41 protein-coding genes and 1 rRNA gene are annotated in these 40,435 nt (G+C 48.4%); 18 read left to right on the top strand and 24 right to left on the bottom strand.

The genetic code is table 11. From position 1 onward, the window contains the following. The 4 genes from IEX81_RS15740 to IEX81_RS15725 all read right to left on the bottom strand — a co-directional run. Window positions 1–59, bottom strand: a 16S ribosomal RNA gene (locus IEX81_RS15740); the annotation flags it as partial. 925 nt (window positions 60–984) lie between these two features. After that, window positions 985–1,437: a peroxide-responsive transcriptional repressor PerR gene (gene perR, locus IEX81_RS15735; RefSeq protein WP_373292395.1), complete on the bottom strand. Its 453-nt coding sequence runs from the start codon at window positions 1,435–1,437 to the stop codon at window positions 985–987. Between the two features lie 554 nt (window positions 1,438–1,991). Continuing rightward, window positions 1,992–2,459, bottom strand: a complete 468-nt coding sequence (gene bcp, locus IEX81_RS15730) for a thioredoxin-dependent thiol peroxidase (protein ID WP_188805032.1) — start codon at window positions 2,457–2,459, stop codon at window positions 1,992–1,994. A 168-nt stretch (window positions 2,460–2,627) separates the two neighbouring features. Continuing rightward, window positions 2,628–3,626 (bottom strand): zinc-binding dehydrogenase, encoded by a 999-nt coding sequence (locus tag IEX81_RS15725; protein ID WP_188805030.1) that lies wholly within the window; start codon window positions 3,624–3,626, stop codon window positions 2,628–2,630. Between the two features lie 85 nt (window positions 3,627–3,711). On the opposite strand from IEX81_RS15725, the gene IEX81_RS15720 reads away from it, so the two are divergent. From IEX81_RS15720 to IEX81_RS15690, 7 genes are all read left to right on the top strand, one after another. After that, window positions 3,712–4,371, top strand: coding sequence for an NUDIX hydrolase (locus IEX81_RS15720; protein ID WP_229727653.1), 660 nt, complete (start codon window positions 3,712–3,714; stop codon window positions 4,369–4,371). A gap of 155 nt (window positions 4,372–4,526) precedes the next feature. After that, complete coding sequence (locus tag IEX81_RS15715) at window positions 4,527–5,819, top strand: glutamate-1-semialdehyde 2,1-aminomutase (RefSeq protein ID WP_188805028.1); 1,293 nt, start codon at window positions 4,527–4,529, stop codon at window positions 5,817–5,819. 190 nt (window positions 5,820–6,009) lie between these two features. Beyond that, window positions 6,010–6,348 (top strand): lmo0954 family membrane protein, encoded by a 339-nt coding sequence (locus tag IEX81_RS15710; protein WP_188805026.1) that lies wholly within the window; start codon window positions 6,010–6,012, stop codon window positions 6,346–6,348. A gap of 65 nt (window positions 6,349–6,413) precedes the next feature. Next, on the top strand, window positions 6,414–7,049 hold the full coding sequence (locus tag IEX81_RS15705; RefSeq protein ID WP_188805024.1) for a PspA/IM30 family protein: 636 nt from the start codon (window positions 6,414–6,416) through the stop codon (window positions 7,047–7,049). 87 nt (window positions 7,050–7,136) lie between these two features. Next, window positions 7,137–7,937, top strand: coding sequence for a cell wall-active antibiotics response protein LiaF (gene liaF / locus IEX81_RS15700; RefSeq protein WP_229727652.1), 801 nt, complete (start codon window positions 7,137–7,139; stop codon window positions 7,935–7,937). Continuing rightward, entirely contained in the window at window positions 7,934–8,974 is a 1,041-nt protein-coding gene (locus IEX81_RS15695) for a sensor histidine kinase (protein WP_188805022.1), read from the top strand. Before liaF ends, IEX81_RS15695 begins: the two co-directional genes overlap by 4 nt. Beyond that, window positions 8,967–9,599, top strand: coding sequence for a response regulator transcription factor (locus tag IEX81_RS15690; RefSeq protein WP_188805020.1), 633 nt, complete (start codon window positions 8,967–8,969; stop codon window positions 9,597–9,599). Before IEX81_RS15695 ends, IEX81_RS15690 begins: the two co-directional genes overlap by 8 nt. A 90-nt stretch (window positions 9,600–9,689) precedes the next feature. Here the strand turns inward: IEX81_RS15690 and IEX81_RS15685 are convergent, their stop codons facing one another. From IEX81_RS15685 to mutY, 7 genes are all read right to left on the bottom strand, one after another. Next, window positions 9,690–11,297 carry an ABC transporter substrate-binding protein gene (locus tag IEX81_RS15685; RefSeq protein WP_188805018.1) on the bottom strand — a complete coding sequence of 536 codons (1,608 nt, stop codon included), beginning with the start codon at window positions 11,295–11,297 and terminating at the stop codon, window positions 9,690–9,692. A gap of 116 nt (window positions 11,298–11,413) precedes the next feature. Continuing rightward, window positions 11,414–12,313 carry an ABC transporter permease gene (locus IEX81_RS15680; protein WP_188805017.1) on the bottom strand — a complete coding sequence of 300 codons (900 nt, stop codon included), beginning with the start codon at window positions 12,311–12,313 and terminating at the stop codon, window positions 11,414–11,416. Between the two features lie 17 nt (window positions 12,314–12,330). Next, a complete protein-coding gene (locus IEX81_RS15675) occupies window positions 12,331–13,335 on the bottom strand; it encodes an ABC transporter permease (protein ID WP_188805015.1) in 1,005 nt (334 codons plus the stop codon). A gap of 33 nt (window positions 13,336–13,368) precedes the next feature. Continuing rightward, window positions 13,369–14,337, bottom strand: a complete 969-nt coding sequence (locus IEX81_RS15670; protein WP_188805013.1) for an ABC transporter ATP-binding protein — start codon at window positions 14,335–14,337, stop codon at window positions 13,369–13,371. 15 nt (window positions 14,338–14,352) lie between these two features. Next, window positions 14,353–15,324: an ABC transporter ATP-binding protein gene (locus IEX81_RS15665; protein WP_188805011.1), complete on the bottom strand. Its 972-nt coding sequence runs from the start codon at window positions 15,322–15,324 to the stop codon at window positions 14,353–14,355. Between the two features lie 294 nt (window positions 15,325–15,618). After that, on the bottom strand, window positions 15,619–15,774 hold the full coding sequence (locus IEX81_RS15660) for a gamma-type small acid-soluble spore protein (protein ID WP_188805009.1): 156 nt from the start codon (window positions 15,772–15,774) through the stop codon (window positions 15,619–15,621). A gap of 46 nt (window positions 15,775–15,820) precedes the next feature. Continuing rightward, window positions 15,821–16,900 carry an A/G-specific adenine glycosylase gene (gene mutY / locus IEX81_RS15655; protein ID WP_188805007.1) on the bottom strand — a complete coding sequence of 360 codons (1,080 nt, stop codon included), beginning with the start codon at window positions 16,898–16,900 and terminating at the stop codon, window positions 15,821–15,823. A gap of 153 nt (window positions 16,901–17,053) precedes the next feature. Here mutY and IEX81_RS15650 point away from each other — a divergent pair, with 153 nt between their 5' ends. Continuing rightward, window positions 17,054–18,040, top strand: a complete 987-nt coding sequence (locus IEX81_RS15650; RefSeq protein ID WP_188805005.1) for a metal-dependent hydrolase — start codon at window positions 17,054–17,056, stop codon at window positions 18,038–18,040. Between the two features lie 65 nt (window positions 18,041–18,105). On the opposite strand, the gene IEX81_RS15645 is transcribed toward IEX81_RS15650, so the two are convergent. The 3 genes from IEX81_RS15645 to IEX81_RS15635 form a co-directional block, all read right to left on the bottom strand. Further along, the gene (locus tag IEX81_RS15645; RefSeq protein WP_188805003.1) at window positions 18,106–18,414 is read right to left on the bottom strand and encodes a YfhH family protein; all 309 of its coding nucleotides are present in this window, start codon (window positions 18,412–18,414) and stop codon (window positions 18,106–18,108) included. Between the two features lie 66 nt (window positions 18,415–18,480). Then, complete coding sequence (locus IEX81_RS15640; protein WP_229727651.1) at window positions 18,481–19,305, bottom strand: RecX family transcriptional regulator; 825 nt, start codon at window positions 19,303–19,305, stop codon at window positions 18,481–18,483. A gap of 272 nt (window positions 19,306–19,577) precedes the next feature. Next, a complete protein-coding gene (locus IEX81_RS15635; protein ID WP_188805001.1) occupies window positions 19,578–19,754 on the bottom strand; it encodes a hypothetical protein in 177 nt (58 codons plus the stop codon). Window positions 19,755–19,825: 71 nt separating this feature from the next. Between IEX81_RS15635 and IEX81_RS15630 the strand changes: the two genes are divergently transcribed. Further along, window positions 19,826–20,392 carry a GNAT family N-acetyltransferase gene (locus IEX81_RS15630; protein ID WP_188804999.1) on the top strand — a complete coding sequence of 189 codons (567 nt, stop codon included), beginning with the start codon at window positions 19,826–19,828 and terminating at the stop codon, window positions 20,390–20,392. A gap of 645 nt (window positions 20,393–21,037) precedes the next feature. Here the strand turns inward: IEX81_RS15630 and pdaA are convergent. From pdaA to IEX81_RS15610, 4 genes are all read right to left on the bottom strand, one after another. After that, window positions 21,038–21,808, bottom strand: coding sequence for a delta-lactam-biosynthetic de-N-acetylase (pdaA, locus tag IEX81_RS15625; RefSeq protein WP_229727655.1), 771 nt, complete (start codon window positions 21,806–21,808; stop codon window positions 21,038–21,040). 52 nt (window positions 21,809–21,860) lie between these two features. Beyond that, window positions 21,861–22,076: an SE1561 family protein gene (locus IEX81_RS15620; RefSeq protein ID WP_229727650.1), complete on the bottom strand. Its 216-nt coding sequence runs from the start codon at window positions 22,074–22,076 to the stop codon at window positions 21,861–21,863. Between the two features lie 145 nt (window positions 22,077–22,221). Beyond that, window positions 22,222–23,001, bottom strand: coding sequence for a YfkD family protein (locus tag IEX81_RS15615; protein ID WP_188804997.1), 780 nt, complete (start codon window positions 22,999–23,001; stop codon window positions 22,222–22,224). A 148-nt stretch (window positions 23,002–23,149) separates the two neighbouring features. Then, a complete protein-coding gene (locus IEX81_RS15610) occupies window positions 23,150–24,322 on the bottom strand; it encodes a pyridoxal phosphate-dependent aminotransferase (RefSeq protein WP_188804995.1) in 1,173 nt (390 codons plus the stop codon). A gap of 571 nt (window positions 24,323–24,893) precedes the next feature. On the opposite strand from IEX81_RS15610, the gene IEX81_RS15605 reads away from it, so the two are divergent. From IEX81_RS15605 to IEX81_RS15595, 3 genes are all read left to right on the top strand, one after another. Then, window positions 24,894–25,670 carry a carbon-nitrogen family hydrolase gene (locus IEX81_RS15605; protein ID WP_188804993.1) on the top strand — a complete coding sequence of 259 codons (777 nt, stop codon included), beginning with the start codon at window positions 24,894–24,896 and terminating at the stop codon, window positions 25,668–25,670. Window positions 25,671–25,855: 185 nt separating this feature from the next. After that, window positions 25,856–27,061 (top strand): MFS transporter, encoded by a 1,206-nt coding sequence (locus IEX81_RS15600; protein ID WP_188804991.1) that lies wholly within the window; start codon window positions 25,856–25,858, stop codon window positions 27,059–27,061. 79 nt (window positions 27,062–27,140) lie between these two features. Further along, window positions 27,141–27,587: a TlpA disulfide reductase family protein gene (locus IEX81_RS15595; protein WP_188804989.1), complete on the top strand. Its 447-nt coding sequence runs from the start codon at window positions 27,141–27,143 to the stop codon at window positions 27,585–27,587. On the opposite strand, the gene IEX81_RS15590 is transcribed toward IEX81_RS15595, so the two are convergent. The 4 genes from IEX81_RS15590 to IEX81_RS15575 form a co-directional block, all read right to left on the bottom strand. Further along, entirely contained in the window at window positions 27,572–28,027 is a 456-nt protein-coding gene (locus IEX81_RS15590; RefSeq protein ID WP_188804987.1) for a VanZ family protein, read from the bottom strand. The two genes, IEX81_RS15595 and IEX81_RS15590, sit on opposite strands and share 16 nt — an antisense overlap. Before the next feature lie 91 nt (window positions 28,028–28,118). Further along, complete coding sequence (locus tag IEX81_RS15585; RefSeq protein WP_188804985.1) at window positions 28,119–28,961, bottom strand: YihY/virulence factor BrkB family protein; 843 nt, start codon at window positions 28,959–28,961, stop codon at window positions 28,119–28,121. 42 nt (window positions 28,962–29,003) lie between these two features. Beyond that, window positions 29,004–29,555, bottom strand: coding sequence for a hypothetical protein (locus IEX81_RS15580; RefSeq protein WP_229727649.1), 552 nt, complete (start codon window positions 29,553–29,555; stop codon window positions 29,004–29,006). Window positions 29,556–29,700: 145 nt separating this feature from the next. Further along, window positions 29,701–30,165: a low molecular weight protein-tyrosine-phosphatase gene (locus IEX81_RS15575; protein WP_188804983.1), complete on the bottom strand. Its 465-nt coding sequence runs from the start codon at window positions 30,163–30,165 to the stop codon at window positions 29,701–29,703. 258 nt (window positions 30,166–30,423) lie between these two features. Here IEX81_RS15575 and IEX81_RS15570 point away from each other — a divergent pair, with 258 nt between their 5' ends. The 5 genes from IEX81_RS15570 (at window position 30,424) to IEX81_RS15550 (ending at window position 37,647) form a co-directional block, all read left to right on the top strand. Further along, window positions 30,424–32,214, top strand: a complete 1,791-nt coding sequence (locus tag IEX81_RS15570) for a M3 family oligoendopeptidase (protein WP_188804982.1) — start codon at window positions 30,424–30,426, stop codon at window positions 32,212–32,214. Window positions 32,215–32,618: 404 nt separating this feature from the next. Further along, on the top strand, window positions 32,619–33,296 hold the full coding sequence (locus tag IEX81_RS15565; RefSeq protein ID WP_229727648.1) for a VIT1/CCC1 transporter family protein: 678 nt from the start codon (window positions 32,619–32,621) through the stop codon (window positions 33,294–33,296). A 358-nt stretch (window positions 33,297–33,654) separates the two neighbouring features. Continuing rightward, entirely contained in the window at window positions 33,655–35,358 is a 1,704-nt protein-coding gene (gene ade / locus IEX81_RS15560; protein WP_229727654.1) for an adenine deaminase, read from the top strand. A gap of 29 nt (window positions 35,359–35,387) precedes the next feature. Further along, window positions 35,388–36,776: an RsmF rRNA methyltransferase first C-terminal domain-containing protein gene (locus tag IEX81_RS15555; protein WP_188804976.1), complete on the top strand. Its 1,389-nt coding sequence runs from the start codon at window positions 35,388–35,390 to the stop codon at window positions 36,774–36,776. 13 nt (window positions 36,777–36,789) lie between these two features. Further along, the gene (locus IEX81_RS15550; RefSeq protein ID WP_188804973.1) at window positions 36,790–37,647 is read left to right on the top strand and encodes a S66 peptidase family protein; all 858 of its coding nucleotides are present in this window, start codon (window positions 36,790–36,792) and stop codon (window positions 37,645–37,647) included. Between the two features lie 755 nt (window positions 37,648–38,402). On the opposite strand, the gene hypB is transcribed toward IEX81_RS15550, so the two are convergent. Then, window positions 38,403–39,065 (bottom strand): hydrogenase nickel incorporation protein HypB, encoded by a 663-nt coding sequence (hypB, locus tag IEX81_RS15545; RefSeq protein WP_188804972.1) that lies wholly within the window; start codon window positions 39,063–39,065, stop codon window positions 38,403–38,405. Window positions 39,066–39,211: 146 nt separating this feature from the next. Between hypB and IEX81_RS15540 the strand changes: the two genes are divergently transcribed. Continuing rightward, window positions 39,212–39,646: a DUF3842 family protein gene (locus IEX81_RS15540; protein ID WP_188804970.1), complete on the top strand. Its 435-nt coding sequence runs from the start codon at window positions 39,212–39,214 to the stop codon at window positions 39,644–39,646. Window positions 39,647–39,719: 73 nt separating this feature from the next. Here IEX81_RS15540 and IEX81_RS15535 read toward each other — a convergent pair whose 3' ends face one another. Then, window positions 39,720–40,250 carry a gamma carbonic anhydrase family protein gene (locus tag IEX81_RS15535; protein ID WP_188804968.1) on the bottom strand — a complete coding sequence of 177 codons (531 nt, stop codon included), beginning with the start codon at window positions 40,248–40,250 and terminating at the stop codon, window positions 39,720–39,722. Window positions 40,251–40,435 lie beyond the last annotated feature (185 nt).

The raw sequence follows: 40,435 nt of genomic DNA, 5'->3' as shown, positions 1-40,435 counted from the left end.
TGCATGTATTAGGCACGCCGCCAGCGTTCGTCCTGAGCCAGGATCAAACTCTCCAAAAAGTAGTGCTTGCTTACTATCGTTCATTCACAAGAGCGGAACTTCCGCTAAAACCGCGTACGTCCTGTACGCAACGCGGAAGCCACCACATCCTGTGGAAGTTGTTTGAATCCATAGCTTTTTTTGAATTGATTCAAGGGTTTGCCCTTTTTCAATCACGCTTGGCTTTTGTTCAGTTTTCAAGGAACATTCAAAAAGCAACTTAATTATTGTACCTCTTCAGCCGAATTATGTCAACAACTTTTTTTAGATAAACACATTTTAAAAGTCTTTAAACATTATGTTTGGCTTGATTCAACAACAAGAGGTTCTAAAAAGACAACAAGAATTCTAACATGCATTATCAAACATGTCAATAAGCCTCATATAAAAACAGGATCTGTAACTGGCTTGAACGGCAGAGAGCCTGTTCAAAATTCCCTCGCTTAAAGACAACGTCATATAATTTATCACGTAATTACGCCTACGTCAATATCCATTTTATACTGATAAAAACTCAATTTTCAAATAATGCTTGATCTGAGAAAAATGCCGCCTATTTCCGAACAAAGTCTCTCTGCCGTAATCTGAGAAAACGGACCGCGCACTCAGCCATAATCGGGCGGAAAGCTTCCATTATTCACGACCGGCGTGCGTCGGCTTTATACGGAAGACGTGATCATGTAGGAAAGTGACAGTTTATATTAGAAACCCTGGCTTCGCCAAGCCTTTGGCGCGGGCGTTGCCTTAGTTGCGGGGGCCAGAACGTCCTAATGCCGAACACGCCGCAGGCCGGGGTGATTTTGTTTGGCCACTAATCCTATAATCCTTAGAAATTTTATATTTCTTAGTACAAAAAAACCGGACTCTGATGCCCGGCACTTCAAATCTTTATGAATGGAAGCGATCAACCCATAAAGCAGGATCCCATGGAAATCCCCTTCTATGTCATTGATTCTGTTCGGTTTCTTTTTTCTGGCAGTCGGGGCAAATTCCGTAAACCTCAAGCCTGTGATGATCCACAACAAATCCGGTCACTTGGGCCGCCAGCGCTTCGACCTCGTCCAATCCAGGGTAAAAGAAATCCACAATTTTCCCGCATCTGCTGCAGATAATATGATAGTGCTGCTTTGTTGAAAAATCAAAACGGCTTGATGAATCACCGTAAGTCAGTTCTTTAACCAACCCGGTCTTTTTAAAAACGCGTAAATTGTTGTACACCGTTGCGACACTCATGTTTGGAAATTTATGCTCGAGATCCTTATAGATCTCATCCGCTGTGGGATGCGCATCGGAGACGACCAGATATTCAAGAATCGCATGACGTTGCGGTGTAATCCGGACACCGGAATCCTTTAGCAAATCAATCGCTTTTTCAACGGTTACAGCATCTTTGCTCATCGCCATGCACCTCACTTTCGAACCGGCATTAATTATCATAATCAGAGAACACTGATTATCAAATTAAAATAGTTATAATTATATTTTCAGTTTACATTGAACGGGCTGATTCTGTCAACGCCGGGATACTATCTATAGAAAAACAGGCGCGATCGGGCCGTTCCTTCAAGCAGCGGCAGGGAGCCGGAGCATCCTTCAGAGCCGCATCTCATCCATTAGCGTCTTCCTTATTTATATTTCTTTGTTTCAATAAAAATACAGTCACTACTAGGTTAATCATTTTCCAGTACTTCTATGTATTGAAAATTCGCCGGACTATCGCGCCGTTTACATCTGCGATTGAAGAAGTCACTGCCGAGCTTTATTATATCAGGAAAATTCTATTTGTCGTCCAAAATTCAGTGAAAAAATATGAGTTTACATCATGATTCTTCTGTTTTATTCTGAAAAAAGACGGCGTGCATACCGTTCTTTGTTGAGAATTGAAAAAATATCGATTTAATTCAATAAAAAAACCGGGAAACCCCGGTTTTTTTTGAGAAATACCGTTTAAGTCAGCTCAGGTGTTCCTTGACGTATTGAAAAACTTCCTCAACATGTCCGCTGACCTTCACCTTAGGCCAAACCTTTGCGATCTTCCCCTCTTTATCAATAACAAAGGTTGAGCGGACAATACCCATGTACTCCTTGCCAAAACTTTTCTTTTTCTGCCAGCTTCCGTAAGTTTCCGCTATATCATGGTCCGTATCCGCAAGAAGCGTGAAGGGAAGTCCGTGTTTTTCCACAAACTTCTGATGTTTTTCAACAGGATCCGGACTGATTCCAACCACCTTCGTATTTAAATCTTCAAAAAGGCTGTTCTGATCACGAAAATCGCATGCCTCCGTTGTGCAGCCCGGAGTCATGTCTTTCGGATAAAAGTAGAGGACAACATTTTTCCCTCTGAAATCGGACAAAGAAACATCTTCGCCTTCTGTTGACTTCAACGTGAATTCAGGTGCCGTTTCTTCCGCTTTGAGCATTGTTAATAATCTCCTTCAAATAAGTTTATAAAACATCTTCGGCTGATTCAGAAGGCTTCACTATGATTCAAACAACCGAATTTTCTATATGAACCGGAAATCCGCCGCCGCCGATTATTCGTCCGACAGCAAAAACCGGAATGAGTGTCCGTCCCTTCTCCGGGTCCTTCAGCCGATTAGAATCGCTATTTTTCCGAACTGGCTGCCTGTCATCAGGCGCTTCAGGGCTTCTCCGGCATCTTTTAATTCAAAGGATCGGTCAACAACCGGATGAATCTGGAACTTATTAAATAAATTCAGCATTTCGTAAAACTCTTCGATACTGCCCATAGTCGTCCCATGAAGATTCCATTGTTTGTAGAAAAATTGCCGCAGATCAATCGAAACTTCATCACCGGCCGATGCTCCAAAAGTGACGATTGTTCCGCCCGGTTTCAATAAAGCAAGCGATCGATTGAAAGTCGCGGCACCGACACTCTCAATCACCAGATCGACGGTAATATCTCCGACAGCTTCCGTCCAGTTCTGTTCATTGTTCAGCACAATATCCGCGCCCATGGTTTTTGCTCTGTCGAGTTTTTCGGAACTTCTTGAAGACACAATAACTCTGGCGCCAACCGCTTTGGCCATTTGCAGCATATATGTCGCAACGCCGCTGCCAATGCCCGGAATGAAAACCGTATCCCCCGGCTTCAATCCGCCTCTTGTGAACAGTGCGCGATACCCGGTCAAAGCGGACAGCGGGAGAACTCCGGCCTCTTCCCATGTCAGATAGCCGGGTTTCGCTGCCACTTGTTTCTCGGAAACCACAATGCTTTCCGCAAGGGTGCCATTGTCCGGAAAACCAAGAATGTCAAAGTCATCGGGCGGAGCCGGCGACTTCTTCTGCCAGCGAAGACTGGGGATAATGACCACCTCATCACCGACATGCACGCTGGTTACATTTTCTCCGACCCCGGAAACGATGCCGGCGCCGTCCGAGCCGATAACAAGCGCCGGATCCTCCGCTTGATGGCGCTTCTGAACGATAAACAGATCACGATGATTCAGTCCGGCTGATTTCAGCGCGACTCTGACCTCCCCCGGTCCCGGTGCGGGATCGGGAAAATCCGCGCGGTAGCTCAGTCCCTCGAAATCCGCGCGGCCCTGATGAACAACTGCCCTCATTACAATCACCTCTGTCCTTATTCTCTCAAAAGTTGCACAATTACTCAAATCATAGGCTGCGTCTGTCGTGGAAGAATGTGTTAAAATGGGAAAGAATAGTTGGACTGCAGGTGATCAGATGGATTTAAACAGTATTCAGAGACGAATTGAGAATGACGGTACCATCATGGGCGAGGACGTGGCCATGAAATCATCGGTTTTAATTCCTCTTATCCCGAAAGATGATACCTGGGATATCTTGCTTGAAGTCCGTTCGGAGCAGTTAAGCAGACAACCGGGTGATGTCTGCTTTCCCGGCGGACGAAGTGAAAAAATAGATGCTTCTCTGCGGGAAACGGCTATTAGGGAAACGTGTGAGGAACTCGGCGTTCCGAGAGAGTCGATCAAAGTCATCGGCCGGATGGGAACGTGCATCGCAACGTCCGATTTATTCATTTATCCCTTCGTCGGCGAGATCGAATCTGGGACTGTCCCCATCCCCAATCCTGAGGAAGTGGCTGAAGTTTTTACCGTTCCTCTCCCCTGGCTGATGAAACAGATGCCCGAGAAATATACGCTGAGTCTTTCTGCAAATCCCGATCAGAATTTCCCCTTTGAGCGGATCGTTTCCGGGCACAATTACTCCTTCAGAGACCGGAAAATCATCGAACCCTTCTATGACTATAAGGGACGGACCATTTGGGGATTGACCGCGCGCATTCTTGAACATTTCGTATCATTAATGAATCACCGGATGTTTGAGTAAGAGGCGGCCGTTTGCGGATTTTCAGTACATATATCACCAGGAGCGGCTTGTAAAATTCATCCAAGTATTAGATACTGATTCTGGCCGGCGCTCTGACAACTTTCCGGGACAAAGCGCACGGCCGAAGTATTTATTTTAAAGGAGCGACAGGATTCATGGACATCAAAACATCTGAAAAGCTTTACGATGAAGCTTTGGAAAATATCGTCGGAGGTGTCAACAGCCCGTCACGTTCTTTCGCTGCGGTAGGCGGGGGCGCTCCGGTTTTTATGAAAAAGGGAAAGGGCGCCTATTTCTGGGACGAAGATGATAATCGCTACATCGACTATCTGGCGGCCTACGGACCGATCATCACCGGTTTCGCGCACCCTCACATCACAGAAGCCATCAAGAAGCAGGCTGAGCTTGGCGTTCTTTATGGAACACCGACAAAACTGGAAACAGAACTTGCGATTATGCTCAAGAAAGCGATCCCTTCAATGGATAAAGTCCGCTTTACGAACTCAGGAACCGAATCCGTGATGACGACCGTGCGTGTTGCACGCGCCTATACTGGCCGTAAAAAAATTCTGAAGTTTGCCGGTTGCTACCACGGCCATTTTGATCTCGTGCTCGTTGCCGCGGGTTCGGGTCCTTCCACACTTGGTTCTCCCGATTCCGCCGGTGTCACGGAAAGCACGGCACATGAAGTCATTACCGTTCCTTATAATAATGTAGATACGCTTCAGCAGGCCTTTGACCGATGGGGCGACGATATCGCCGGCGTTCTTGTCGAACCGATTGTCGGCAATTTTGGTATGGTGATGCCGGAACCCGGTTTTCTCGAAGCGATTAACCGCATCGCTCACAAAGCCGGATCCGTGGTCATCTTTGACGAAGTGATCACGGCGTTCCGTTTCATGTACGGCGGCGCGCAGAATTACCTCGGTGTCATCCCCGACCTGACGGCTATGGGCAAAATCATTGGCGGAGGCCTGCCGATCGGCGCATACGGCGGCAAAAAGGAAATTATGGATGAAGTCGCCCCGCTAGGCCCAGCTTATCAGGCAGGAACCATGGCAGGCAACCCCCTTTCGATGGCAAGCGGCATTGCCTGTCTCGAAGTGCTGCAGACACCGGGAATCTATGAAGAAATGGAGCGTCTCGGCAAGAAGCTGGAAGACGGAATTTTTTCGATTAACGAAAACTATCATCTTCCAATCGCCGTTAACCGGATCGTCGGCGCGATGACCCTGTATTTCTCGGATCACAAAGTGACAAACTATGACGAGGCGAAAGCAACGGACAGCGAGATGTTCGGACACTTCTTTAAGCTCATGCTCGAGAAGGGCATCAATTTGGCGCCTTCTAAGTACGAAGCCTGGTTCCTGACGACCGAGCATACGGAAAAAGACATCGACGATACACTCGGCGCCGTTGACTACGCGTTCTCAAAGCTTGCTAAATAAAAATTGTTTCATTCAACCATACAGATTGATCAGGGGGACGGCAAATGCCGCCCCCCTTTCCCCGCTTCGCCTCCCTTATCATACAGGCTCATTAATAAGTCTTCAGCCGTAGATAAAAATACAGCTGCGGCTCATTATCCGTCCCCCTGTCTTTTTGTATGATTGAATCAAGGAAAGGGGGAAAACAGTCATGAAAAAATTCGGACTCTTTGTACTCGGAATCATTGCCGTGTTCGTTTTTCTGGCGCACATCGGTTCACTGATCGCCCTTATGGTCAGCCTGGCGATTCTTTACTTCGCTTTCAGAAAATTTACCCGTGCGAACTCTGCCGGAAGTAAAATTTTCTGGGCGCTGATCGGGATGATCGCCTTGTTCTTCTCGATCGGCAATGTGCCTGCGATCATCGGTATTGTTGCGCTCGCGGCTATCTACTTCGTGTACAAATCATGGAAAAAGAACAAAATCAACGAACCTGAACCTGATGATCCTTTCGACAACTTTGAAAAGCAGTGGAAAGAAATGATGTAACCGCTCAGGCCGGACACAAACTCTACGCGATGAAACAGGAAAACAACTTTAAGGGAGCGAAAAAAATGAGCAACTTATTTACACGACTGAAGGATTCCATTTCCTCCGATCTCAATGAACTGCTTGACCAGAAGGAACAGAAAAACCCGATTGCCATGCTCAACCAATATTTACGCCGCTGCGAGAAAGAAGTCGGGCGGGTTCGGGAACTGATCAATCGCCAGTATGTGCTGAAAGATACATTCATTAAAGAATATCATCAGGCTGCCGAAATGTCCGAGAAACGGAAGCATCAGGCCGATGTAGCTGAACGGGCTTCAGAAACCGAGCTGTACGAATTTGCGCTGCAGGAGCAAACGGATTACGCCCGGAAAGCGGAGCGCCTGAAAGCTTCCTATGAATCAACAATCAAACAGCTGGATCAGCTGGAACAGAAATACGCCGAAATGAAGCGGAAGCTGAAAGATATGTATCTGAAAAGGATGGAATTGATGAGCAGGGAAAATATCGCCAATGCCACCCACCGGATTGACCGCATCCTCCACCCTGAAAATGCTTTTGGACAATCTTTCTCAAGTTTTGAAGAAAGCGAGATGTACCTGGGAAGACTGGAACAGAAAATCAATGCGGACTACAATCACAGCACCATCGATGCGCGCATCAGCCATCTTGAACGCGAGCTGGAAAAGAAGCAAGGATAAGCGGAGGAAATCCGGCGTTGTACAGAAAATCTTAATGCTTCACAATATATAGCAAGTCTAAACAAACGATGCTACAATGGGAAAGGCGTGTCCATACGCCTTTTCTACTACATACAGATTGCCGGCAATCTGAGAAAGGCAGATGATATCCTCATGTTCGCACCATTCAAAACTGATAAATACAGCTGGATACTCATCACCGGCCTTTTTTTGATTGTCATACAGACCTCTTTCGGCGGTTGGGGCTTTCTTTTCCCTTGCATTCTTTTCGGAGTCATGATCCACTACGGGAATAAACGCCGCAAAACAGGCAAAGGAAAATTTCTTTTTTGGTTTGGCGTTATCGGGCTCGTTTTCACTGCTCTGAACCTGATTGTTCTTAAGTTCATCATCATTGCTCTGTTTATTATCTTCATTATTCACTTTATTCAGTCGAAGAAACACCCGAAACGCATCATTCCCGGTTTCAACGAAAAATCGGACAATGACGGCAGCACGGGTGTCGAAGCGGTCCCAGTCCTGCTGAAAAACAAATGGTTCGGCAATCAGGAAACACCTCATCAGAATTATGAATGGCAGGATATCAACATTCAGACGGGCGCGGGTGACACGCTGATTGATCTCAGCCACACGATTCTTCCAAAAAGAGAGTCGGTGATCTTCATCCGCCACTTTGCCGGCCGAGTACGCATTCTCGTTCCCTATGGCGTCGAAGTTGCCCTGCGTTATTCGGTAGTTGCCGGGCAGGCCGATTTTTTCGACCACCGGGAACCCAGACTCATAAATGAATCCATTGCCTTCCAGACGAACGGCTATGATCAGGCGGAACAAAAGGTCAAAGTGATCGTCTCCGCGATTGCCGGAAACTTGGAGGTGCGGCGCATATGACAGCGATCAAGAGGCAGATGATTACCGGCGCCATTTTTTCCCTGTTTCTCCTTGTGATCTTTGCCGTGTTTTTCTTTCTCACCTTTCCGATTGGTGACTGGGCCCTTCTTTGGGAGCGGCAAATCTGGCATCTGCCGTTTATTTTCATTATTCCGATCATTGCGCTCTTTGGAGGCAGCATTGCCGGCTTCATCTCGGGTGCCTATTGGAGAAAAGTCCTTCTGACCATTGACGACACACTCGAGCTTCTCGAGCAGGGAAACGAACCGGTTCCCGCACATTCTTCCGTAGAAGAAACCGAGTCTATTCTGAAACGTGTCGACAGGCTCAGCCAGCAGATCACGCTGCAAACGCAGCTCACGCAGAAAATGGCGAACGAGAAGGCGGACATCGAGGAAAAAGCGATTCAAAAAATCGTTTCGGAAGAGCGCAACAGACTGGCACGCGAACTTCATGATTCCGTCAGCCAGCAACTTTTTGCTGCGTCGATGCTGCTGTCGACCATTAATGAGACTCGGACGCAGACAGATGACATCGAAACGCATCGGCTCAGACTTGTCGAACAGACGATTCATCAGTCGCAGCTAGAAATGCGTGCTTTATTCCTCCATCTCCGTCCTGTTCAGCTGCACGGAAAGTCGCTGAAGGACGGCATGCAGGAACTGCTCGGCGAATTAAGGCAGAAAGTGCCGATGAAAATCAGCTGGACCGTGGAACCCATCAACCTGGATAAGGGAATTGAAGATCAGCTCTTCAGAATTTTGCAGGAATCCGTCTCCAATACACTGCGTCACGCAAAGGCGCTCACTCTGGATGTCCTGCTAATCAAACGTGAAAAATTGGTGATTATGCGCGTCACTGATGACGGCGTCGGTTTTGATCCGGATACAGCAAAACCGGGTTCTTACGGTCTCCAGAATATGAGAGAAAGGGCGGCGCAAATCGGCGGCCAGATGAAACTGGTCAGCCTCCCGAACAAAGGGACAAGTCTTGAGATCAAAGTTCCGATCCTGGAAAGGGATGAAAGCAATGATTAACGTTGTCTTTGTTGATGACCACGAAATGGTGCGTATTGGTGTTTCCGCCTACCTTTCCGCACAGCCCGATATCTGTGTTGTCGGCGAGGCGGGCAATGGCAAGGATGCTGTGGATCTTGTGCTGAAGCTTCGGCCGGACATCATCCTGATGGATCTGGTCATGGATCAGATGGATGGAATTGAGGCAACCCGAAAGATTATTGAAAAATGGCCTCAGGCGAAGATTATTATTGTGACCAGTTTTCTCGACGACGACAAAGTCTATCCGGCGATTGAGGCCGGGGCAACGAGCTACCTTCTGAAAACGTCTAAGGCAAGTGACATTGCCGAGGCGATCCGGAAAACGTACAATGGACAATCCATTCTTGAGCCCGAGGTTACGGAAAAAGTGATGGAGCGGATGCAGCAAAAGCAGTCGAGACTGCCGCATGAAACGCTGACAAAACGTGAAGTGGAAGTCCTGCTACTTATGGCTGAAGGAAAGAGCAATCAGGAAATCGCAGATAAGCTGTTCATTGCCTTGAAAACAGTGAAGGTGCATGTCAGCAATATCTTAAGCAAGCTTGAAGTTCAGGATCGTACCCAGGCTGTTATTTATGCATTTCAGCACAATCTGACGAAGTGAAAAAATTTGATTCCGCTTTTTCACATCAAAAAAAGAAGCTCCCGTTATTCGGAGAGCTTCTTTTTTAATTGGCACGCGGCCTTGTCCTGCTTATTTTATTGAAATATTTTCAAATGGCTCGGTGCCGGTAGGACTAGGCTTATACCCGGTAATAGTACTTTTCCCAACGAGAACAGGTTTCGCATAGACGAGCGGAACCCAAGGGGCGTCGTTGTGAAGAATGACTTGAGCCTGATTATAGAGCGCTACGCGCTGTGCGTCGTTTGTCTGCGATTGTGCGGAGATCAGAATATTGTGCAGCTGATCATTGGAATAGAACGAGAAATTGTTGGAACCAATGCTGTCTTTGTCAAGCAGCGTGTACAGGAAGTTGTCCGGATCTCCGTTGTCGCCTGTCCAGCCCATAATGTACATCGGGATGCCGCCCTTCATCAGCTTATCAATATAGGACGACCATTCAACGGTTACGATGTTTACTTTAACACCGATTTTTCCGAAGGTTGACTGTATGGACTGGGCAACATTCTGCGGTTCAGGCATGTAATCACGAGGATTCGCCATCGTATAAAGTGTCGTCGAGAACCCGTTCGGATAGCCGGCATCAGCGAGCAGCTTCTTGGCTGCCGTCAAATCATATGGATAAGGCGTGATGCTGTTGTCATATCCGAGAAGGCTCGGAGGCATAGGATTCGTGGCCGCCTGCGCCTGGCCGTTGTAGAACGCTTTGATGATACCCTGTTTGTCGACAGCCATATTCAGGGCCTGGCGAACTTTCGGATTATCAAAAGGTTTCATGGTTACATTAAAGCCAAGGTAAGCCACGTTCATCGGCGGACGATAGTATACTTGCAGCTGGTTGTTGCCTTTAAGCCCGGAAACGTCGCTTGGATTGACACCGTCCATCATATCAATTTCACCGTTTTTCAAAGCATTCAGACGGGCGCTGTTATCCGGAATAACCTTAAAGACAAGCGTGTCCAGTTTTGGAAATCCGCTTTTCCAGTAGCTTTTATTCTTTGTAAGCGTGATTGTATCGTTTCTTTTCCATGACTTAAATACATAAGCGCCTGTACCTACCGCAGCAGTCGTACCATAATTTTTGCCGTATTTCTTAATTGCGGCAGGACTGGAAATTGCGAAAGGCGACATAGCCAGGTTTTTCAGGAACGGTGCGGAAGGCCTCGTAAGATCAAAGACAACTGTATTTGCATCAGAAGCCGTCACGTTTTGGATGACGAGACCCGGATCCCCTTTATAACCGCCGAACATCGATGGGAAATAGGCGAATTGGCCTGATGCCTTGCCGTTCATCCAGCGATCAAAGTTAAAGACAACCGCCTGCGCATTGAAATCGGTGCCGTCCTGGAATTTAACCCCTTTTCTAAGCTTGAATGTATAGGTTTTCCCGCCATTCGTAATCGTCCAGCTTGTTGCGAGACTGGGAATGACGTTCGTGCTTTGCTTGCTGTAATCATAAGAAACCAGCGTATCAAAAACATTCTGAGTGACGCGGAACGATTCACCATCCGTAACCGCCGCCGGATCCAGCGAAGTGGTGTCGGCGCCGCGTCCGAATATCAATGTTTTTCCCGCCGCGCTTGACGAGCTCCCTGAAGAACCGCCGGATGCGCACCCGGTCAGCGCCATTGCCAGCGCAACAATTAAAGTAAGTGTCAGCACTAAATACTTTTTCCTCATGACTATCCCCCTGTTTCTGTTCGTTCTATGAAATTCTTAATTATTGTACCCCAATTGCTAAAAATGAACAATTGATTGCAACATAAATTCCGATAAACTAGCAATTTTCAAACATTTTAATTTTTCATACGGGGATCGAGTGCATCGCGAAGACCGTCCCCCATCAGATTGAAGCCAATGACAACGAGAATGATGGCAAGGCCGGGGAACAGGACTGTCCACGGCGCATCCGTGATGTACTGTCTGGAATCGGAAAGCATGGTTCCCCATTCCGGCTGAGGAGGCTGGGCTCCCATGCCGAGGAAACCAAGCCCGGCCGCATCGAGAATCGCCGTCGCAATATTCAGTGTCCCCTGAACAATAATCGGAGCGAAACTATTCGGAAGAATATGATTAAAAATAATCCGCGTGTTTCCCATCCCGATTGAGCGGGCGGCCATAATGTACTCTTCCTCTTTCACCGTCAGGACACGCGACCGGACTAACCGGCCGAAAACAGGGATATTGACGATAGCGATAGCAACTAGCGCATTATTCAGGGACGGTCCCAGAATGGAAACGATCGCTATCGAAAGCAGAATGCTTGGAAAAGCAAGCAATATATCAAAAAAGCGTGAAATCACGGTGTCAATAACTTTTCCAAAGTATCCGGCGATAACGCCCAGAAACGTTCCGAAAATGATCGATCCGATGACAGCAAAGAATCCGACCCTTAGCGACAGTCTGGCCCCGAAAACAATTCGGCTGAAAATATCTCTGCCGAAGCTGTCCGTCCCCAGCCAATGCTGGGCAGACGGGGGTTCAAGGCGAATATTGATGTTTTGATTATTAATTCCCTGCGGAGCGATGATATTGGCAAATACAGCAAGCAAAATAAAGAAAAAAACAATGACCGCCCCGATTATCGCCGGTTTGTTTTTGCGAAAAGCTTTCCAAAAGTCGACCAAAGCCGAAATAAACGGACTTCTTTCTTTTACAGCGGCCGGAAGATTCTGACTCTGCGCAGTTTGAGACATCTTTCACCCTTCCTTCTTTAGCGATATTTAATACGGGGATCGATCAGGCCGTATAATAGGTCGACGATAAAATTCACCATGACAAAAATGAAGGCAATGACGAGAATGCCGGACTGGATCACCGGATAGTCCCTGTATTGAATAGCATTGTAAATATAGAGACCGATTCCAGGCCATCCGAATATGGTTTCTGTCAAAATAGCCCCGCCAAGCAGCAGACCGGTCTGCAGACCGATTACAGTCAAAATGGGGATAAAAGCATTTTTCAGCGCATATTTGTACACGATCCAAAACATGCGCTGCCCCTTCGCTTTTGCCGTCCGGATGTAATCTGATTTCAGCACTTCAAGCATGCTTGACCGTGTCATACGGGCAATAATCGCCGTCGGTATCGTTGCCAGGGCGATGGAGGGAAGAATCAGATGCCTGAGTACCATCCAGAACTGATCGAGTTGTCCCTCGAGCAAGGTGTCGATTAAATAAAGATTTGTGATCGGCTGTACATTGCTGATGATGTCCATACGTCCGATCGACGGCAGCCAGTTCAATTTTACAGAAAACGCCCACTGTTCCAGAAGTCCCAGCCAAAAAATAGGCATGGAAACACCGATAAGCGCCACGATCATCGCCGTATAGTCTAAAACCGAATTTTTCTTCCATGCACTGATTATTCCCGCATTAATTCCTACCACTACTGCGATAATCATAGCTACAAAAGAAAGTTCAATGGTCGCGGCCAAATGCGGCCAAATCTGGTTGGCAATCGGTGTATTGGTCTGAATCGACGTTCCAAGATCCCCGCTCAGAATATGCTTCAAATATGTAAAATATTGAATATACCAAGGTTGATCCAGCCCGAGCGATCTGTTTAGATTTTGTATGGCTTCAGGCGTTGCTTTTGTGCCCAATATCGTTAACGCCGGGTTGCCGGGTATGGCGTGGATAATCGCAAAAACGATCAAGGTCATCCCGAGAAGTACCGGAATCAGCATCAGCACGCGTTTTATAGAGTATGAAAGCACTAAAGTTCACCTCTTTCAGAACAAGATTTCCAATCAGTCGTACAGGTGGCAGGAAACAAGTCTTCCATCCTCCAGCTTTTTCATGACTGGTTTTTCCCGGGCACACAGATCCATCGCAACAGGGCAGCGGTCGTGGAAAGTGCACCCTGCCGGCGGATGAGCGGGACTCGGCACGTCACCGGACAAAATGATCCGTTCCGACCTGCTGTTTGGATCGGGGATCGGTACGGCTGACAGCAGCGCTTTTGTGTAGGGATGCTTCGGATGATCGTATAGAATTTCGCTGTCCGATATTTCGACCATTTTGCCGAGATACATTACGCCGACCCGGTTGCTGATATGGCGGACAACACTGAGATCATGGGCAATGAAAATATAGGTCAGATGAAACTTCTTCTGGAGGTCCTGAAGCAGATTCAGCACTTGCGACTGGACGGAAACATCAAGGGCAGATACCGGTTCGTCAGCGATAATCAGTTTGGGACGGACCGCGAGAGCCCTGGCAATGCCGATTCTCTGCCTCTGGCCTCCGCTGAACTGGTGCGGGTAGCGTTTGGCGTGGTACGCGCTGAGCCCGACCAGCTCAAGCAGCTCTTCGACGCGCTGTTTCCGTTCCTTGTGATTGCCCATCCCATGAACAATCATCGGTTCCTCGATAATCTTCCCGACGGTTTGGCGCGGGTTCAGCGAGGCGAAGGGATCCTGGAAGATCATCTGAATATCTTTCCTAACTCGCCGAAGATCGCTCTTTGACAGACTCAGGATATTCTTGCCTTCAAAACTGACCTTGCCTTCAGTCGGTTCAATCAGGCGCATGATCATTCGCCCCGTTGTCGATTTTCCGCATCCTGATTCACCAACGATACCGAGCGTCTCCCCTTCGTTTACAGAAAAACTGACACCATCCACAGCTCGTACCGTCTCAGACACTCTGCCGAGAACTCCGTTTTTAATAGGATAATATTTTTTTAGATTTTCCACTTTCAAGAGCGGCTCACTCATGGATGGAACTCCTTTCTACTCTTGCACCTGATGAAGAAAGCAACGTGATTTATGACTGTCGCCGACAAGTTCAGGAGAATCTGTTCTGCACTTGTCCATGACATACTCGCAGCGCGGCGCGAAAAGGCAGCCCTTCTCGATTGAGCCGGGCCTCGGAACGCTGCCCTTGATCGTGTAGAGTTTATCCTTTTTCGAATGCAGATCAGGGATGGACCGAATAAGCCCTTCGGTATAAGGATGCTTCGGATGATTGAAAATATCCTTGACGTCCCCTTCTTCGACCACTTTTCCGGCATACATCACGACAACGCGTTTGCATACCTGAGCGACGACGCCTAGATCGTGCGTGATCAGAATAATGGCCGTATGTGTCTCACGATTCAGTTTGAGCATCAGATCCAGAATCTGGGCCTGAATCGTAACATCCAATGCGGTTGTGGGTTCGTCCGCAATAAGGACTTTCGGATTGCATGACATAGCCATAGCAATCATAACACGCTGCCTCATTCCCCCGGACAATTCATGAGGGTACTCTTTCAGTAGCTCTTTTGCCCGAGGGAGACCGACCATTTTCAACAATTCGGCGGCACGCGCCGCCAGCTCTTTTTTCGGCAGACGATTGTGCAGGCGAATGGCTTCCATTAGCTGGTCGCCTATCGTAAAGACCGGGTTGAGTGATGTCATCGGTTCCTGAAAAATCATGGCGATATCATTTCCGCGCAGTTTTCTCATTCTGGACTCTTTCGCATGACTGATGTCTTCGCCCTTGAAAGAAATACTTCCCCCGACAATTTTCCCCGGAGGAGAGGGCAGAAGACCCATGATCGACAGCGAAGTGACACTTTTCCCGCAGCCCGATTCGCCGACAATGCCCAGGATTTCTCCTTCTCCGACGGAAAAATCAACTCCATCGACAGCAGGCACTTCGCCGTCATCAGTAAAAAAAGAGGTTTTCAATCCTTTGACTTCGAGGATTGATTGGTTCATACTCTTCACCTCCTATATGTCATGTATTATAACATTGTATGCCAGAACAAACCTTACAATTAATTTTAAGTGATGTCAATATATTAAATTTGTCAATTTGAACCCAATAACTGACAATCCTTTTGTCATCATTTTTTATAACCAATTTATCGAAATTTAGCAATTTTCGGCTGATCAAAAACAAGAACGTGATTTACATAATATGGAATATTTTATTCCCCTGGAGTGTTCCATATTCATTTAAAAAGCTCCCCGCCCGTTTCCAGGCAGGGAGCTTCCCGTCAATGTAGGTGATTACTGTTTGTTTGCTTGCGACTTTTTGTTTTGCTGGCGAACTTCCTGAGCGTTGGTTTCGCTCCCGAATTCGCTGCCGAACTGTCCGCTGCCGACCTGGGCATTTTGTTTCTTGACTTGTTCTACATCCGTGCCCACATTCGTTTTCTTAGCCATTGAGTATCACCTCCACGACTTATAACTTAGCCAACTTCCTTTCATTTTATGTATGATTCTGTCGATTTTTTTCGATCCACTCAATGATTTTCTGGTGCGGTACCGGAAAAGGGCGGTGTGTCAGTTTGTCCAAATGCTCCCATGTTGTCCTTGTTTCAGGATCGACCGTTCCATCGATTGCCGCCTCATAAAGCGAAAGGTTCCAGATCAGGTGGGAAAAACGATGGGTATAGGAAAAGGATGTTCGGACAAACCGGACCTCCCAGCCATATTTTTTCTGAATAGCATCCTCAAGAACTTTTTCTTTCTCATTGGGATCCCATGCAATCATCGGGAACTGCCACATTCCGGCGAGAAGGCCGGTTTCCGGCCTCTGCTCAATGAAATATCGGCGCTCGGCATCTCTAATCAGCAAGACAGTGTAATCAATTGATCTCGGCTTCGCTTTACCGCTTTTTACCGGATACTCAAGCTGCGCCCCTTCTTCACGGGCGAGACAGTGTGCATTCAAAGGGCATTCATCGCACTTCGGTTTTTTTGGGCGGCAAATCAGGGCGCCGAGATCCATCAGACTCTGATTGAATGCGGATGGGTCCGCTTCGGCAATCAGGGCGCCGACAATCTTTTCGAACTTTTTCTTCGTTTTCGCTTTTGCGATGTCATCATCAATCAGGAAAACCCTGGACATCACTCGCATCACATTGCCGTCAACCGCAGGCTCCGGCTCGCCGAAAGCAATACTGAGCAATGCTCCGGCCGTATAAGGCCCGATTCCCTGAATCGAAAGCAGTTCGTTTTTATCTTCAGGCACTTTTCCGTCATATTTCTCCGCTACCTCACGCACCCCTTGCTGAAGGTGGCGCGCACGCGAATAATAACCAAGACCCTCCCAGCACTTCAGCACTTCCTGATCCGTTGCTCCCGCCAAAGCCTCTATCGTCGGAAAAAGGCTGATAAACCGGTTGAAATAGGGTATGACCGTATCCACCTGAGTCTGCTGCAGCATGACTTCAGAGACCCACGTATAATATGGATTGTTGATCCTACGCCAGGGGAGATCGCGGCCGTTCTCATGAAACCACTTCAGCAGATCATGGTTGAATTGTTTGATTTGTTCCGGATTCACTTGCTTTCACTCCAGCTTTTTTTCTCCAATCAAATTTCTATAAAATTGACATGATTATCCCTTTCAATATAGTTCATTTTGTGTGACAATGAAAGTGTATAAGTTGTTTCTCTCTACTGTGAGTTTTTGCCATAAGGAGGGCATTTAAATTATATGGATACAGCCACTCATGTTGTGATGGGCTTTGGTTTGGCAGGTCTCGCGACTCTCGACCCGGCTGTTGCTGCAGATCCTTTGACTTTTCACGCTGTCATGCTCGGCGCCGTCGCCGGTTCGGTTATTCCGGACATTGACACGGTATTGAAATTAAAAAACAACGCCGCCTACATCCGCAATCACCGGGGGATGACCCATTCGCTTCCGGCGACAGCGCTTTGGCCGTTTATTATTGCCGCTTTTCTTTTGCCCCTTTTCCCGGGAACGGACGCCGACACCTTTCTGTTCTGGACGCTTCTTGCCGTTTCGTTTCATGTGTTTGTGGATATTTTCAACGCATACGGAACACAGGCTGCCCGCCCCTTCAGAGAAAAGTGGATCGCGCTTGGAATCATTAATATATTTGATCCATTTATTTTCAGTCTCCATCTGATGGGATTCGTGATCTGGCAGACGTCCGGCCATCCCGGTGAAACATTCGCTACCGTCTATGCGGTACTGATCGGTTATTATATTCTCCGTACCGTACAGCACCGCCGGACTGTCCGTTTTATCAAAGACCGGCTGCCTGCCCTGACAAATATTTACCTGTCGCCGACTCTGCATTGGTCGCATTATCATGTGGCCGCCGAGAGTGCAGATCACTTCTATGTTGGAAAAATTGAGGGCAGGCAGCTGAAATTGATCGATACGTTCGATCGGCGGCCGATCGACCCGGACAATGAAATTGTCCAGTCGGCAATGTGCGATAAAAACGTCCGTGCATTTCTTTCATTTTCGCCTATATACCGCTGGGAGATCCGTGAACAGAACGGGCGGTTCGTCATGCAGTTTGTTGATTTGCGTTACTTTACAAGGGGTATGTACCCTTTCACAGCAACGGTCTGGTTAAATAAAAAGCATGTTGTGGAGAGTTCCTTTACCGGCTGGGTTTACAGCGAGAAGAAACTGCGCAGAAAACTGGTGCTCGCACAGTCAAAATAATAAACAGAACTTTTTTCGGAAAGCCGGATTACCCGGCTTTCTTTTTTTATACAAATAAGGAAGCATCATTGTTTTTCCTTTTTCAGGAGGGAAATAGGGTAGGCATGCCGTTCTTCACTGTTTTCAAATGTCCCCCAGGCGAAGGTTCCTTTCATGTGATCAATTTTGAATGCACGGTCGTCGACATAATATATTTGACCCGGCCTGAAGCTTTCCGGATCCATCAAATAGGCTTTCGCCATATCAATCTTTCGTTCGTAAACCGCGAGCTCATTGATCATGCCCATCTGTTCTGCTTTCCGGGCCTTGTCTGTAAACTCGCCGATTTTCTGTGTGAGTTCATAAGGTGTCATTTCACTGAACCGTCGCTCCATATTGATCAACCTCTCTTTTCTTTTCAGGCACTTTTAATGTCTCTATGTACGGATTATGAATTTTTTTCAATCATTTATGTTTGTCCGTTTTTGTAAAAATGAAGTAATGTCGTCGGCGGGAAACCCTTTTTTATATAAGAAAGCTTTGACTTTCTGTAAAAATTCATTTCCGCTGTACTTTTTATACTTCTGCATCGCCTTCTCCGCCTGGCAGACCAGTGCGTTTTTTTCATTGTCCACCAGAAAATCGCCGATTTCACTGATTACTTGATTCGTAATTTCCCGTGAAAAGCCTCTTTGCATTAGAAGCCGGGAAAGAATCTGTTTCGCTTCAGCGGCAGACTTCGTATTCTTGACCGATGCCGTCTTCTTGGTCAAGTATTTCCGGGCATGAGCCAGCTGCTCCTCAATGGGATACAGAGACTCGGCTCCCGCCGCAATGGATTGATCAATACCGACCTGCAGCAGTTCCCGATAAATCAACTGGGGTCCCTTCGTCGACAGTTCAATTCTCGTGCGGGTGAACGCGTCGGCAAATGCCTGGTCGTCAAGTTTTTGTTCCTTATGCAGGCGCTCGAGCGCGTATTCGGTCTGACTTTCGCTGTACCCCTTCTTCTCCAGATAAACTTTCATTTCATGAGAGCTGCGCATCCGGTAGGAAAGGTAGCGGATACCGGCAAGATAAGCCTTGATTCCTTCGGCTTCCTGACGAAGAACGGCAAGACCGTGCTCCGTTAGTTGAAGCCCCTTGCGCAGTCCGTCCTGCACGAGAACATCTTCATGCACATTAAGTGTCTCAGTCCCGCCATCATCCAATTGAACATCGATTTCAAAAAAGCCGTTATTCCGGCCGGCCGTACTGATCCGGGTTATCACGGGCATCGCATTCATTCCTTCCCTCTTTATTCATTATTTTACCATATCGCTCTTTAAAAGAGGATGTTCAGAAAGCCGTGAACTAAGCTTCTTCATCAGCCCCCTGCCCTCTCTTTTTTTTCAGACTGGTCTCAGGCCGGATTTTCAGGAAAACATATGAATAGATTGTGCACACTAAGACAGCGCTGTACCGTTATTTTTAAACCGGAACGATGTCGAAAAATTATGCGGTTTTTTTACTTCCCAATCCTGACGCGCCACCTTATAATAATTCTGGTGGCCTGATCTTACACGTTCGCGAGAACGAGAAGACGGCATCTTCTAATGAGCGGCACGGGGCGAACCATGGCCAGGGTGAGATGTTTCCGTGCGGCCTGTGTCACCTGCTCCAGAAACATCCGCTCCGGTACCCTGCAAAACCACTCCCTCTTTAACAGAAAGCCTTCTCCGGCTGGCGAAACCATTCGCCCCTTATCCGATGCCGACTTTATAGGCATCCTCAGCAAGATTTTATTTTCGGGACGGAGGAATACCCATGTTAAAAAAGCGAGATCTGTCGGATTGCGGGATTCTTTTTGAACTGCTGCAGGATCCTGCAGTATTCCCCTATGTCCGCCAAAAAGCAGATTCTCTTGATACGTTTCTTTTTCTCACCAAACAGACCATTGAATCTGAAGACGCAGGCACTATGATCTCCAGAACCATTATGAACGAGTGGGGGGCACCTATCGGCACGATAACACTTTTTGACATTGAAAACGGTCACGGTTTCCTGGGCACATGGATTGGCAAACCTTATTTTGGCAAGGGCTATAATCAAAAAGCGAAAGAGGCTTTCTTTACTGAAATTTTTCTTGAACATGGCATTGAGACGGTATTTATGAAAATAAGAACAGCAAACGTTAGGTCAATAAAAGCCGCCGGGAAGCTGTCCTATGTAAGCATTGCCGATCAGCGCTTTCCCGATGTCTATCGGAAAATCAATCCCTCCGAAAAAACATACCATTTGTTTGCTGTCACAAAGGAATCATTCTTCTCCTGCAGGGAGACGATTGAACCCTTTCCCCCCGTTTCCGATCATGACACACTTAAAGAGGCTTGAAAGGGCATCTTCTATAAAACCGGGTGTGCCCGGTTTTTGTTTTGCTATAAGAGAGTATAAAAATTTTAAGGGTTATAGTATAAGCGCCGTGTCCTCGGCATGTTCGGCATTAGGCCGTCCTGACCCCTGCAACTAGGGCAACGCCCGCGTCAAAGGCTTGGTGAAGCCAAGTTTTCTAATGTCCCCTGAAAAGTTAATCGTTTGTGAATTTTATTAAAAAATAATGTCGGAAAACATTTGAGACAAAGTGGATAAAATCTACTTTTCTGAATTTGCAAGGTCAACACATTTGGAAATGTCAATAACTTTGTGGATAAGTGGATAACTCTTTTTATCCCTTGCTGCGCTTAAGGTCGAATTGTGACTGTTTTTGTAGATAATTTTTCTCTTCACTGTGGATAATGTGGATAAACGTGAATAAGTCCACTGAAATACACGCACACATTTGTCAAGGGTGTGGATAAATCTGTGGATTGTGTTACTAACTTTTTTCAACAAAAATTGATCAAAATCGCTTTATTTCTTTACAATTTACAATTACGCTTATTCTCCTAAGTGCTATTCAAGCAGCGGATCCGTGTCACAAAAAAACTCTCCGTACCATGCGGGACCGGCTCACAGTACGGAGAGAAACGATTTTTAAATTTATCGAACCTTCGGGGACACACCTTTTTCCGCCATCAGATCATCAAGGCTGCGAAAATGATAGCCCTGTTTCTTCAGATCATGAATGACGCGCGGCAGCGCTTCGGTGTTATCCCTGGAGACGGTGTGCAGCAGCAAAATTGCGCCCGGATGCATGCGCCGCATAATGTGCTGGTAGGCATATTCCGCGCCATGCTGTTCATCCCGCACCCAGTCTTTATAGGCGGCGGACCAGAAGACACTGATATAGCCCTGTTCTTTGGCCAGTTTCAGCGAGCGCTCGCTGAATGTCCCACGCGGCGGGCGCAGGTAGAGCATCTTGCTGCTGCCCGTCAGTTTTGTATACGCGTCTTTCAATTTTTGCAGTTCCTGCCTGTATTTTTCATCGCTGATCGCGGACAGATCGGGGTGGCCCCAGGAATGATTTCCGATGATGTGGCCTTCTCTGACCATTCTTTTCACAAGCTCAGGCTGGTCGGTGATATAGTGACCCGTAATAAAAAAGGTGGCAGGAACTTTTTCTTTTTTCAACGTATCCAGAATGCCAGCCGTATAGCCTGCTTCGTACCCATTGTCAAAAGTAAAGTAGATATCTTTTTTTGATGTGTCGCCGATGTAGACGCCGTTGTACTTATTTAAAAGCATCTCGTATTCCGGCTCCGTTGTCGCCGGCTGATTGTTTTTCGCCGGTTTAAAGTACCAGTCCTTTGCCTCGCTCAACAAAGGATGCCCGGCCAGTCCAATAACTGCAACGAGCATCGCCATGATCATCTTTTTCAAATAAAATCACCCTCCGGTTATAGGGTGACCGTATTCATTCATTTTATGTGTGATTCCGTCGTTTGTCCTCTGCCCAGTCATCGCGGAAACGGCGGATTTTCAATTCAAGATCCCCGATCATTCCTAATATATGATTCAAATCTTCGGGATCCGCTGTTTCATTATCCAAAGCATTGATGACATAGGACAGTAGCCTGATCCGGTTCTTTAAATAGTTCACCTGATCGGATTTTGACGAGACCGCTCTGCCCATCTTCATCCCTCCTCCTCCTGCGCCTTATAATGCTGACTCTACTTTAGCACATCCGGTGGGAAAAAAGATGGCCGGCGATCCGCTGGATTTTTGGCAGTGCTGTCTCATTTCAAGGCAAAAGCGGAGCGGTTTTCAGTCGCCGGATCCCCGCCTATTTTGCAAGATAGCGGAGCGAGACGTGGTCCTGTATCGGCATCCACGCCCCGATTCCCTGTTCGATGACATTTTTGACTTCAAGGCAGGCATTGCCTCCCTTAAGTACAAGAAAAACTTCTCCATAAGTGATCTTCCCTTTCTCATTGACTGCCGGAACATAGCCGTAAAGATGGCCGATATGTTTCGGATCCACCTGATAGGGCCGGTCGATTTTCGTTCCGCGTCCGACAACCGTTGAAAAAGAAATCGGAAGGTGCGTTTTTTTCATGGCCTTGGCCATAATTAATTGATTCACTTCTTCCTTTTTCGGCACACTTGCCGTCAGCCCCCCTTTCACTTTGGCCTCATTTTCTTGAATGTAACTGAGTTTCTGGCCTTCCGTGCTTCCCCGTGCGTCTACAGCATTATCACTGATCCTCTTGTACTCCCAGTTCACCGTCGTTTCTTTTGAGGCATAATTGAGCGGCCACTCGCCCAGGTAAATCCTTGCGGAATAAGCGATCGACCACTTTGACGGATGAAGAGACGATTCGTTGAGCAGTTTGATCAGTGTCGGATTATCGATTGCGACCTTTGATGAATTTAACAGCGATTGTGTGTGTCCGCTCGGCACAAGTTCCGATTCATCATGTGAAGGATTGGGATAGGTATTCTCCTTTGAAATATCCGCAACATACTCCGGCAATTTTGCGGGCAGCGGCCCTTTCGCCTCGGAGGCCGCTGAAAAACACAAAACAGCGGCCGCGCAGCACAGGATCGACAAGAAGTTCTTCATGCAGACAGCTCCTTTTTCTCCTTATTCTTTTCTCCCCGAAGAAAAATTATCCGCCCCGCTCCTTTGCGGGCAATCGCTTTGTTCGTAAAAAAAAGAAGCGGAACGCAAAAGATCATGCGTTCCGCCTCTGCCGTATGCCCGTTTGTTTTCAGAACAGGTGAAGTTCTCCGATCCGTTTCACGGCTTCTGTCAGCCGTTCCGGTTCAGTCAGCAGCCCCACACGGATATAATTTTCTCCCGCGCCGCCGAAGCCGATTCCCGGAGCGACGACGACGTGGGCCTCCTTAAGAATATAGTCAAAAAACGATTCGGAGGTGAAACCCTTCGGAACAGGCAGCCAGCCGAAGAAGGATCCCCGGGAAGGAACGGCTTCCCAGCCGATGTCGCGGGCCGCCGTGAAGAATGCGTTCCGGCGCGTTTCATAGCGCCGGACCAGATCACGGACACAATCCTGCGGCCCGAGCAGCGCCTTCGCGCTCGCTTCCTGAATTGCACCGAACAGACTGACATAATAGTGGTCCTGAATCAATTCGATGGCTTCGATCACGCTCCGGTTTCCAAGCGCAAAACCGACGCGCCATCCGGCCATATTATAGGTTTTCGACAGAGTGCACATCTCAATGCCGACATCTTTTGACCCCGGTGTTTGCAGAAAGCTGCGCGGCTTTTCGCCATCAAAGCCCAGTGCGCCGTATGCGAAGTCGTGCACGACGCAAATGTTGTGTTTTGCAGCTGTTTCAACCGTCTGCTCGAAAAAATCGGCGGGTGCGGTCACCGCCGTTGGATTGTTCGGATAATTGAGGAACATCAGTTTTGCCTTGTCCAGCACGGATTCAGAAATCGATCCATAATCCGGGAGGAAGGCGTTTTCTTCCCGGAGCGGCATCTTTTCCATGTGAAGATTGGCGAGCGCGAAACCGGACAAATAATCGGGATAGCCCGGATCCGGCATCAGCACCGTATCCCCGCTGTTCAGCAGGCATTCGCCGATCTCCACCAGTCCCGTCTTCGAACCGAATAAAACAGCAACTTCCGTTTTCGGATCAAGATCGACGCCGTATTCGCGCTTGTAAAAGCCCGCAATCGCCTCTTTCAGAAAATCATAACCGCGAAAGGGCGAATATTTGTGATAAAGAGGATTCTCAGCGGCCTCCTGCAGCGCTTTGACAATGTGCGGCGGCGTCGGCTGATCCGGATTGCCTTGTCCGAGATTAATCACATCCGAGCCTCTCGCTATTTCGGCGTTCGTTTTCACGACGAGATCGGCAAAGAACTGTTTCGGAAGCCGATTGAGCGCATCCGATTTCGGGTAGTAAACCATAAATTTTCACTTCCGCTTCTTATGAATTGGCCCTGTTTCAATCACTTGCAAGAACCTATATAATGAATGAGGATAACTTCCTATATTGTCGGAGAAATAAATCGATTTGTAAAGAGTATCCATATCAGAATACAGCACATTAAAACGTGAACCAAGATTCAGCGGACACCTGAAATAATAAGATACAAACCTTTGCTCAGTGATCGGATAGTGTGAAAGTTCTATGAGAACCGCACATCGAGAAGGTATGGCCCCCACAGTGAGGGGGTGATGCGCCGCTCTGGACATTTTCAGCTATGACGAGGGCGGTGTTTCCCGCGTTCTCCTCTTTCAACGCAGTTTATCGGTCGTTATGCTTGCTTTATCGGTCGTTGACACAAGTTTATCAGTCGTTTGGCTTGATTTATCGGTCATCAGCTGAGGTTTATCAGTCGTCATCTCAATTTTATCGGTCTTCGCTAATTTATCACCATATCTGCTTGGCTTCATTCAGCAGAGCGGACAAAGCTTGAACAACATAAGTCTGCTGGGCAAACGTTTCAGCTCTAAATAAATGGAAGGGGAAACATTTATGAAAATTTCATTAATTCAGTTGGACATTGCCTTTGGCGATCCGGAAAAGAATTATCTTCGCGCTGAAAATTTTATTCAGCGTGCCGTGAAAGAAAATCCCGACGTGATCATGCTGCCGGAGCTGTGGACAACAGGTTACGACCTGGCGCGGCTTTCTGGGACTGCAGACGATGGGGCGGAGCGGACAAAGCGGTTTGCCGGACAACTGGCCAAAGCGAACCGCGTCACAATCATCGCCGGATCCGTCGCCAGGCAGTCTGCTTCTCAGGTGACCAATACAATGCTTGTGATCAATCGTCAGGGTGAATGCATCAAGGAATACAGCAAAGTCCATCTCTTCCGGTTGATGAACGAAGACAAATTTCTTCAATCGGGAGATGATGACGGCCTGTTTGATCTCGACGGTGTTGCGGCGGCAGGTTTCATTTGCTATGATATCCGCTTTCCCGAGTGGATCAGAAAACATGTCCTTGCGGGTGCGCGGCTGCTGTTCGTTCCCGCGGAATGGCCGAAACCCCGTCTGGATCACTGGAGAACCCTGCTCACTTGCCGGGCGATCGAAAACCAGGCATTCGTCATTGCCTGCAACCGGGCCGGAAAAGATCCGGACAATGTTTTTGCCGGACACTCGATGATCATCAGCCCATGGGGTGAAATTCTGGCTGAAGCAGGCGAAGAGGAAACCTTGCTGACTGCCGATCTCGATCTTGCCTCCATTGTTGCCATCCGCTCGCGCATTCCCGTATTTGAGGACCGCCGGCCGGAACTCTACTGAATGAAAAAAAGCCGCAGATTTTGTGAAGCATTGGGTCTGGTGTACTGCGATCTGATTTTAAGAATCTGACCATGATTTGTTTACCATAACATTGTATAATTACTTCTGCCGGCCTTTATGGGAACATGATTCATTCTTCCGGATGATCATTGAATAATTTTTTTCAGCCGGGAAAGGATAAGATCATGACCCTTCGTTCATACAATTCTTTTCGTTTGACACTATTGATAGGCACGGTTTTTATCTGCGGCGTCGCAGAAGGAATGCTGCTGCCGCTGATCTCCGCACTGCTCGATGAGCGGGGCGTACCGCCGATCATTAACGGAATCGGGACGACTGCGCTTTACATCGGCATGCTTGCCGCCGCTCCCTTTATGGAAAAACCGATGCAGAGGTTTGGGTATAAATCTTTTCTGTTCACCGGGCTGATGCTGATCACGGTCTCACTTTTTCTTTTTCCGCTTTACATAAATCTGTGGTTCTGGTTCATCTTACGCCTGGCTGTCGGAATCGGGGACAGCATGCTCCACTTTGCCGCACAGACCTGGATCACGATTGGCAGCCCGCACGAAAAAAGGGGCAGGAATATCGCCCTTTACGGTCTGTCCTTCGGTCTTGGATTTGCTGTCGGTCCTCTGCTCGTCCGGCTGCTCGTTTTCGGCCTGCCCATTCCCTTTATCACGGGCGCGGCTGCCTGTCTTGTTTTTCTGATCCCGCTTTTATTACTCAAAAACGAATATCCCGAAACCTTGTCGCCGGACAGCCGATCTGAGGTTCGCTGGTTAAACCGCTGCGGGCAGGTTGTCTTCGCGGCCTGGTCGGGACTCGTTGCCACGTTCGGATTCGGCTTTCTTGAGGCATCCTTGAACAACAGTTTTCCCATTTTTGCTTTGAGAAACGGTTTCCGGCTTGAGGATATCTCCTCCCTGCTTCCGATGTTCGTCGCCGGCGGGCTGCTGACACAGCTTCCGATCGGCGTCATCGGCGATCGGGTCGGCCGAAAAAAACTGCTTCCGCTCTTATCACTGCTCGGGGCAGGGGCATTCGTTCTTGCCGGAGTCTTCTCATTCTCCTTTTACGGTCTCCTTTTCACCTTGTCGGCTGCAGGTATGCTGATCGGGTCGCTGTATTCGATGAGCATGAGCTACGTCAGCGACATGCTTAGCCGGTCCCTGATTCCGCTCGGGAACATCCTGATGAGCGTGTGCTATAGTTTCGGAAGTATGGCAGGGCCCGTGGCGGGAAACGTGCTGATTGGTCTCGTTCCACAGGGCGGCCTGTTTTACGGGATTTCCCTGATTCTAATCCTCGTCGCGCTCAGTTCCACCATTCACCAATCTTTGCGTGCAAACCATAACCGGATGGATCAATCCGGTTACCCGGTCGATTAACTTTTGCCTTCAGCAGGCATACAATGAAAAGGCAAAGAAGCGCCCGGAATCGGCGCTATGAATTCGGGAGGGCTGAGTGATGATTAGAAATCTGATACTTCCGGAACTGAACACGGCCACACATTGGATCAATCAAAAAATCACAAGGAATGATCTGCTCGGGAGACCTTCACTCATTCATTTCTGGTCGGTCGGCTGCCATTACTGCAGAGAGTCGATGCCCCTGCTCAATACAATCCGCGACCGATACCTCGGCCTGCTGCGTGTCGCGGCCATTCACATGCCCCTCTCCGAAGAGGAACTCAATGTCGCGGATGTTGCCGGAGCCAGCGCGCTTTATCAGATGTCTCAACCTGTTCTTATTGACAATACGCATCAGCTGGCCGATTCTTTCGGCAACCGCTATGTCCCCGCATACTACCTGTTTGATAAAGAAGGCCGGCTTATAGAGGTTCACCTCGGCGAGTTTGGCGCTCTCAGGATGAGCGATACCGTCCGCCGCCTGTTTCATCAGAATCCCGAGTAAAAAAAAGCAATCCTGCGCGCAAAGCGGCGGAAGCCGGCCAGAATAAGGCGTCCGGTCATGGCCCCGGCCACATTCAGCATGATGTCATCTACATCGAAAATGCGTGCGGCAAACAAAAACTGACAAACTTCGATCACCAGACTGAACAGAACGGCGAACAGAAGCTGCCAGCGGAAGGTCTGCTTTTTTTCGATCAGCAGCGGAAGCAGAATGCCGAGCGGAATAAATAGAGCGATATTTCCAATCACATTTTTCAAAATCAACCCGCCGTTCCCGCTCATGAGCATTAAACGGACACTGCTGAAAATCAGCAGATTACTCGACTGTCCGTAAGTGTAATAATTATGGGTGAACAAGGTGACAGACAGCAGGAAGGACAGATAACCGATGAACAGCAGCATAACAATCAGCGATTTTCTTCTGTTTTTCCGATCAGCCATGTATCAGCCCCCCTGCTTTTATGTATGAACCTGCCGGTCCCTTCATGCACCTTCCGCTTAAACACGCTCAGGTCGAAGGGAGTGCCGGTTTTTACAACCTTTTGCCGGTCCGCAGATGATGGAGGATGGCATTGATCTGCCCGCCGATAATAATTGTCATGGCAGTGATATAAAACCACAGCATAAGAATAATGATTCCGCCAAGCGTGCCATAAGTAGACGAATAGTGCCCGAAGTAGCGCACATAAAGTGAGAACCCGTAGGAGGCTGCCTGCCATCCGCTTCCGGCAATAACAGAACCGATCATAACTTCTTTCAGTTTCAGCTTCATATTGGGACCCAGGCTATAGAGAAAAGCGAAAATGAAGATAATGACGACAAAGGTTGTGAGCGAGCTGACAACCGACCACATATCGGTAAAACCATCGGTCATCCCGATTTGCCGAAAAAATTCTTGAGCCAGCGCAGCAGAAAACACGTTGACCGCCAGTGTCATGGCAATGGCAAAAATCATCGCCAGCGTCAACAGGAGCGCCTGTATCTGGATAACGAAAAAAGACCGGGTTTCTTTCACATGGTAGGCGTGATTCAGCGTCCGCATCAGCGCATTGACTGCGCTTGATGCAGCCCAAAGTGTCGCAATGATGCCGACCGAAAGCAGCCTGCCGCTTCTTGTGAATACACTGCCAAGGTTTTGCCGGATAAGGAACATGACTTCACCTGGAAGATAACGGCCGAGAAAGGGCAGCAATTCTTGCTGGGTCAATCCAAGGTAAGGAAGAACCGCAAACAAAAAAATAACAAGCGGAAATAGCGACAACAGGAAGTAATAGGCCAACGTTGCCGCTAAATCCACGGTATTGTCTTCCACGAATCTTTTACTGAGAAGTTTAATGAACAGATACATTTCTCTAAACTTCTTTTTTTCCCCCATTTCCCCATCTCCGCAAATTTCTCTGGTTCTCTTTCGGCACTTTTATTTCGAACGACTTTTGCTCATTGAACTGAAGTCATTCTTTGGCTTCGACTGCGCGGGTTTTGTGCTCTTTTCAAACGATTGTCGCGGCATGGTACCCGGATTCGGGACAGACGTTTCGTTCTCAAGCCGTTGAAGCGCGTCTTCCTCCGTGTCCACTAGCACAGGTTCCTGAAAACGTGTGATACTTTGCCCGGCGTGTCTTATTTTTTCCGCCATCTCCGTGATCTCGGCTCCAGCCTCCATAACGTACTGATAAGTGTTGGTCGTACTCGTCCGCGCCTTCTCAGCATGGTCGATCATCTGCTGGAAATCTTCCGATAATTCGCGAGCGACTCCCTTCAGGCGGGTTCCCGTCACCTGCATATACCGCCCCACCTGATTGGGGTGCCTGTAAATCGTTTGAATCAGCTTGCCGCTGCCAGAGGCTGCTGTTGACAGATTATGTCCCCAGACTGTGCGTGTCTCCCGGCTAAGCAGCGACAGAGCGCAGCCGACCATGCCCCCGATCAGCATGAACCTCCCCATTTTGCTTCTGCCATAAACACTCATCCCAGACTCTGCCTCCTTGCAGTGTGTATAATCCTTAAGGATTACTTTATTAGTCTGCACATCGTCTTTGATTAATATGAGGAAAAAAGATCGGCGGCGCCTGCTAAATAGTGGTGAAAAAATGAGAAACGTACAGCTCACAAAATCAACCGAGCAGACGGCTGAGCAGGACATCCGTCCCCCGATCGACCAGGCGGAATACCTCGTTAAAGCGGCCGGTATAATATGGGTCCGGAACATCGACGGACGGACGATCGTCCAAAAGCTGCATAAAACGAGATATCTTATGTCCGTCTTCTCTATTTGACGCCGCCATCTTTTGAAGATCCTGCTCATTGATTCTGTCCATGGCAATCATTTTGTCAAAACGCTGAAAATCCTCAGGAACGATTTGCCGGGCTCTTATTTTTTCAAAAGATATTCCCGTCTCCGTCAAGATCTTTCTTGTTCCGGGATGCGGAAGGCTGCCAAGATGCCAGTTCCCCGTTCCCGCAGAATCAACGGCGATCCGGTCACCGGCGCCTGCCTTTCTTATTTTATCGCGAAACACAGCTTCTGCCATCGGCGAGCGGCAGATATTGCCCAGACAAACAAAAAGTACACGAATCATGATTATCCCCCTCTTCCGTTTGAACCATCCAATTGATTTCATCGGCGGAAAATCACCGGATGCATGCCGGCCCTGATGAAACCGGGTGCCTGCCGCTGCTTTTTCAGGTATATTCCGCTGATACGCATTAATATCTCTATATTTTATGATAACAATAGCATCCATTTCTTTAAAGAAGAAAGCGGACGAACCGGAAAAGCGGCAAACGGAGCGGATTATGCTACAATTGGTGAAAGAATAAGAAAAGAGGAGAATATGATGCAGCAACTGAATCAGAAATGGAACATGGATCCGATTTTTCCGGGTGGAAGCGCATCGCCCGAATTCACGGCCTTTCTCGATCAGATTGAAAGCGATATCTCTATTTTTAAAACCGCTTTCAAAAACGGACCCGGGCCTCTGAAACCGGTTGATCCGGCACATTTTCAAAAAACAGTGCATATTTATGAGGAACTGTTAAAAAAGCTCGGCGAAGCCTCCGCGTTCGTGGAATGCATCACGGCACAGAATATTAAGGATGAAACGGCCCTGATACGGAGCAACCGGCTGAAGACACTTGCCGCAAGTTTTGCGGCCTGCGATGCGCTGTTTGAGGCGCAGCTGCGCCGGATTACGGACGAGGATTGGGCGGCTCTGACAGCCGGAAGCGCACTGGATGGTGTACGCTTCGCGCTTCAGGAGAAAAGGGATCTTTCCAAAAAGAAGCTTCCGCCCGAACAGGAACAGCTGATCAGCAGCCTGGCGGTCGACGGTTATCATGCCTGGGGCAGCTTTTATTATACGCTTGTCGGAAAAATAAAAATCCCGTTCAATCATCCCGAAAAAGGATCGGAGTTATTATCGGTCAGCCAGGCCAATAATCTTCTGGACGATCCCGACCGCGCCGTACGAAAAGCCGCATTTGAATCTCTGGAGACGGCATGGTCCGACAATGCCGGCCTATTTGCGGAAACCCTAAACCGTGTCGCGGGCTTCCGACTCTCCGTATATGAAGCGCGCGGATGGTATGATTTTCTCGATGAACCGCTGGATTATAACCGGATGTCGCGGAAAACGCTGGACACCATGTGGAAGACCATTGACGAATACAAACCAGTCCTTGTTAAATTTCTGAACCGCAAAGCAAGGATGCTCGGACTGCAAAAATTGGCCTGGTTTGATGTGGACGCGCCGCTTTCAAGAGACAGTAAGAAAATCTCCTATGATGAAGCCGGCGACTTTGTCGTCAACCATTTCAGGACCTTTAATCCTAAGATGGCCGATTTTGCGGCTCAGGCACTGGAGAATCGCTGGATTGAAGCGGAAAATCGTCCGGACAAGCGGCCCGGCGGGTTCTGTACCAGTTTTCCGCTCAGCGGACAATCACGTATTTTCATGACATTCAGCGGAACAGCGACCAATACATCGACGATCGCCCATGAACTCGGACACGCCTACCATCAGTCGGTCATGAGCGGGCTGCCTTTTTTATCCCAGCAATATGCGATGAATGTCGCTGAAACGGCCTCGACTTTTTCCGAGATGATCGTCAGCGACGCCGCCGAATCCGCTGCACGGACACGTGAGGAAAAAATCGCACATCTCGGCAGCAAGCTGGAACGCTGCGTAGCCCTGCTGATGAACATCCACGCCCGCTTTCTGTTCGAAACCCGGTTTTATGAGGAACGAAAGGGCGGCACCGTCAGTGTCGACCGGCTGAATCAGCTAATGAAGGAAGCCCAGAAAGAAGCCTATCTCGATGCGCTCGACACGTATCATCCGACGTTCTGGGCATCCAAACTTCACTTTTATATTACGGACTGGCCCTTTTATAATTTTCCTTACACATTCGGGTTCCTGTTCAGTACCGGCATCTATGTCCGCGCGCTGAAAGAAGGAACGTCATTTGCCGGAAAATATGACGCGCTGCTTCGCGACACCGGCAGAATGACGACCGAACAACTCGCGGAAAAACACCTGAACGCCGACCTGAACGCTCCGGACTTCTGGCGCTCAGCCCTAGATTACTGCGTCCGCGACGTTGATAATTTTCTGGCCCTTACAGATTGAGTCCGGTGATCGCTGTACCGATATCACAGCAAGGCTTTTGATCGCCGATTACAAATTGCACAAGATTTCAGCACGGCATCTTTAGAGGCGGCATGGCTCTATTCCCTGGCAACGGGCAATGAGTCGAACGGTCATATTTAATGATGGACAGTGGAGTCATTTTCCTATAGAATAGACAAAGTAAAATAATATTAATTATAATTTGATTACTCATGCTGGCATCCAAATGGATGGCAGCATGAACCTTTTCAGGGGTCATGAAGATGATTTTTATTCTCAATTACATCAATCTATTTTCAATCGATCCAAAGATTTTTTATTTTCTCCGATTTCACCCCGAGAAACCGGATTTGTCGCCTGTTAAGCAATACTAATACTTATTGTAGAAGAAAGAGGTTATGAACATGCCCCAAAAAGAAAACAAGATGAATCAGAAGCTGAACATTCTGCGCGCGGGTGTTCTGGGCGCAAATGACGGAATCGTTTCCACTGCGGGAATTGTTATCGGCGTCGCCGGTGCAACATCGAACACGGCAACGATTCTTATTTCCGGGCTCGCCGGGCTCGTCTCAGGCGCACTGGCCATGGGAGGAGGAGAGTACGTTTCTGTAAGTACTCAAAAAGATACGGAAAAAGCGATTATTGAAGAAGAAAAAATCCAGCACAGAGACAATTATGAAGAAGAAGTTGATGAACTGGCACAAATATACAGGGAGAATGGATTATCGGAGGAACTCTCAAAGAAAGTGGCCGTTGAATTAATGAAAAAGGATTCGATTGCCGCACACGCTTCCGCGGAATTAGGCGTCAATCCTGATGAATATGTCAATCCTTGGTATGCCGCATTTTCATCCATGATATCTTTTTCAATCGGAGCGGTTTTGCCCCTCTTGTCCATCGTTCTCCTGCCCGTATCCATTCGTGTGACCTTCACCGTCGTCGCCGTCCTGCTCGCCCTTGCCTTAACCGGGTACGTGAGCGCGTATCTGGGAGGCGCTTTGAAACGTCCGGCAGTCATCAGGACCATGATCGTCGGTGTGTTGACCATGGTCATTACTTATACGGTCGGTCATATGATATGATCAATGAATGAGTTGTCCGCGACTTGTGAAAACTTCTCTTGACCTTGTCAGATCAAGCCGTTTCAGGTTTGTTTTTAAAAGTGATAATAAAAAGCTGGTTCCGAAGAGGCCGTTCTCATTTGAGAATCCGCCTCTTTTATTCTACCTGACCGGAATACATACCAAGGAAACGTTCGCCGTCAATCACTTTGGCTGGTGTCAATAGGTAAACGGGATGTTCGTCTGATGACGTTTGATGAAAATCAGTTATAATGTTCTATATATATCGAGCGGGAGCCGCGGCCCACGCGGTTCAAACAGGATTGATCAGAGAGGGGAATGGATTTTGATTTCAGAGAGAGACAGCTTTATCAATCGCATGATGTCGGCGGGGAAAAAAGAACCTGCGGATATCGTGATTAAGAATGGCAGAATCGTCGATGTATTCAGTGGGGAACTGCTGGAAACGAATGTCGCCATTACGGATGGTTTCATTGTCGGACTGGGAAATTATGAAGGACGGGAAACGATTAATGCACATGGCAAAGTAGTCAGTCCCGCCCTGATCGACGGACACGTGCATATCGAGTCGTCGATGCTGACACCGGGCGCTTTTGCAGGTGTCCTTGCCGCGCATGGTGTCACGGCGGCCGTAACCGATCCTCATGAAATCGCCAATGTACTCGGCGCGGGCGGTATCCGTTTTATGCTCGAACGTGCCGCCCAAGCCGCCATCGACATTTACGTCATGCTGCCGTCTTCGGTTCCGGCCACTTCTTTCGAACACAACGGCGCGACGCTCCATGCCGAAGATCTGGAACCTTTTTTTCAGTACGAACGTGTGCTCGGACTTGCCGAGGTTATGGACTTTCCGGCGGTTCTGAACTGTGATCCGCTAATGGTGGATAAACTGCTGATGACGGCGAAACATTCGTGGAGGATCGACGGGCATGCCGCCGGGCTGGATGCAGATGGCGTGAATGTTTACAAAACCGCTGGAATCCGAACCGACCACGAATGTGTAAATCCGGAAGAAGCAAAAGAAAGGCTGTCGCGCGGCCTTTACGTGATGATCCGTCAGGGCACAGTCGCCCAGGATCTGCCGCAGCTGATCGGGCTGGTCAATGAAAACAACAGTCGGCGTTTCCTTTTCTGTACCGATGACAAATATCCCGATGACCTGATTGATGAAGGCAGCGTGGATCACAACGTCAGGCTCGCCATCAGAAGCGGCATCGATCCTGTCTCATCGATCCGCATGGCCTCGCTCAATGCCGCCGAATGCTTCGGGTTGCGGACAAAGGGTGCGATCGCACCGGGTTATGAGGCCAATTTTCTCCTGCTGGATGACTTGGAAACATTTTCCATTAGCAAGGTCTACAATCACGGAAAACTCGTTTCGGAAAATGGAAAACCGATTGTATACGATAAAGCGGCGTCTGCAAAAGCCGCGGAACATCCGCTTGTTCTGCCGCCTCTTTCGTCCGGGCGTTTGTCTATAGCCATCGGCCCTTCGCAAAAAGCGAACGTGATTGAGATCATCCCCAACAGCTTGGTAACCCGCCGCACGGTTGAAAAAGTTCCGATTGAAAACGGCTGTTTTTCTTTCGCAGAAGGCAAAGATTTTCTGAAACTCGCCGTGATTGAACGTCATAAAGGACTCGGCACGATCGGCCTGGCCATTGTCAGCGGGTTCGGGTTAAAATCAGGGGCAATCGCCACGACTGTCGCCCATGACTCGCACAACCTTGTGGTGACAGGCTGCAGCGACGAGGATATGATCGCTGCGGCCGAAAGGCTGAAAGAACTTCAAGGCGGCATGGTCGTCATTAATCACGGCAAGGTGGTGGCGGAGCTTCCCCTGCCGATTGCCGGTTTGATGACGGATGATCCCGCAAGGAAAGTCGCCGCCAAACTGAGGGATCTCAGAGACGCCGCGACAGCGCTTGGAGCGTCAGAAACGTTCAATCCATTTCTGACCTTGTCCTTTTTAAGCCTTCCGGTCATCCCTGATTTGAAACTGACCGACACCGGACTGTTTGATGTCCGTTCGTTCAGCCACATTCCCGTTGCGGCCGATTAAGGTACAGATTGTTAAGGAGGTTTTACTTTTTGTCACTGCCCGAAGCTTTTATTAAAAAAATGACCCATCTAATGGGCGAAAAGGAATCGGCAGCTTTTTTCCGAACGTATCAGGAACAGCGTGCATTCGGCCTGCGAGCAAATCCTCTGAAAATAACGCCGGGGGTTTGGGCAAAACGATCCGGTTTTCACCTGAAACCCGTCTCCTTCTGCCCGTCCGGCTTTTACTATGAAGAAGCAGACGAGCCGGGAAAACATCCGTTCCATCAGGCCGGTCTTTACTATATTCAGGAACCGAGCGCCATGTTTGTTGCGGAACAGATCGGAGCACTGCCGGGAGAAAAGGTGCTTGATCTATGCGCCGCTCCGGGAGGAAAATCGACTCAGATCGCGGCAGCCATGGACAATAAAGGACTGCTTGTGACCAATGAAATTTATCCGAAAAGAGCGAGAGCATTATCGGAAAATATTGAGCGCATGGGGATTACCAATGCACTCGTCACGAACGAAACTCCCGAAAGACTGGCCGATTATTTCCCGGGCTATTTCGACAAAATACTTGTTGATGCGCCTTGTTCGGGAGAAGGCATGTTCCGTAAAGACCCGGAGGCCGCAGAATATTGGAGCACCGGCCATGTCCGGGAGTGCGCGGCGCTTCAGTCAAAAATTCTTGACCAAGCGTACCGGATGCTCGGTGCGGGCGGGATTCTCGTCTATTCAACCTGCACGTTTTCACCTGAAGAGGATGAACAGATGATCGACAGCCTGCTAACAAAGTATCCTGACCTGGAACTCCTGCCTATTGAGAAAACAGGCGGGATTGAAGATGGAAGGACGGAATGGACGGAATCGGAAAATCCGGTAATCAGCCGGACAGCCCGCCTCTGGCCGCATCGTCTGTCCGGAGAAGGCCACTTTGTAGCAAAACTGCAGAAATACGGAGACCGTACGGCACAAAAAGCCAGACCTGCAAAATCCGCCAAAGAAGTATTGTTAAAAGATTATCGGTTGTTCGAGAATGAGGTGCTTGCCGAAAAGATGAAGGGAAACTTCTTCTTTGCGGGAAATCATCTTTTTCTGCTTCCCGGCAGTTGTCCGGATTTTACCGGACTGAAAGTGATCCGCGCGGGACTGCATCTCGGCGAACAGAAGAAGAACCGATTTGAGCCGAACCATGCGCTCGCACTGGCTCTGCCCGGTCAAGCTTTTCGATCGACATTTGCCATAACTTTTGAAGACGGGGACTGGGAAACATACTTGCGCGGAGAAACACTGCCCGCACCCGCGAAGATCAAGGGATGGTCGGCCGTGGTGATTGACGGCTTTCCGCTCGGCTGGGGAAAAGCTGCCGGCGGTATTTTAAAAAACTACTATCCGAAAGGATTGCGGCGCAGGGCGCTGAAGCACGAAAACAGATAAGGAGCGACCTTTCATGACAGTGTTGCGGAGGGGAGACTCTGTCGGCCTGATATCCTGTTCGGACGGACTTCGGCCGGAAGAGAATGCAAAAATTGAAAAGATTGAACGGGTACTCGCCGCAGCCGGACTGCAGACAAGAAGAGCGAAAACCATTTTTCGGAGGGAAGGAACGCTCTTCAGCGGAACACCCGAGGAACGGGCTTCGGAACTCATGCGCCTTTTTATTGACGATGCGGTTGAAGCGATTTTCGACATTTCAGGCGGCGACAGTGCCAACCAGATCCTGCCCTATCTGGATTTTGGCCGCATCCGCCGGGCAGATACGCCATTTGTCGGCATCAGCGACTTATCCGTTATTAATAACGCCCTGTACGCACGGAGCGGGTTAACCGCCTTTCACTACCGGATTAAAAATCTGGCTGGGCCCTTTGCCGAGCAGCAAAAGCAGATTTTCATCGAAAATTTTATGGAACCCATTCCTTCCCCGGCTTTTGATTATCGCCAGCTGCGCGGCAACGGGATGACGGGCATAACGATCGGCGGCAATATCCGCTGCTTTCTAAAGCTGGCCGGCACAGACTATTTTCCCGATCCCGCGGGCAAAATTATATTTCTCGAAGCGCTCGGCGGCGGTCCCGCGCGCATGGCTTCACTCCTCGCCCAACTGGATCAGCTCTCCGTCTTCAATTCATGCGGCGGAGTCCTTCTCGGGACATTCACCGCCATGCAGGCTGAACAACAGGCACCATCTATCGAACAGCTTGTGCTGGATATAACGGAAAAATATGGGCTTCCGGTGGTCAAAACCGAACAACTCGGTCATGGCGAAGATGCCCGCTGCCTGCCGATTGGCAAAATGATTTCATTATAAGAACAACTTTGCACAAAAAAAACCGTGAAAACTGATTCTCTTTTTGGAACAAGAATCAGCCTTCACGGCTTACATTTATATCCGATTGTCCGGCCATAAATTCGGAATGGACCATTCAAGAGACGATCAAACATGAAACAGATGAACTTTTTTCATATTTATGCCGACCCATAACGTCAATTTGAATTTTGGTTCGACTTTCGCGTAATTCGGTTCGACTTCTGTTTTTCGGTTCAACTTTCATTTGATTCGGCTCGACTTTTTGATGTTTCGGTTCAACTTTCGCGTAATTCGGTTCGACTTCTGTTTTTCGGTTCGACTTTCATTTGATTCGGTCCGACTTTTTGATGTTTCGGTTCAACTTTCATTTGATTCGGCTCGACTTCTGTTTTTTGGTTCGACTTTTGTTTGATTCGGCTTAACTTTTCGATGTTTCGGTTCAACTTTCGCTTAATTCGGCTCGACTTCTGTTTTTTGGTTCGACTTTCATTTGATTCGGTCCGACTTTTTGATGTTTCGGTTCAACTTTCGTTTGATTCGGCTCGACTTCTGTTTTTTGGTTCGACTTTCATTTGATTCGGTCTGACTTTTTGATGTTTCGGTTCAACTTCCTATTGATTCGGTTCAACTTTTCTGATTTAAAAAAACATCCGCCGTTTCAATCAGCTTTTTTAACAAATGGATTATCCTTGATCCTGTACGGACCACGTGGGATCAGGCACAGTCAATAAGAGGCCCGTCTGTATTAGTCTTTTTCAATCCTCCAGCTTCATGCCGATTCTTTCTTCAATTTCCCTGTAGAGAGAATCAATACCGTCATCTGCCTGGCAGGAAGTTCGGTAAATTTTCGCCTCACCGTTCAAAGTGCGGACGTCCTCTTCCACCTGCCGGTCATCAAAATCAAAGAAACGCATCATGTCGAACTTATTCAAGACAACGAGATCAGCTTTGGAAAAAAGCAGAGGATATTTCACGACTTTATCATCGCCTTCAGGAATGCTGACCATTGCTAGTTTGACGTCCTCGCCGACCTCAAACTCCGCCGGACAGACCAAGTTGCCGACATTTTCAATAAAAAGCACGTCGATATCGTCAAGATCAAAATAACCGAGCATTTTCTTCATCGACAACGCTTCGATGTGACAGGCGCCGTTTGTGTTCAGCTGAACGACAGGTACACCCAGGCCATCTAATTTCTCGGCATCGATCTGGCCGGCAATATCGCCTTCGATCACAGCCGCATGATAGCGCGGTTGCAGCTTTTCAATCAGTTTAATGATCAGGCTCGTTTTTCCGGCACCGGGAGCTGACATGACATTGATCGCAAATATTTTTTTCTCACTTAAGATATCTCGGACTTCGTTGCTGCAATCTTCATTCCATTCCAGTAATTGCTTAACCACTTTGATTGTGTTCATACTTCTATACCCCCGGTACTTCTAAGGATTCTCTCGTTAATTACACTTTTTTCAGGAATTAAGCTAGTTTCTATTATATAATAATTATTTGTAATCAGCTTAGAAAATTATGACGCTTTTATGCACAGGGAGGCGAGTATCAGATCATGAAAATAGCCGTACTGGACGGACAGGGCGCGGGGCTCGGACAAACCATTATAAAAAAATTGCGTCAAGCTTTTCCGCATGGTCTGTACATCGTCGCATTGGGGACGAATACTTTTGCCACAACGAAAATGGTCCGCGCGGGTTCGGACATCGGCATCAGCGGGGAGAAGGGCTTCTATTCATTTTGCAGGCGCGAATCGGTCGACTGCATCATCGCTCCGATCGGCATCATCCAGCCCGGTTCCATTCAGGGTGAAATTACAGAGAACATGGTCCGTGCCTTTTCAAATCTTACATGCAAAAAATTTCTGCTCCCCCTGCATCATCCGAACATCAGCATCCCCTGTACCTCGGACGTGCCCATCAAAGATTATATTGACGCTATCTTGAAAGATCTCAGCTTTCAGATGCAGCGCCGTCATTACCGGCAATGATTAGGCACGCGCAAATGCTGATTGCTCGTCTCTGAGTAATCTGTTTTACCCTGACCGGAAAAACCGCAATTTTTTACTTCCCTACAGGATTCTGATTGATTCCCATCCCGATGTAGCGTTTCGCCTGCTCCATATAATGCTCCGCATCATATTTCAGGTAAGCAGCATTTTCGTTGGTCAGCTTGCGCCGCTCTTTGGCCGGCACCCCGGCAACAAGCGTGCCTGCTTCAACAATCTGGTGCTCGAGGACAAGGGCTCCGGCGGCGACAAGCGCACCTTTCTTAATCACTGCGCCATTCAGAATCGTCGCGCCCATACCGATCAGAGCGCCGTCTTCGACCGTGCAGCCGTGCAGCGTGACATTGTGGCCGACCGTCACGTTGCGGCCCACTTTAACCGGGTCATTTGCATCGGTATGAACAACGGTACCATCCTGAATATTTGATCCTTCGCCGATGAAAATGCCTGCCTCGTCGCCTCTCAGGACCGCGTTGAACCAGACCGATGACCCTGCCGCAAGCTCTACCTGACCGATCACCTGCGCGCCGGGTGCCACGAAGGCATCGGGATCCATTTTCGGAAACTGCTTGCCGTAACGATACATCCTTATCCCTCCTTTTCTGTTAACGTTTTCATCATAATCTATGTTTATAAAATGGTCTATTATTAAGCTGTAGATTTCTTTCCGTTTGGTCGGCTAATGTTCAGAGCTCCGGCGTAAAACTATGTGTAAAATGTTTCTCGGTGGATGAATCAGGCTAGGCGGCGTTGGGGGGAGCGGCGTGCCGC

The sequence above is a fragment of the Sporolactobacillus putidus genome, assembly GCF_014647035.1.
GTDB lineage: Bacteria > Bacillota > Bacilli > Bacillales > Sporolactobacillaceae > Sporolactobacillus > Sporolactobacillus putidus.
This window is presented reverse-complemented; position numbering and strand designations above follow the sequence as displayed.

What these genes read in the sequence shown, in the direction of transcription:
- perR (WP_373292395.1), bottom strand. Translation starts at nt 1,437, where the DNA reads ATGAGCAAAGATGCTGTAACCGTTGAAAAAGCGATTGATTTGCTAAAG.
- bcp (WP_188805032.1), bottom strand. Translation starts at nt 2,459, where the DNA reads ATGCTCAAAGCGGAAGAAACGGCACCTGAATTCACGTTGAAGTCAACA.
- IEX81_RS15725 (WP_188805030.1), bottom strand. Translation starts at nt 3,626, where the DNA reads ATGAGGGCAGTTGTTCATCAGGGCCGCGCGGATTTCGAGGGACTGAGC.
- IEX81_RS15720 (WP_229727653.1), top strand. Translation starts at nt 3,712, where the DNA reads ATGGGAAAGAATAGTTGGACTGCAGGTGATCAGATGGATTTAAACAGT.
- IEX81_RS15715 (WP_188805028.1), top strand. Translation starts at nt 4,527, where the DNA reads ATGGACATCAAAACATCTGAAAAGCTTTACGATGAAGCTTTGGAAAAT.
- IEX81_RS15710 (WP_188805026.1), top strand. Translation starts at nt 6,010, where the DNA reads ATGAAAAAATTCGGACTCTTTGTACTCGGAATCATTGCCGTGTTCGTT.
- IEX81_RS15705 (WP_188805024.1), top strand. Translation starts at nt 6,414, where the DNA reads ATGAGCAACTTATTTACACGACTGAAGGATTCCATTTCCTCCGATCTC.
- IEX81_RS15695 (WP_188805022.1), top strand. Translation starts at nt 7,934, where the DNA reads ATGACAGCGATCAAGAGGCAGATGATTACCGGCGCCATTTTTTCCCTG.
- IEX81_RS15690 (WP_188805020.1), top strand. Translation starts at nt 8,967, where the DNA reads ATGATTAACGTTGTCTTTGTTGATGACCACGAAATGGTGCGTATTGGT.
- IEX81_RS15685 (WP_188805018.1), bottom strand. Translation starts at nt 11,297, where the DNA reads ATGAGGAAAAAGTATTTAGTGCTGACACTTACTTTAATTGTTGCGCTG.
- IEX81_RS15680 (WP_188805017.1), bottom strand. Translation starts at nt 12,313, where the DNA reads ATGTCTCAAACTGCGCAGAGTCAGAATCTTCCGGCCGCTGTAAAAGAA.
- IEX81_RS15670 (WP_188805013.1), bottom strand. Translation starts at nt 14,337, where the DNA reads ATGAGTGAGCCGCTCTTGAAAGTGGAAAATCTAAAAAAATATTATCCT.
- IEX81_RS15665 (WP_188805011.1), bottom strand. Translation starts at nt 15,324, where the DNA reads ATGAACCAATCAATCCTCGAAGTCAAAGGATTGAAAACCTCTTTTTTT.
- IEX81_RS15660 (WP_188805009.1), bottom strand. Translation starts at nt 15,774, where the DNA reads ATGGCTAAGAAAACGAATGTGGGCACGGATGTAGAACAAGTCAAGAAA.
- IEX81_RS15650 (WP_188805005.1), top strand. Translation starts at nt 17,054, where the DNA reads ATGGATACAGCCACTCATGTTGTGATGGGCTTTGGTTTGGCAGGTCTC.
- IEX81_RS15645 (WP_188805003.1), bottom strand. Translation starts at nt 18,414, where the DNA reads ATGGAGCGACGGTTCAGTGAAATGACACCTTATGAACTCACACAGAAA.
- IEX81_RS15640 (WP_229727651.1), bottom strand. Translation starts at nt 19,305, where the DNA reads ATGAATGCGATGCCCGTGATAACCCGGATCAGTACGGCCGGCCGGAAT.
- IEX81_RS15635 (WP_188805001.1), bottom strand. Translation starts at nt 19,754, where the DNA reads ATGGTTTCGCCAGCCGGAGAAGGCTTTCTGTTAAAGAGGGAGTGGTTT.
- IEX81_RS15630 (WP_188804999.1), top strand. Translation starts at nt 19,826, where the DNA reads ATGTTAAAAAAGCGAGATCTGTCGGATTGCGGGATTCTTTTTGAACTG.
- pdaA (WP_229727655.1), bottom strand. Translation starts at nt 21,808, where the DNA reads ATGATCATGGCGATGCTCGTTGCAGTTATTGGACTGGCCGGGCATCCT.
- IEX81_RS15620 (WP_229727650.1), bottom strand. Translation starts at nt 22,076, where the DNA reads ATGAAGATGGGCAGAGCGGTCTCGTCAAAATCCGATCAGGTGAACTAT.
- IEX81_RS15615 (WP_188804997.1), bottom strand. Translation starts at nt 23,001, where the DNA reads ATGAAGAACTTCTTGTCGATCCTGTGCTGCGCGGCCGCTGTTTTGTGT.
- IEX81_RS15610 (WP_188804995.1), bottom strand. Translation starts at nt 24,322, where the DNA reads ATGGTTTACTACCCGAAATCGGATGCGCTCAATCGGCTTCCGAAACAG.
- IEX81_RS15605 (WP_188804993.1), top strand. Translation starts at nt 24,894, where the DNA reads ATGAAAATTTCATTAATTCAGTTGGACATTGCCTTTGGCGATCCGGAA.
- IEX81_RS15600 (WP_188804991.1), top strand. Translation starts at nt 25,856, where the DNA reads ATGACCCTTCGTTCATACAATTCTTTTCGTTTGACACTATTGATAGGC.
- IEX81_RS15595 (WP_188804989.1), top strand. Translation starts at nt 27,141, where the DNA reads ATGATTAGAAATCTGATACTTCCGGAACTGAACACGGCCACACATTGG.
- IEX81_RS15590 (WP_188804987.1), bottom strand. Translation starts at nt 28,027, where the DNA reads ATGGCTGATCGGAAAAACAGAAGAAAATCGCTGATTGTTATGCTGCTG.
- IEX81_RS15585 (WP_188804985.1), bottom strand. Translation starts at nt 28,961, where the DNA reads ATGGGGGAAAAAAAGAAGTTTAGAGAAATGTATCTGTTCATTAAACTT.
- IEX81_RS15580 (WP_229727649.1), bottom strand. Translation starts at nt 29,555, where the DNA reads ATGAGTGTTTATGGCAGAAGCAAAATGGGGAGGTTCATGCTGATCGGG.
- IEX81_RS15575 (WP_188804983.1), bottom strand. Translation starts at nt 30,165, where the DNA reads ATGATTCGTGTACTTTTTGTTTGTCTGGGCAATATCTGCCGCTCGCCG.
- IEX81_RS15570 (WP_188804982.1), top strand. Translation starts at nt 30,424, where the DNA reads ATGCAGCAACTGAATCAGAAATGGAACATGGATCCGATTTTTCCGGGT.
- IEX81_RS15565 (WP_229727648.1), top strand. Translation starts at nt 32,619, where the DNA reads ATGCCCCAAAAAGAAAACAAGATGAATCAGAAGCTGAACATTCTGCGC.
- ade (WP_229727654.1), top strand. Translation starts at nt 33,655, where the DNA reads ATGATGTCGGCGGGGAAAAAAGAACCTGCGGATATCGTGATTAAGAAT.
- IEX81_RS15550 (WP_188804973.1), top strand. Translation starts at nt 36,790, where the DNA reads ATGACAGTGTTGCGGAGGGGAGACTCTGTCGGCCTGATATCCTGTTCG.
- hypB (WP_188804972.1), bottom strand. Translation starts at nt 39,065, where the DNA reads ATGAACACAATCAAAGTGGTTAAGCAATTACTGGAATGGAATGAAGAT.
- IEX81_RS15540 (WP_188804970.1), top strand. Translation starts at nt 39,212, where the DNA reads ATGAAAATAGCCGTACTGGACGGACAGGGCGCGGGGCTCGGACAAACC.
- IEX81_RS15535 (WP_188804968.1), bottom strand. Translation starts at nt 40,250, where the DNA reads ATGTATCGTTACGGCAAGCAGTTTCCGAAAATGGATCCCGATGCCTTC.